At 55.1% G+C, this 56,918-nt stretch carries 56 protein-coding genes (2 of these 56 only partly in view); 21 read left to right on the top strand and 35 right to left on the bottom strand.

From position 1 onward, the window contains the following. A protein-coding gene (locus TH4_RS11855) for a TRAP transporter permease (RefSeq protein ID WP_064781247.1) crosses the window boundary here: on the top strand, positions 1 to 822 show its end. The gene continues 945 nt to the left of window position 1, outside the view; only the last 822 of its 1,767 coding nucleotides appear in the window; its start codon lies beyond the left edge, outside the window; its stop codon occupies positions 820 to 822. 68 nt (positions 823 to 890) lie between these two features. On the opposite strand, the gene TH4_RS11850 is transcribed toward TH4_RS11855, so the two are convergent. The 4 genes from TH4_RS11850 to TH4_RS11835 form a co-directional block, all read right to left on the bottom strand. Continuing rightward, positions 891 to 1,082: a PLDc N-terminal domain-containing protein gene (locus tag TH4_RS11850; RefSeq protein WP_008889714.1), complete on the bottom strand. Its 192-nt coding sequence runs from the start codon at positions 1,080 to 1,082 to the stop codon at positions 891 to 893. Between the two features lie 121 nt (positions 1,083 to 1,203). Beyond that, positions 1,204 to 2,388: a BaiN/RdsA family NAD(P)/FAD-dependent oxidoreductase gene (locus TH4_RS11845; RefSeq protein WP_064781308.1), complete on the bottom strand. Its 1,185-nt coding sequence runs from the start codon at positions 2,386 to 2,388 to the stop codon at positions 1,204 to 1,206. An 82-nt stretch (positions 2,389 to 2,470) separates the two neighbouring features. Beyond that, positions 2,471 to 3,514: a GGDEF domain-containing protein gene (locus TH4_RS11840; RefSeq protein ID WP_064781246.1), complete on the bottom strand. Its 1,044-nt coding sequence runs from the start codon at positions 3,512 to 3,514 to the stop codon at positions 2,471 to 2,473. Positions 3,515 to 3,731: 217 nt separating this feature from the next. Then, the gene (locus TH4_RS11835; RefSeq protein ID WP_064781245.1) at positions 3,732 to 4,748 is read right to left on the bottom strand and encodes a GGDEF domain-containing protein; all 1,017 of its coding nucleotides are present in this window, start codon (positions 4,746 to 4,748) and stop codon (positions 3,732 to 3,734) included. Positions 4,749 to 5,219: 471 nt separating this feature from the next. Between TH4_RS11835 and TH4_RS11830 the strand changes: the two genes are divergently transcribed. Further along, on the top strand, positions 5,220 to 6,179 hold the full coding sequence (locus TH4_RS11830) for a TPR end-of-group domain-containing protein (RefSeq protein ID WP_064781244.1): 960 nt from the start codon (positions 5,220 to 5,222) through the stop codon (positions 6,177 to 6,179). A gap of 80 nt (positions 6,180 to 6,259) precedes the next feature. Here the strand turns inward: TH4_RS11830 and TH4_RS11825 are convergent, their stop codons facing one another. After that, complete coding sequence (locus TH4_RS11825) at positions 6,260 to 6,937, bottom strand: D-lyxose/D-mannose family sugar isomerase (protein ID WP_064781243.1); 678 nt, start codon at positions 6,935 to 6,937, stop codon at positions 6,260 to 6,262. A gap of 236 nt (positions 6,938 to 7,173) precedes the next feature. Between TH4_RS11825 and TH4_RS11820 the strand changes: the two genes are divergently transcribed. From TH4_RS11820 to TH4_RS11810, 3 genes are read left to right on the top strand one after another with little or no spacing between them, the layout of a single operon-like run. Further along, positions 7,174 to 7,908 carry an SIMPL domain-containing protein gene (locus TH4_RS11820; RefSeq protein ID WP_064781307.1) on the top strand — a complete coding sequence of 245 codons (735 nt, stop codon included), beginning with the start codon at positions 7,174 to 7,176 and terminating at the stop codon, positions 7,906 to 7,908. 48 nt (positions 7,909 to 7,956) lie between these two features. Next, on the top strand, positions 7,957 to 8,700 hold the full coding sequence (locus TH4_RS11815; protein WP_083997080.1) for an rRNA large subunit pseudouridine synthase E: 744 nt from the start codon (positions 7,957 to 7,959) through the stop codon (positions 8,698 to 8,700). Between the two features lie 5 nt (positions 8,701 to 8,705). Further along, a complete protein-coding gene (locus TH4_RS11810; protein WP_064781241.1) occupies positions 8,706 to 9,593 on the top strand; it encodes a 23S rRNA (adenine(2030)-N(6))-methyltransferase RlmJ in 888 nt (295 codons plus the stop codon). A 79-nt stretch (positions 9,594 to 9,672) separates the two neighbouring features. Here TH4_RS11810 and TH4_RS11805 read toward each other — a convergent pair whose 3' ends face one another. Together TH4_RS11805 and TH4_RS11800 are read right to left on the bottom strand one after the other, a co-directional pair. Beyond that, positions 9,673 to 10,377, bottom strand: a complete 705-nt coding sequence (locus TH4_RS11805; RefSeq protein WP_064781240.1) for a ChrR family anti-sigma-E factor — start codon at positions 10,375 to 10,377, stop codon at positions 9,673 to 9,675. Beyond that, positions 10,374 to 10,964, bottom strand: coding sequence for a sigma-70 family RNA polymerase sigma factor (locus TH4_RS11800; RefSeq protein ID WP_064781306.1), 591 nt, complete (start codon positions 10,962 to 10,964; stop codon positions 10,374 to 10,376). The genes TH4_RS11805 and TH4_RS11800 overlap by 4 nt, the downstream gene beginning before the upstream one ends. A gap of 224 nt (positions 10,965 to 11,188) precedes the next feature. Between TH4_RS11800 and TH4_RS11795 the strand changes: the two genes are divergently transcribed. The 5 genes from TH4_RS11795 (at position 11,189) to TH4_RS11775 (ending at position 16,551) form a co-directional block, all read left to right on the top strand. Beyond that, positions 11,189 to 12,532, top strand: a complete 1,344-nt coding sequence (locus TH4_RS11795; protein WP_064781239.1) for an NAD(P)/FAD-dependent oxidoreductase — start codon at positions 11,189 to 11,191, stop codon at positions 12,530 to 12,532. Next, complete coding sequence (locus TH4_RS11790; RefSeq protein WP_064781238.1) at positions 12,529 to 13,362, top strand: DUF1365 domain-containing protein; 834 nt, start codon at positions 12,529 to 12,531, stop codon at positions 13,360 to 13,362. Before TH4_RS11795 ends, TH4_RS11790 begins: the two co-directional genes overlap by 4 nt. 5 nt (positions 13,363 to 13,367) lie before the next feature. Then, positions 13,368 to 14,645 (top strand): SAM-dependent methyltransferase, encoded by a 1,278-nt coding sequence (locus TH4_RS11785; RefSeq protein WP_064781237.1) that lies wholly within the window; start codon positions 13,368 to 13,370, stop codon positions 14,643 to 14,645. Continuing rightward, on the top strand, positions 14,632 to 15,972 hold the full coding sequence (locus TH4_RS11780) for an MFS transporter (protein WP_064781236.1): 1,341 nt from the start codon (positions 14,632 to 14,634) through the stop codon (positions 15,970 to 15,972). Before TH4_RS11785 ends, TH4_RS11780 begins: the two co-directional genes overlap by 14 nt. A gap of 87 nt (positions 15,973 to 16,059) precedes the next feature. Continuing rightward, on the top strand, positions 16,060 to 16,551 hold the full coding sequence (locus TH4_RS11775) for a DUF3833 domain-containing protein (RefSeq protein WP_008889729.1): 492 nt from the start codon (positions 16,060 to 16,062) through the stop codon (positions 16,549 to 16,551). On the opposite strand, the gene TH4_RS11770 is transcribed toward TH4_RS11775, so the two are convergent. The 3 genes from TH4_RS11770 to TH4_RS11760 are packed head-to-tail and all read right to left on the bottom strand — an operon-like array spanning position 16,514 to position 18,527. Beyond that, positions 16,514 to 16,960 carry a nuclear transport factor 2 family protein gene (locus TH4_RS11770; protein ID WP_008889730.1) on the bottom strand — a complete coding sequence of 149 codons (447 nt, stop codon included), beginning with the start codon at positions 16,958 to 16,960 and terminating at the stop codon, positions 16,514 to 16,516. The genes TH4_RS11775 and TH4_RS11770 overlap by 38 nt on opposite strands. A 2-nt stretch (positions 16,961 to 16,962) precedes the next feature. Then, positions 16,963 to 17,724, bottom strand: a complete 762-nt coding sequence (locus tag TH4_RS11765; RefSeq protein ID WP_064781235.1) for an SDR family NAD(P)-dependent oxidoreductase — start codon at positions 17,722 to 17,724, stop codon at positions 16,963 to 16,965. Next, positions 17,721 to 18,527, bottom strand: a complete 807-nt coding sequence (locus TH4_RS11760) for a DUF6134 family protein (protein WP_245227849.1) — start codon at positions 18,525 to 18,527, stop codon at positions 17,721 to 17,723. The genes TH4_RS11765 and TH4_RS11760 overlap by 4 nt, the downstream gene beginning before the upstream one ends. A gap of 137 nt (positions 18,528 to 18,664) precedes the next feature. Between TH4_RS11760 and TH4_RS11755 the strand changes: the two genes are divergently transcribed. Continuing rightward, positions 18,665 to 19,468, top strand: a complete 804-nt coding sequence (locus tag TH4_RS11755) for an RluA family pseudouridine synthase (RefSeq protein ID WP_064781234.1) — start codon at positions 18,665 to 18,667, stop codon at positions 19,466 to 19,468. Here the strand turns inward: TH4_RS11755 and TH4_RS11750 are convergent. The 10 genes from TH4_RS11750 to TH4_RS11705 form a co-directional block, all read right to left on the bottom strand. Further along, positions 19,415 to 20,341, bottom strand: a complete 927-nt coding sequence (locus tag TH4_RS11750) for an AEC family transporter (protein ID WP_064781233.1) — start codon at positions 20,339 to 20,341, stop codon at positions 19,415 to 19,417. The two genes, TH4_RS11755 and TH4_RS11750, sit on opposite strands and share 54 nt — an antisense overlap. Positions 20,342 to 20,397: 56 nt before the next feature. After that, positions 20,398 to 20,844: a methylglyoxal synthase gene (locus tag TH4_RS11745; protein WP_064781304.1), complete on the bottom strand. Its 447-nt coding sequence runs from the start codon at positions 20,842 to 20,844 to the stop codon at positions 20,398 to 20,400. Between the two features lie 189 nt (positions 20,845 to 21,033). Beyond that, positions 21,034 to 22,440 carry a dihydrolipoyl dehydrogenase gene (gene lpdA, locus TH4_RS11740; protein WP_064781232.1) on the bottom strand — a complete coding sequence of 469 codons (1,407 nt, stop codon included), beginning with the start codon at positions 22,438 to 22,440 and terminating at the stop codon, positions 21,034 to 21,036. Between the two features lie 24 nt (positions 22,441 to 22,464). After that, entirely contained in the window at positions 22,465 to 23,739 is a 1,275-nt protein-coding gene (gene odhB, locus TH4_RS11735; RefSeq protein WP_063089369.1) for a 2-oxoglutarate dehydrogenase complex dihydrolipoyllysine-residue succinyltransferase, read from the bottom strand. 105 nt (positions 23,740 to 23,844) lie between these two features. Then, positions 23,845 to 26,757 carry a 2-oxoglutarate dehydrogenase E1 component gene (locus tag TH4_RS11730; RefSeq protein WP_064781231.1) on the bottom strand — a complete coding sequence of 971 codons (2,913 nt, stop codon included), beginning with the start codon at positions 26,755 to 26,757 and terminating at the stop codon, positions 23,845 to 23,847. A 70-nt stretch (positions 26,758 to 26,827) separates the two neighbouring features. Next, positions 26,828 to 27,703, bottom strand: a complete 876-nt coding sequence (gene sucD, locus TH4_RS11725) for a succinate--CoA ligase subunit alpha (RefSeq protein WP_008889739.1) — start codon at positions 27,701 to 27,703, stop codon at positions 26,828 to 26,830. Between the two features lie 2 nt (positions 27,704 to 27,705). After that, a complete protein-coding gene (gene sucC, locus TH4_RS11720; RefSeq protein WP_255356213.1) occupies positions 27,706 to 28,935 on the bottom strand; it encodes an ADP-forming succinate--CoA ligase subunit beta in 1,230 nt (409 codons plus the stop codon). Between the two features lie 140 nt (positions 28,936 to 29,075). Then, the gene (gene mdh, locus TH4_RS11715; protein WP_008889741.1) at positions 29,076 to 30,026 is read right to left on the bottom strand and encodes a malate dehydrogenase; all 951 of its coding nucleotides are present in this window, start codon (positions 30,024 to 30,026) and stop codon (positions 29,076 to 29,078) included. A 631-nt stretch (positions 30,027 to 30,657) separates the two neighbouring features. After that, positions 30,658 to 31,785, bottom strand: a complete 1,128-nt coding sequence (gene zapE, locus TH4_RS11710; protein ID WP_064781230.1) for a cell division protein ZapE — start codon at positions 31,783 to 31,785, stop codon at positions 30,658 to 30,660. 97 nt (positions 31,786 to 31,882) lie between these two features. Then, positions 31,883 to 32,872: a CorA family divalent cation transporter gene (locus TH4_RS11705; RefSeq protein WP_064781229.1), complete on the bottom strand. Its 990-nt coding sequence runs from the start codon at positions 32,870 to 32,872 to the stop codon at positions 31,883 to 31,885. A gap of 219 nt (positions 32,873 to 33,091) precedes the next feature. Between TH4_RS11705 and TH4_RS11700 the strand changes: the two genes are divergently transcribed. Further along, positions 33,092 to 35,710, top strand: coding sequence for a DUF3772 domain-containing protein (locus TH4_RS11700; RefSeq protein WP_064781228.1), 2,619 nt, complete (start codon positions 33,092 to 33,094; stop codon positions 35,708 to 35,710). 37 nt (positions 35,711 to 35,747) lie between these two features. Here TH4_RS11700 and TH4_RS11695 read toward each other — a convergent pair whose 3' ends face one another. The 4 genes from TH4_RS11695 to nadA form a co-directional block, all read right to left on the bottom strand. Beyond that, complete coding sequence (locus TH4_RS11695; RefSeq protein ID WP_064781227.1) at positions 35,748 to 36,581, bottom strand: isocitrate lyase/PEP mutase family protein; 834 nt, start codon at positions 36,579 to 36,581, stop codon at positions 35,748 to 35,750. A 129-nt stretch (positions 36,582 to 36,710) separates the two neighbouring features. After that, complete coding sequence (locus TH4_RS11690) at positions 36,711 to 37,136, bottom strand: NUDIX hydrolase (RefSeq protein WP_051007597.1); 426 nt, start codon at positions 37,134 to 37,136, stop codon at positions 36,711 to 36,713. 6 nt (positions 37,137 to 37,142) lie between these two features. After that, positions 37,143 to 37,982 (bottom strand): carboxylating nicotinate-nucleotide diphosphorylase, encoded by an 840-nt coding sequence (gene nadC / locus TH4_RS11685; RefSeq protein WP_064781226.1) that lies wholly within the window; start codon positions 37,980 to 37,982, stop codon positions 37,143 to 37,145. Between the two features lie 78 nt (positions 37,983 to 38,060). Continuing rightward, positions 38,061 to 39,083 carry a quinolinate synthase NadA gene (nadA, locus tag TH4_RS11680; protein WP_064781225.1) on the bottom strand — a complete coding sequence of 341 codons (1,023 nt, stop codon included), beginning with the start codon at positions 39,081 to 39,083 and terminating at the stop codon, positions 38,061 to 38,063. A gap of 474 nt (positions 39,084 to 39,557) precedes the next feature. Between nadA and TH4_RS11675 the strand changes: the two genes are divergently transcribed. Both TH4_RS11675 and TH4_RS11670 read left to right on the top strand, forming a co-directional pair. Continuing rightward, positions 39,558 to 39,884 carry a hypothetical protein gene (locus TH4_RS11675; protein WP_008889749.1) on the top strand — a complete coding sequence of 109 codons (327 nt, stop codon included), beginning with the start codon at positions 39,558 to 39,560 and terminating at the stop codon, positions 39,882 to 39,884. Positions 39,885 to 40,084: 200 nt separating this feature from the next. Continuing rightward, on the top strand, positions 40,085 to 40,309 hold the full coding sequence (locus TH4_RS11670) for a hypothetical protein (RefSeq protein ID WP_064781224.1): 225 nt from the start codon (positions 40,085 to 40,087) through the stop codon (positions 40,307 to 40,309). Between the two features lie 50 nt (positions 40,310 to 40,359). Here the strand turns inward: TH4_RS11670 and TH4_RS11665 are convergent, their stop codons facing one another. The 8 genes from TH4_RS11665 to fsa all read right to left on the bottom strand — a co-directional run bounded on the left by TH4_RS11665 (position 40,360) and on the right by fsa (position 46,519). Then, positions 40,360 to 40,890 carry a hypothetical protein gene (locus tag TH4_RS11665; RefSeq protein ID WP_064781223.1) on the bottom strand — a complete coding sequence of 177 codons (531 nt, stop codon included), beginning with the start codon at positions 40,888 to 40,890 and terminating at the stop codon, positions 40,360 to 40,362. 95 nt (positions 40,891 to 40,985) lie between these two features. Further along, positions 40,986 to 42,374, bottom strand: coding sequence for a glutamine synthetase family protein (locus TH4_RS11660; RefSeq protein ID WP_064781222.1), 1,389 nt, complete (start codon positions 42,372 to 42,374; stop codon positions 40,986 to 40,988). A 68-nt stretch (positions 42,375 to 42,442) separates the two neighbouring features. Further along, positions 42,443 to 42,934 (bottom strand): class I SAM-dependent methyltransferase, encoded by a 492-nt coding sequence (locus tag TH4_RS11655; protein ID WP_063089237.1) that lies wholly within the window; start codon positions 42,932 to 42,934, stop codon positions 42,443 to 42,445. A gap of 97 nt (positions 42,935 to 43,031) precedes the next feature. Further along, the gene (locus tag TH4_RS11650; RefSeq protein WP_064781221.1) at positions 43,032 to 43,637 is read right to left on the bottom strand and encodes a glutathione S-transferase family protein; all 606 of its coding nucleotides are present in this window, start codon (positions 43,635 to 43,637) and stop codon (positions 43,032 to 43,034) included. Between the two features lie 86 nt (positions 43,638 to 43,723). Then, a complete protein-coding gene (locus TH4_RS11645) occupies positions 43,724 to 44,029 on the bottom strand; it encodes a YrhK family protein (RefSeq protein WP_064781220.1) in 306 nt (101 codons plus the stop codon). Between the two features lie 86 nt (positions 44,030 to 44,115). After that, positions 44,116 to 45,066: a tyrosine recombinase XerC gene (locus tag TH4_RS11640; protein WP_064781219.1), complete on the bottom strand. Its 951-nt coding sequence runs from the start codon at positions 45,064 to 45,066 to the stop codon at positions 44,116 to 44,118. Continuing rightward, positions 45,045 to 45,734, bottom strand: coding sequence for a DUF484 family protein (locus tag TH4_RS11635; protein ID WP_008889756.1), 690 nt, complete (start codon positions 45,732 to 45,734; stop codon positions 45,045 to 45,047). Before TH4_RS11635 ends, TH4_RS11640 begins: the two co-directional genes overlap by 22 nt. Before the next feature lie 128 nt (positions 45,735 to 45,862). After that, entirely contained in the window at positions 45,863 to 46,519 is a 657-nt protein-coding gene (gene fsa, locus TH4_RS11630; protein WP_008889757.1) for a fructose-6-phosphate aldolase, read from the bottom strand. Positions 46,520 to 46,689: 170 nt separating this feature from the next. Between fsa and TH4_RS11625 the strand changes: the two genes are divergently transcribed. Beyond that, positions 46,690 to 48,921 (top strand): primosomal protein N', encoded by a 2,232-nt coding sequence (locus tag TH4_RS11625; RefSeq protein WP_083997071.1) that lies wholly within the window; start codon positions 46,690 to 46,692, stop codon positions 48,919 to 48,921. Positions 48,922 to 48,947: 26 nt separating this feature from the next. Here the strand turns inward: TH4_RS11625 and TH4_RS11620 are convergent, their stop codons facing one another. Next, a complete protein-coding gene (locus tag TH4_RS11620; protein ID WP_064781218.1) occupies positions 48,948 to 49,775 on the bottom strand; it encodes a substrate-binding periplasmic protein in 828 nt (275 codons plus the stop codon). A 73-nt stretch (positions 49,776 to 49,848) separates the two neighbouring features. Here TH4_RS11620 and TH4_RS11615 point away from each other — a divergent pair, with 73 nt between their 5' ends. Further along, positions 49,849 to 50,166, top strand: coding sequence for a MazG nucleotide pyrophosphohydrolase domain-containing protein (locus TH4_RS11615; protein ID WP_064781217.1), 318 nt, complete (start codon positions 49,849 to 49,851; stop codon positions 50,164 to 50,166). A gap of 26 nt (positions 50,167 to 50,192) precedes the next feature. Here TH4_RS11615 and TH4_RS11610 read toward each other — a convergent pair whose 3' ends face one another. Beyond that, a complete protein-coding gene (locus TH4_RS11610; RefSeq protein ID WP_064781216.1) occupies positions 50,193 to 50,831 on the bottom strand; it encodes a glutathione S-transferase family protein in 639 nt (212 codons plus the stop codon). Between the two features lie 489 nt (positions 50,832 to 51,320). Between TH4_RS11610 and TH4_RS11605 the strand changes: the two genes are divergently transcribed. Genes TH4_RS11605 through atpC form a run of 5 tightly spaced genes read left to right on the top strand, consistent with a single transcriptional unit; the run spans position 51,321 to position 56,248 of the window. Continuing rightward, a complete protein-coding gene (locus tag TH4_RS11605) occupies positions 51,321 to 51,878 on the top strand; it encodes a F0F1 ATP synthase subunit delta (RefSeq protein WP_040823053.1) in 558 nt (185 codons plus the stop codon). Continuing rightward, positions 51,878 to 53,410 (top strand): F0F1 ATP synthase subunit alpha, encoded by a 1,533-nt coding sequence (atpA, locus tag TH4_RS11600; protein ID WP_008889762.1) that lies wholly within the window; start codon positions 51,878 to 51,880, stop codon positions 53,408 to 53,410. Before TH4_RS11605 ends, atpA begins: the two co-directional genes overlap by 1 nt. A gap of 30 nt (positions 53,411 to 53,440) precedes the next feature. Continuing rightward, the gene (locus TH4_RS11595; RefSeq protein ID WP_064781215.1) at positions 53,441 to 54,331 is read left to right on the top strand and encodes a F0F1 ATP synthase subunit gamma; all 891 of its coding nucleotides are present in this window, start codon (positions 53,441 to 53,443) and stop codon (positions 54,329 to 54,331) included. Positions 54,332 to 54,383: 52 nt separating this feature from the next. After that, positions 54,384 to 55,802, top strand: a complete 1,419-nt coding sequence (gene atpD / locus TH4_RS11590; RefSeq protein ID WP_008889764.1) for a F0F1 ATP synthase subunit beta — start codon at positions 54,384 to 54,386, stop codon at positions 55,800 to 55,802. A gap of 41 nt (positions 55,803 to 55,843) precedes the next feature. Then, complete coding sequence (gene atpC, locus TH4_RS11585; protein ID WP_008889765.1) at positions 55,844 to 56,248, top strand: ATP synthase F1 subunit epsilon; 405 nt, start codon at positions 55,844 to 55,846, stop codon at positions 56,246 to 56,248. 102 nt (positions 56,249 to 56,350) lie between these two features. Here atpC and TH4_RS11580 read toward each other — a convergent pair whose 3' ends face one another. Then, a protein-coding gene (locus TH4_RS11580; RefSeq protein WP_157097745.1) for an ABC transporter permease crosses the window boundary here: on the bottom strand, positions 56,351 to 56,918 show its 3' portion. Its footprint extends 2,015 nt past the window's final position; only the last 568 of its 2,583 coding nucleotides appear in the window; its start codon lies beyond the right edge, outside the window; the stop codon is at positions 56,351 to 56,353.

Here is a 56,918-nt window from a genome sequence, read left to right as displayed (position 1 = left end):
AAGGAAGATCGCCCGAACCTGCGGTCGGTCGTAATCACATCGACCTTCTTCCTGGTGCCATTTACCATTTTGCTTTGGGGCATGTTTGGCGGTGGTTACACACCACAATATGCCGCCTGCCTAGCACTTCTGGCCGGGGCAGCTTTGCTGTTGCTTGATGCGGATCTGACGGTTGATTTGCCGCGCAGCAAGCAACGGTTTGCCGATGTTTGCCTTAATGCCGGACGTCAGGTGGCAATGATCGGTTCGATCATCTTGTGCGCGTCGATCGTGATCGGGGTTCTCGGCCTGACCGGACTTGGTGTGAAGATCACCTCGCTTCTGATTTCCGGATCGGGTGGCATGTTGTGGCCGGCTCTTTTGCTGACGGCACTGGCTTGTCTGATCCTAGGGATGGAAGTCCCGACCACGGCGGCCTATGTGATTTGTGTTTCGGTTGCCGGGCCCGCGTTGATAGAGCTCGGGCTTGAACCGCTTCAGGCGCATCTGTTTGTGTTCTGGTTTGCGCTTTTATCGACGATTACGCCGCCGGTTTGCGGGGCGGTGTTCATTGCCGCGGGCATGGTCGAGGAAAACTGGCTCAAGGTCGCCGGAACGGCGATGGCGCTTGGCATCGGGCTTTATATCGTGCCACTGGCAATGATCGCCAACAGCACGCTGATCGAACTTGGCAGCGATCCGGTTTGGGCGATCATCGCCGGGCTTAAGGTCGCGGTGGGTTTGACGGCCATTTCATATGGCCTGATCGCGCCCAGACCTGTCTGGCAGCGGATCGGCATGGTTGCACTTGGTGGTGCGGTAATTTTTGCTGCGGGTGTTTAGAACCACGAAAAAGGCCGACAGTTTCCTGTCGGCCTTTTTCGTCATTGAGGGAAATGATTTAACCGGTTTTAAGCGGTCGCGCGTCCGCTGCGCGGGCCAGCAAAGAACCAGATAATCAGGCCAAGGACCGGCAGGACAACAACAAGTACTGTCCACAATACTTTTGCACCGGTGCTTGCACCGCTGCCCATGATATTCACGATTGCCCATATATCGGCAATCAGGACGAGAAGTCCGATAATTCCACCATATTCAAGCATGTTCCAACCTCACATTTGTTGCTGCGGTATCTGTACCGCGCTTACAACTCAAACGATTGGTTTTCTCGTTTGTTCCCGCACTGAATTCAATCAGTGCATCAGGCGGGTTCGGAAGGGTAGTTTAAACCACTTGTCCGGCAGACCAGCCCGATGACCATGCCCACTGGAAATTGAAGCCGCCAAGATGGCCCGTGACATCAACCACTTCGCCAATGAAATAAAGGCCGGGCACGTCACGCGCTTCCATTGTTTTCGATGAAAGGGCATTGGTGTCGACCCCGCCAACCGTGACCTCGGCCGTGCGATACCCCTCAGTACCGCTTGGTGTCAGGGCCCATTGATTGACATCCATCGCCAATTTGCGCAGTGCCTTGTCACCGGTTTCGCCAATCGGGCGATCAAGGCCATGGGTGGCGGCAAACATCTGGGCAAGCCGGTTTGGCAATATGCGTGACAGAACCGTATGCACCGCCTGTTTCGGGTTTTCACCCTTGGCCGTTTTCAAAAGATCGAACGCATCTTCTTCCGGGTTGAGGTTTACCGTAATGCTGTCGCCTTCGTTCCAATAAGATGAAATCTGCAAGATCGACGGGCCGGAAAGGCCACGATGGGTGAACAGCAAACCTTCGCGGAATTGCTTTTTGTTGCATTGAACGATGGCATCAACAGATATCCCCGAAAGTTCACCGGTACGCGCACGCAGATCCGGATCGAAAACAAACGGCACAAGTGCGGCACGGGTCGGAATGACATTGATGCCAAACTGTCGTGCGATCTGATAGCCAAACCCGGTAGCGCCGATTTTCGGGATCGACAGGCCGCCACATGCGACAACCAGCGACGAGCAGGTCCATTGCGCACCGGTGCGCGTGGTGACGTCAAAGCCGTCATCATCGCGTTTGATGATGTTGGAAATCTCGGTATTAAGCTTGATCGTCACATCGGCGGCATCACATTCATCAAGCAACATATCGATGATCTGAAAGGACGATTCATCGCAGAAAAGCTGGCCGAGTGTCTTTTCATGCCAGGCAATATTGTGCCGGTTCACCAGATCAATGAAATCTTGCTGGGTATAGCGTTTAAGGGCTGAAACACAGAACCGCTTGTTTTCGGAAATGAAGTTTTCCGGGCTGGTGTGGATATTGGTAAAGTTGCAGCGCCCACCACCGGAAATACGAATTTTTTCCGCCGGTTTGGTCGAATGATCAACCACCACGACGGTTCTTCCGCGTTTTCCTGCTTCAATCGCGCACATCAGGCCGGCCGCACCCGCCCCGATGACAAGAACATCAATCTTTTTCAAGCCCGTCAGATCCATTCATGTGAATTTCGGACCTGCTTATACGTGGAAAACGTGGCCTTGTCAGTGCCAGTGGCGCAAATACCTACTCGGCGGCGATGCCTCTGGAACTCGGGGGTTTTAGGTCCCCGCGTTTGCCAGCGGTTTTGGATGGTTCAATCTGTTGTTCGCTTGCAACCTGATTGCGACCGTTTTCCTTGGCGAAGTAAAGCGCCCTGTCGGCCCGTTCGATCAGTTTGGCGGCCGGTTCGCCGGGACGGAATTCAGCCACCCCGATTGATGCCGTCGCCTTGCTGATGATTGTCTTGCCGCTTTTGGTCACGACCTTGTGGCTTTCGATATATTGACGCAGCTTGTTGCCAAACAACACGGCATTGCCAAGCGACGTGCTTGGCAGGATGATTGCGAATTCCTCCCCGCCATAGCGGGCCGCAGTATCCTGGCCTTTGATATTGCGTTTCAGCGATTCTGCCATCAAACGGATCACCTGATCGCCGACCTGATGACCATAGGTGTCGTTGAACTTTTTGAAGTGATCAATATCAAGAAGCAAAAGGCAAAGCGGCTGACCATCTTCCATGGCATGCATCATGCCATCGCGCAGTTGCATATCGAACGCCTTGCGATTGGCAATGCCGGTCAGCCCGTCGGTCATGGCTTCGCGTTTCAGGTTTTCCATATCTTCGCGCAGACGGTTGATTTCCGACGAACTGTTCGTCAACCGGCTTTCAAGGCTGCGGTTGACGCCCTCCATCTCGCGTGTGGCGCCCAGAAGGGTATGAAGTGCCTGTTCAAGATTGCTGAGGTTGCGGTTCTTGTCCCCGACATAGGAGCAGAAATGATCAAGCGCCTTTTTGTATTTCCGTGTGTCGACGCCGACCTTGTTCACGGTATCAAGGATGCTGCCCAGCTGCGCGCGCAAGTCGTTTGAAATGCGTTCGATGATTTCGTTTTCGCGCTTGTCACTGAAGAAACGGGTATGAAGTTCTTCGCACTGTGCTTCATCAAATTCGCGATGGTTGCTGCGCAGAATGTCGATCGTGCGGCAAAGATCGAAGTTCGTATGCGCGACATAGGTAAAAAACAGCTGGAAATTGTCCGGATGCGAAACCACACCCAACTCTGCCATTAGTTTGTGGGCAGCGTTGCTGTGTTGTTGAGCTGTTCTGTGATTAAACCCGTACGCGCTCATCAATTGCCTGCAGTAGAATTATGTCGCCATAAGTTTCGGCAACATCCTATGCAAACGCATATGCGAAAGGTTTGATTTAAATCATCGAACCTCCCGTAATCCGGGCGATTTTTGATTTCACATGATAAAACAGGTCAATTGTGATGGGGGACGCTTATGCGCTTTCTGCGCGATTGATCGGCTGGGTCAGAAGGTCATTCTGGTTCATCACACAGTTTCGGCCATTCGCCTTGGCAAGATAAAGCGCCTGGTCGGCACGATCTATCACACGGGTCAGGGGTTCACCCAGCTGATACGTCGCAACCCCGACGGATGCCGTGATCCGGCCCAGATCTTCGTTGCGATTGAAACTTCTGAGATGAAGAGCCTCGATTGATGCGCGAATGTTTTCCGCAACCCGCATGGCGTCCGTAAGCGTCGTGGCCGGAAGGACGACGGCAAACTCCTCACCGCCATAGCGCGCGGTGGTGTCGCGTCCTTTGACATTCTGCTGCAGGGTCTTGGCCAATGTCCTGATGACTTGGTCGCCAGCTTGATGACCATGTTTGTCGTTGACCCGTTTGAAATGATCGATGTCGATCAATAGGATGCTCAGGGGCTCACCCCGTTCCATCGTTGTCATTGCCGCGTCGCGGAGGCTTTCGTCAAAGGCCTTGCGATTGGCAATCCCCGTGAGCCCGTCTGTGTGGGCTTCGCGTTTCATTTCCTCAAGATCAAGAAGCAGCTGGGTGACCTCGACCGGTGCCGGATCGGCATCGTTCACGTCTTTTGCGGCCTGTTGTGCGTTGGCCCGGTTTTCCATCCCCAAAAGATCGCGGGCAGCATCCCGCAGATCGGCAGTACTGATAACTTCCTTGCCTTTTGCCAGTCGATCAATCAGATCGGAAACCTGCCGGTGCAGCTCATGGGAAATGGTTTCACGCAGAAGCTCTGCCCGACTGGGATCGATAAACCGCTGATAAAGCTCGTGGCATTTGACATCATCCAACGCACGCTTGTTGCCGCGCAGAATATCAATCAGCGCAACAAGGTCATCGTTTGATTTTTCGACATAGGCAAAGAACACAGCATAATTGATCGGGTTTGCACTCAAACCCAATTCATTGATCAATTCCAGCGCTTCGCGCGACAGCGCGTATGACCGCTGCCGGTATTGTTCTTGCTGAGGCATTCCTGGGAACCTGAAGGAGTGATATCGTCGGATGTAAAGGCACTTCTTTAAGTCTGGGCCGCGCATTTCGCACACGCAGTATATCAGCTTTCCCACATGCGCGTACAGAGCGCAGCGGTTGTAGTTTTATCGGTTTGTTCACGTCTAAGCCCTAGGGTCCAAACTCATTCAAATGACCGCCCCGGCAATTGATATGAGAGAAATGGCAAGGAAAAGCCCGCAGATCGGGGTGCCCCCCGGTCAAGGGATTTGACGCAGAGGCTTTCTCTCATATCAATTGTCCTTTGGATCACCCGGATTTGCACGGGCCACTTTGTCGCAAAACCTTGAAAGATACATATCTTCCTGCGGTTTTGCTTCGCGTATCCGCACAAATCCGGGTGACCGGGACGATTATTTGAATGAGTGTGGACCCTAGTCTGCCTTTGTCAGGAAACGGCTTCGATCCGGAAAAGAAAACGGGATAAAAAGATGCAGAAACTATCGGCTTTGATGGCTGCTGTCGTGGTGGCGTTGGGCTTTGTTTTGTCAGGTGACGTTGTAAACGCCCAGACCAGCGGTTCAACAGACCAGACGACGGTCAATGGTCAGGTCACCGACAGTACGACCGATGTTCCGTCGATCGACTATCGTCCCCTGTCTGCGGAGGAACGGTCCAACATGCCGCCCCTGATGGAACGCTATGTACTTGATGAGTTGAAAAACCTGCGTACCGAAATGCAGGGCATGCGTGCCGAATTGCTGCGCGAGGTTGTTAACCGGCAGCTTGAGGCCATCGACAAGGCGATTTCCTATTCATCGAACACCGTGACCTACTTCTTCTATTTCGTGGCGGCCGTCGGTGCGCTTTTGACTATGCTGGGATGGCAGTCTCTGCGCGAGTTGAAATCAAGCGTGCGCAATCTGGCCAATACCGAACTGCAACGTTTGTCGCAGGAATTCGAAGGGCGACTCACCTCGCTTGAAAACGAATTGCTGTTGAAATCCAAGCTGATCAACGAACATCAGCACGAGATAGAACGCACCCAGACCATTCATGCCCTGTGGCTGCAAGCCAACCAGCTCAGCAATCCGCGGGCAAAGATCGAAACCTATGACAAGATCCTCGAACTCGCACCCGGTGATCCGGAAGTCATGGCCTACAAGGCGGACGCTGCCTTGCAACTCGGGGATCGTGACTGGGCACTTAGTCTGTGCAATCGGCTATTGGCGGAGGCACCCGAAAACGCCAACGGTTACTATCAGCGTGCCTGTGCCAATGCCGGCCTTGGTTTCAAGGAAGCCGCCCTTGCTGACCTGCAACGTGCTGTTGAACTATCCGATACCATGCGCCAGCCCGCCTGGGCTGAGGAAGAATTCGAACCGCTGCGTGACATGCCGGAATTCACCCAGATTCTCGGCAAAAAGGAAGACCTGCCGCCAGCTGAGTAATTCGGGAACTTCAAGCCACATACGAAAAAGCCCTGCAGGATTGCTGCAGGGCTTTCTTATATCCGGGTTTTTGCAGTCGCTTAGCTGCTTGGCAGTTCGTTCCATAGCGGGTGGATCGGTGCGACGTCTTCTTCGATTTCGGTAAAGCGCGCATCGCAATCAAAGAAGTAGTTATCGGTCAAATCATCATTGACCTGCGACACTTCGCCGACGATCACCGGACCCTTGCCCTCTTCGCCATAGAAGCGGTGGATCAGCGTACGCGGCAGGGTCACACTTTGACCCGGTTCCAGAACAACCTTGCCACCAGCGGGCAGGATGTTGAGTTTGCCGTCGGTGCGTACACGGACTTCGTTTTCGCGGTCCATCTGGCCGTCTTCGGTCAGGTTGCACAGCTCGATCACCAGGTTGCCGCCACCACGCACGATGATGTCTTCCATTTTGACCTTGTGGTAATGCCACGGGCATTCCTGATTCTCGCCAACGATCATGATCTTTTCGGCATAGGGCACTTCGCCCGGCTGGCGCAGGATGCCGTTGCGCAGGCAAAACAGGATCAGGCCGCGCTTTTCAAAATTGCCTTCGCCGTAATCGGTGACATCCCAGCCCATCTGATGGTTTCGGCACCATTTAGCCAGATCAGGTTCAGCTTCCCATTGCGCCGGGCTGTAATGCGCCCATTCCGGCAGTTTGAACGCAATGGATGCATAAAGTTCCTTGGCATGCTCGATACAGGCATTGATTTCAGAACGCAGCATGGTTGACCTCTTGTGGCATTTGGCATGATTGATTGGGCGGGGTTTTACCACGCCCGAATGGTGAATGCGATAGTTTTTGAATGCATTCAAAACATTTCGATTTCACAGTGCGGGTCTTGGCGGTTCGCATCACAAGTTGCCCCGCAATCGCCGTTTTTCAGCGCAATACAATGAAAATCATACAGTGTGATATCATGTTTGCGATATCGCCCGAAACCGGACAGGGGAACTGCATCATGTCGCAATCATCGGGATTTGCCAAAGTTTTCGCGGCAATCGTTGTCGCCGGAGGACTGGCCGCATCGGGCTGGCTGGTCGGGACAGGTATTGAAAACATGCGTGCCCTTGATCGCTATGTCACGGTCAAGGGACTGGCCGAACGCGATGTAAAGGCCGACAAGGCCGTCTGGCCGATTACCTATGTCGCGACTGATGATGTGCTGCAAAATGCACAGGCCAAGATTGACGCTGACACCAACACGTTGTTTGAATTTCTTGCCAGCCACGGCATCGGTCGCGAAGCGACCGAGCTGCAAAACCTTCAGGTAACCGATCAGCTTGCCCAGTCCTATCGCTCCGGGCCGATTGAAAGCCGCTATATCGTCAATCAGACCATTCAGGTCCGCACCGATGATGTTGATGCGGTGGTTGCCGCATCCCAGGATATCGGCAAATTGTTGCAGGGTGGTGTTGTTCTGGGCGGGCAGGGTTATAACCCGGGGCCGAGTTATCTGTTCACCGGTCTTAACGATATCAAACCGGAAATGATCGCGGCTGCCACCGCCAACGCCCGCGAAGCAGCCCAGCAATTTGCCGCGGATTCCGGTGGTGAGCTGGGCGGTATACGCCGCGCGACACAGGGCCTGTTTCAGATACTGGCCGCCGATGGCGCCCCCAACATGATGGAAGCCAACCAGATCAACAAGACCGTGCGCGTGGTCACCACGATGGAATATCTCATCCGCGATTAGGGGCTGAACTAAGTTGACAGCCTCGTCAAAGCTGGTTTTATGCGCGCCATGGCGCAACTGATCCTGTTTAACAAACCCTATGGCGTTTTGACCCAGTTCACCGACCGTGAAAACGGTCGGGCGACCTTGGCTGACTATATCGATCTGCCCGGCGTTTATGCCGCCGGCAGGCTTGATCGCGACAGCGAGGGTTTGTTGCTTCTGACCGATAACGGGCCGCTGAACGCACAGATCGCCCATCCGAAATTCAAGAAACCCAAAACCTATCTGGTGCAGGTCGATGGCGAACCCACTGACGCCGCGCTTGATGCCCTGCGCCGCGGGGTAGAGCTTAAAGACGGCATGACCTTGCCCGCCAAGGTCCGGCGGATCGATGAACCGGCCGGGCTTTGGGAGCGTGACCCACCGGTGCGCTATCGCAAGGCGATCCCGACAAGCTGGATCGAACTGACCATTACCGAGGGCAAAAATCGCCAGGTACGCCGCATGACCGCCGCCGTCGGTTTTCCGACCTTGCGTTTGATCCGGCATGCCATCGGGGACTGGACCCTCGATGGTTTGGCGCCCGGCGAATGGAAGGTGATCGAGGTCGATGCGCCGCCTGCCACCCATCGAAGGCTATCCCCCGGATCGGCCAAGCCGCCGCGCCGCAATCAGGTGCCCGATCTTGCCAATGCCCCCAATGCCGACGACAAAGCCAATATCGCGCGTGAAGGCGCAAAGGCGGGCAAAGGTCCACGCAAAGGCGGGTATAAACCTGCACGCCACCGTTCGCGCCCGAAGAAAGGATAGCCGCCATGCTGAGTTACCTGCACGGCTTTCATGCCGGGAATTTTGCCGACATGCACAAGCATGCAGCCCTTTGGCTGGTGCTTGAACATTTGCGAAAAAAGAACAAACCGTTCTGCGTGATTGATACCCATGCCGGATCGGGCTGGTATGACCTTGGCAGTGAACAGGCCGCCAAAACCGGCGAGTGGAAAGACGGTTATGCGCGCGCCAAGGACGGTGCCAATGCACCCGAAATGCTGCAACACTTCTTAAACTATGTCGCCACGTTTGATCCGGTCGCGAAGGGCCGTGATTATGGGGTACGCGAAGGCGATGATTACCAAGGTCCGTTTTACCCAGGATCACCATTTATCATCCGCGATATGCTGCGCGACGATGATGAACTGGTCCTGATGGAACTTCATCCGCGTGAACATGAAATGCTTCATCACAGGGTCAAGCGTGATGCACGCATTCATCTGCACAAGCGCGATGGCTATGAGGGTGTTGTTGCCATGATGCCGCCCGCCATCCGCCGTGGACTGGTTCTGATGGATCCAAGCTATGATGTGAAGCAGGATTATCAAAAGGCCGCCAAGGCAATCCACGAAGCCTGGGAAAAATGGCCAACTGCGACTTTCATGTTGTGGTACCCGATCCTGTTGGATGGGTTTGATGCCGACCTTCGCAAATCGTTTTCCGCGATCAAGGCATCTGGTGGCGTTCTATGTGCCGAACTTGCCACCGACCAGGGTGGGGCCAAGGGCCGCATGCGCGGTACGGGCCTTCTGGTCATCAATCCGCCGTGGCAGTTTGATCAGCAACTTGGCGATATCGGAAACTGGCTTGCGAGAACCTGCAAGCTGCCGGGACCCGCAAACCATCAGATGCGCTGGCTGGTGCCCGCCGCATAGACCCGCTGCAAAGAAAAGAGGCCCCGAAGGCGTGTTGCCAGCGGGGCCTCGATGCGTTGGGACGCATTGGTAACAGGTATCAGATGCCAAAGAAAGGCTGCAGCAATTTTGGCAGCAGACGATTGAACTTCATCGGCGCATCGGTTGCGATCAAACAGATGCATTCCTCGGCGGTGTCGGCAATCGGTTGGTGATCGACATCATCATCGAGGTCTGCCACATCACCGGCCCGGAACCGCCCGATCTCATCGATGTAGGATCCTTTGATCAACAGGGTCATTTCATGACCATGGTGCCCGTGATCGGGGATCGAAACACCCGGCGCGATCTTCATAAGGCGCACGGTGCCCTTGCTTTCGATGGATTTCAGCTGGAAATGCTTCACACCCGGTGCAAGCGATTTCCACGGAATATCATCAAGCGACGTCACATCGTCGGGCAGCAAATCGGCAAGCGGCCTTGGCAGAGCGCTCATGGCACTGCCGGTAATGCTTTCACCGACCGCAACACGACGCAATGACGGCAATTCTTGCGCAACGATGTTTTCGTTCGCTGTTTCACGTTCAAGCATCGCCATGACGTGATCAAGCGAATGATCCGCCATCGACATGCTGTTCGTGGTTTCAAGCGCGGCACCGCCCATGGTTTCGTAACCACTGACCTTGTCACGGCAATGCGGGCACACGGTCATATGGGTTGCAACCAGAAGCTCCATCGCTTGCGACAGCGAACCACTGGCATATTCCATCAATGTCTGATCGGTTGGATGATGCTTGATGTTCATGCGACACCTTCCAGTCCGCCACGCAACTTGCCAAGCGCAAGCCGCAAACGGGACTTCACAGTTCCCAGCGGGATATCAAGACGCTCGGCAATTTCACTGTGTGAGCAATCTTCGAAAAACGACAATTCAACAACTACCTTTTGGTCGGCAGGTAATTCTTCCATTGCAGCTTTGACAAGGACGGCCTCCTGGTCGCGATTGACTACGTCATCTGCCAGCGGATCTTCGTCGACAATCAAAGTCGGGTCGGAATCATCTACCTCGATATGTTTGCGTTGCCGGAACCGGTCAATCCGAAGGTTCCTGGCGATGGTAAATATCCACGTACTGGCGGCTGCCTTCGCAGGATCAAACAGGTGCGCTTTGCGCCAAACCTGCATCATTGCTTCCTGTGCCATTTCCTCGGCGGTCTCGGGATTACCGCCAAACCGGAACATGTAAGCTTTCACGCGCGGGGCAAAATGCGCAAACAATCGCGCAAATGCTTCCCGGTCGCGTGTCGCTGCGACGGAAACAATCCAATCGGCACATCTTTTCGCTTCGACCGGATCGGCTGGCCCGGTGCGTCGTGGTATGGTGCCGCTCATTTTTGTTTCAGGTCCCTGTTGGGGCCGCGCCAGAATTGTGTTCATCATGCAATTCCTACGTCGGCCACGTTCATTCGGATCAAATAAAAATGTATGTTTCCTACCAGACACTTACAATCAGTTCAGGCAAACAAATCCAAAATAATCCGAGTGATCCGCGAATTACAGATCCGCGTACTCATATAAATAATGTCACACAGTAACAGTAAGCGGGCCGCGCCGATATGAACATTGTCACCCCGGGAAAACTCAATATCGCCGTTGTCGGGTCTGGGATATCGGGCTTGTCTGCTGCCTGGCTGCTGAGCCAGTCACACAACGTGACGCTTTATGAAAAGGATGATCGCGCAGGCGGTCATTCCAACACGGTCGATGCCGGGCAAACGCCGGTCGATACCGGTTTCATTGTCTATAACACCCGATGCTACCCCAATCTGTGTGCCCTGTTTGATCATCTGGGCGTTGAAACAACCCCGACAGACATGTCCTTTGCGGCCTCAATGGATGAGGGCGGTCTGGAATACGGCGGTGGTGATCTTTCGGCCCTGTTTGCCCAAAAACGCAACCTGTTCCGTCCGCGCTTCTGGAAAATGGTGCGCGATATTCTGCGGTTCTATCGCGAAGCCCCGGCCGCCCTTGAAGATGGCACGGCTGAGCATATCAGCCTTGGCGATTACCTGCGCGACAATGGCTATTCCAAATCCTTTATTAATGACCATCTGCTGCCGATGGGGGCTGCCATCTGGTCCACGCCAGTCGATACCATGATGGCTTATCCGTTGGCAGCATTCGTGCGGTTTTGTCAGAATCACGGGCTTTTGCAGATCAAGGACCGCCCGCAATGGCGCACTGTGGTTGGCGGATCGCGTGAATATGTAAAGCGGATGACAGCTGGCATTTCCGGTGGTGTGGTTCTGGATCGTGCCATTTCCAAGGTCGGCAAAACGCCGTCTGGCAAGGCCTTTGTCGAGGACCGCTATGGCAAGCGCGAAGAGTTTGATCACGTCGTTCTGGCCTGCCATGGTGATCAGGCGCTGGCATTGCAGGAAACACCCGATCCGCGTACTGCCGAACTGCTTTCGGCGTTCAAATACGAGCGCAATCTGGCGATCCTGCACAATGACGCCAGCCTGATGCCAAAGACCGAGAAGGTCTGGTCAAGCTGGAACTATCTGGCCGAAGATCACGACGGCGAACAGAAAGTCTGTGTCACCTACTGGATGAACCGCCTGCAGCATCTTGATCCGGGCCAGCCACTTTTCGTGACCCTGAACCCGCCACGCCATCCGGCAGAGGGCAGTGTGATCAGATCCTTCCTGTATGATCATCCGCTGTTTGATGCGGGCGCAATGGCAGCACAAAAGGAACTCTGGTCGATCCAGGGGGTGGATAACCTTTGGTATTGCGGCAGTTACTTTGGCTATGGCTTCCACGAAGATGGCATTCAATCGGGTCTTGCGGTTGCCGAGGCCCTTGGCAATGTGCGACGCCCGTGGAATGTCGAAAATGAAAGCGGCCGTATTCATGTTGGCGAAACAGCCCGTTCGCAATCAAGCGAGGCTGCATGACACGTCCTGTTGCGACAAAACCGGCATCGGCCCTGTTTGAAGGGGTGGTCACGCATCATCGTTTGCGTCCGAAAAAGCACAAACTGCGCTATCGGGTGTTTTCCTTCCTGCTTGATCTCGACGAGATTGATGGCCTTGCTGCCAAGCTGAAACTGTTCAGTCGCAATCGCTTTAACCTGTTTTCGTTCCATGACCGCGATCACGCCGACGGGGGTGCCACCGATTTGCGCACCCGGTTGGAGGTAATTCTGAGTGATCATGGGCTTGGTGATTGCGCTGACAAGATCCGGCTTCTGTGCTATCCGCGCTTGCTTGGTTTTGTGTTCAATCCGCTCTCGGTTTATTTCTGCCATCGTGCTGACGGATCGGTGGGCGCGGTTCTGTATGAGGTATCAAACACCTTCGGGGATCGGCACAGTTACCTGATCCCGGTCAGCGAAGGCGCACTGGATGACAAGAACGTGCTGCGCCAGTCCTGTGCGAAGGGTTTTTACGTTTCACCCTTTATCGACATGGTCGCGGACTATCATTTCCGTATTCGCATGCCCGATGAAAATGTCGCGGTTGCCATTCGCGAAACCGACGCAAAAGGTCTGTTTTTGAATGCTGCCTTTGTTGGTGATCGAACAGAACTTTCCGACCGTAAACTTTTAGGAGCGTTCTTTCGATACCCGCTGATGACCCTAAAGGTCGTGGCAGGTATCCACTGGGAGGCGCTCCATCTTTGGCGCAAGGGTATGACATTCCATAAACGACCAGCACCGCCAGAGCAGCCTGTAACCTATGTGCTGGAAGCCGGGACAGCAGCGGCCCAATCAGGGAAGAGATAAAAACAATGCCAAACCGCAATCGTAATGCATCCGTTTCCGCCTTTTCACTGCGTGACCGCATTCTGCCGATGCTGGGCAGCATGACCGGCAGCCGCAGCCTTTTAAAGGCGATGCTCAAGCGCGTTCTGGCGCATCTACATTACGGTCGTTTGACCATTGTTTTACCCGATAACGACACCCTGCATTTTTCCGGCGAACATGAAACCAATCTACGCGCGGCCATCCACATCCATGACTGGCAGGCGATCCGCAAACTGGCCACGGGCGGGGATGTTGCCTTTGCCGAGGCCTATATGGATGGCAGTTGGAGCAGCCCGGATCTGACGCATCTGATGCACTTTGCCATGCACAATGAAACGATCGTGCGGGCCCGTCTGGCTGCAGGATTTCTGGCACGTACGGTGGCGCGGATCGGACATCTGCGCAACGCCAATACGCTTGAAGGATCAAAGCGCAACATTGCCTATCACTATGACCTCGGCAATGATTTCTATCGCGCCTGGCTTGACCCGAGCATGACCTATTCATCGGGCCTGTATACCGCGCCCGACATGACCCTGGACGCGGCGCAATCAGCAAAATATGAACGTATCTGCGAACTTGCCGAACTCAAATCAGGTGAAGATGTGCTGGAAGTCGGATGCGGCTGGGGTGGCTTTGCCGAACTTGCAGCTGGCAAGTATCGTTGCAATGTCACCGGTCTGACCCTGTCCAATGAACAGCACGCTTTCGCACGTGAACGCCTTTTGATGCAGGGACTTAGCGACCGTACCAAAATCGTTCTGCGCGATTACCGTCATGAAGAAGGCCAGTATGACAAGATCGTCTCGATCGAAATGTTCGAGGCGGTCGGTGAAGAACATTGGCCAACCTATTTCGAGATGATCCGCAAACGCCTGAAGCCGGGCGGCAAGGCGGTATTGCAAATCATCACGATTGATGATGACCGGTTTGAAACCTATCGCCGCGGGGCGGATTTCATTCAACGCTACATTTTCCCGGGCGGCATGTTGCCCTCGCCAACCGCGCTGTCGGCGGCGGTCAATATCGCCGGGCTTGAACTGCGTCATTCGGAATTCTTTGGCAAATCCTATGCCCGCACACTCGCCGAATGGCAGCGCAGCTTCCAGCATGCCTGGGATGGCATTGCCAAGCAGGGATTTGATCTGCGTTTCAAACGCATGTGGGAATACTACCTTGCCTACTGCGAAACCGGATTTGATCAGGGCTCCATTGACGTCGGGTTGTTCGTGATCGAACATCGCGAAAATGCGACAGGCTGAATACCCTACCCGTATTTCGGTTCTCTATGCGCTTCCGGCGATGGCAGCAGCCGTGCCGACCATCCCGGCCTATGTGTTGTTGCCAAGCTATTATGGCGATGACCTTGGCCTTGGATTGGCGATCACAGGTGTGGTTTTGTTGCTGGTCCGGATGATCGATATGCTGACCGACCCCGTTGTTGGTTGGCTTTCCGACAAGACCGGCAATCGCAAAATCTGGACCGGTGCAGGGGCGGTGATTGCTGGTATCGGGCTTTGGTATTTGTTCAGCCCGCCAGCCCAACCCAGTGCGATATATCTCCTGATCTGGGCAAGTGTGCTGTTTCTGGGCTGGACGATGTTTCAGGTGCCCTATCTTGCCTGGGGGGCGGATCTTTCGGGCGATTACAAAAAACGCACAACGCTTACCGCCCTTCGTGAAGGGGCGGGCTTGATCGGGATTGTATTGGCCGGGGCCATTCCGGTGCTGATCAATGCGCCGGATCGCGCAGCCGAAATTCAAACCCTTGCCACCGTGACGCTGACGCTCGGCGCTGTATTTGTTGCCCTTCTGATCTGGAAGGTACCCGATCCGGTTGCGCAACATAAACGCACAAGCCGATCCAGCTTTGGCAGAAGAAACCTTTGGGCCACTTTGCGCCTTGGCGCCCGAAGCCTGCGTGACAATGGTCTTTTCATGCGCCTGCTTGCGGCGTGGATGATCAATGGTCTGGCGGCCGGGTTGCCGGCCGTGTGTTTTCCGTTGTTTGTGCGCTATTACCTCGAACTTGATCAGGACAGCGAAAATATCCTGATCCTGCTTTATTTCGCCGCGGCGATCATTGCCATACCGCTTTGGGTTGTGATGGCCGGCCGCATTGGCAAGCACCGCGTCTGGTGTTTTGCCATGGTGATGGCGATTGTCGCCTTCGCCTTTGTCCCGATCCTTGATGCCGGGGATTTCGCTGCCTTTGCGGTCATATGTCTTGTCACCGGTGCGGCACTGGGCGCGGATCTGGCTTTGCCACCCGCCATTCAGGCCGATGTCGATGACTGGGATCGTTACCGGTTTGGGGTACGACGCACCGGCCTTTTATTTGCCCTTTGGAACATGACCAACAAGCTTGCCATGGCGCTTGCCGCCGGGATTGCCTTTCCGATATTGGGCGCATTTGGTCTGACCGACGGAGGAGACGAAAAAACTGGCGCATTGGTTGTGCTGGTTTTGATCTATGCGGTGATCCCCATCGTATTGAAGGCAGGAGCAATCGGGATGATGTGGCGCTTTCCGTTGGACAGCACGCATCAGGTTGCCATTCGTCGGCGCCTTTCACGCCGCAATGATTGATCTTGGGATTGTCAGGACAGGAGAAAATCGATGCTGCGGAACTTCATGGCGCTGTGTGTTTTGGTACTATTAGCCGGATGTGGGTCGATGAAACCGCAGGATTTTGCGCAAAAAGAACCCCGCTTCGACGTGTTTGACTATTTCGAAGGCGACAGCCGGGCCTGGGGAATTTTCGAAGATCGTTTCGGAACCCTGCGTCGTCAGTTCACCGTCGAAATAACGGGAACCGTTGAAGATGGTGTTCTGACACTTGAAGAAGACTTTATCTATGACGACGGCGAAACAGATCGCCGTGTCTGGAAAATCAGCAAAACCGACGAACACAGCTATGAAGGGCTTGCGGACGATATCGTTGGCAAGGCGATTGGCAGTCAGTACGGCAATGCCCTGAACTGGTCTTATGACATGGATCTTAAGGTCGGTGATGGTGCCTGGCGGGTGACGTTCGACGACTGGATGTTCCTGCAACCCGATGGGGTTCTGGTCAACCGGGCACGGGTCAAGAAATGGGGCTTTGAGATCGGCGAAGTAACGCTGTTTTTCACAAAGACCCAACGCGTCGCGCAAGCCGCTGAATAAACCAGCGCAGTACGGGGATTTTGGCATAGAAGTTCTGGCCGGAATCCCAGTGGTCAAAATGAGATGCCAGCCGTGTGCCATCGTCGTTAAAGGTCACCTCTGACATGCCGGTAAATTCCCAGTTGCCGATCACCTTTACCCGCGCACTAAAGCGCCAGCGTAAAAATCCGCGATCCCGATCGATCGCACGGTGGGTAACGATAAAGCGCGGATGATCCGCATCGGTAAACGCCTTGGCCAGATAGGCACAAACGGCGTCTGGACCCCTGACGGTCGTGAACGGGTCGCAAAACACGAAATCGTCTGTCACCAGTTCCTTTAACTGATCAACAGTCTCAAGCGACAGTTTCTCGTAATAGTCTGCGTAAGTTGCCAGCAACTGGCGCTTGGCATCGGTGATGTCGTTCATGATCAGAGCAGCTTACGCATCAGTTTGAAGAAAATCGGATACGGCAGAATTTGCGTCAGCTTCAATTGCCGCACAAATGGGGGCGGGAAGGCAATCTCGAATTTGTCACTGCCGCAAAGCCCGCGATAGATGTAATCGGCGGCCTGTTCCGGTTCGAGCAGATAGGGCATTTCAAAATCGTTCTTGTCGGTCAGCCGTGTTTTAACAAATCCCGGATTGATCACACGCAGCAAAACGCCACTGCCGCTTAGTTCGGTATGCAGGGATTCACACAGATTGATCAGGGCAGCCTTTGTCGGGCCATAGGCCGCAGCATTGGGCAGGCCGCGGTAACCTGCCACCGATGCCATGACGGCAATCTCGCCAGATTTGCGTGCGCGCATCTTGTTCAAAAGCGGCTCCAGACAATTGACGATGCCCATGTAATTGGTATCGACGTGACTGCGGATGGTGGCGGCTGAAAACGCACTTAGCTTCATCGGGGAATAAATACCAGCCGCCAAAACAACCAGGTCAGGCAGGCCAAACTGCTTTTCAACCTTGGCAATCGCACCATTCACCGCATTTGTATCGGTAATATCGACCGGAACCGGGGTTAAACCCGGCATTTCAGCCGCAAGTTCATCGAGTTTGTCGGAATTTCGCGCCGAAATGATGATTTTTTGCGCGGAGGATGTCGGGTTTTCATGGAGTTTGCGTGACAATGCGGCACCAATCCCTGAAGACGCCCCGATAATCCAGATGGTCTGGAAGTGCTTTTTCATTCCTCATCCTTTTGCGCGGTTTGCGTCGCGCAATTCATGCAACGATATGTGATCTGCGATCCGTCGCGTGCCTCGAAGGCTAGACCGACCCAACGGCCGTCGGCATCATACCATGCGGTGGTTTCAAGTTCGCCGTCATAGGTGAAACGGGTGGCGCGCAACGTGCCGTTGGTTGTCTGCAGCGTTTCAGGCTCGGTTGCGCTGATATCGACTGCGTTTGATTTGCCGGTGATGGTATTAAGGACCGCTTTGCTGCCCAAGACACCGCAATGCCAGTGATCGGTCGGGAAAATCCCGTTTGGCAATGACTGATCCCCCTCCGGGCCGCTGACAACGAGTGTACCCTGCGCATCAGGTTTGGCGACGACCTCTGTCTTGTCGCCATCATCATCTACCCGCACTGAAAGGGCGGCCAGACGATCACCTTGCCACAGGCTTTCGGATCGATAGTCAAAGCTATAGGCGTTAAACCCTAAAAAGCTGATATCGATATTGCTTTGGGCAACCACCTGCAGGCCATCACGCCCTTGATTGAACTGCACAACATGGCTCCCAACCGGGGAGTCATTGCGCCGGATCTGAAAGCGAAGCTCATTGCCATATCGCTGGATCGCATCAAATTCGCGGCACGTTTCCGGGCCATCAAATGCCTCGGAAAGGCGCGCTTGCTCAACGGGTGCGGTGTTAGGCTGCGTTGATGATTGCGGGTCGGCTGCAAAGGCATTGGAAGACAGCGCGATACCGCCCGCAACGGTGCAGGCGCCAAACAGCGATTTGACCTGATATGCCATGGATGTCTTCATGATTGATACCAAAGCCAGGTTGAAAAACTAATACTCCCTTCTTGTTACGCACTGGCGTGATCTGCGGATCAAACGTCATGATCATTGCTCGCAAAGGTCTGATGGGGTAAGCAGGGGCTTACGGGCCAAGACCCGAAATGAAAGGCCACGCCATGCCCCATCCGATTGCAGACGACCTGATCGCGCATGTTCTGCACCGCGATTCCAACATCATTGTTCTGAACAAGCCGCCCGGGCTGGCCTCGCATGGTGGGCCAAAAACCTATTTTCATGTTGATGCCTATCTGCCGGATCTGAAATTCGGCATCCAACCTGAACCGACACTTGCACACCGTCTGGACCGGGACACCGCCGGTTGTCTGTTGCTGTGCCGTCATCCGAAATCGTCAAAAAAGATCACCCGCCTGTTCACCGAAAAGAAAATCGGCAAGTCCTATTGGGCGGTGGTTCGCGGTGCGATGGAAAATGATCACGGTTTCATTGATGCGCCGATTGGCAAGATCAATGATGAAAGCGGCTGGACCATGCTGGTGCATGAAGATGGGCAGCCGTCAAAAACCGAATATACCGTACTGGGCCGTGGCAAGGATGCGGACGGCAAGGACATCACCTGGCTTGAACTGATCCCGCATACCGGGCGGACCCATCAGTTGCGCGTGCATCTTGATCATGTCGGGCACCCGGTGATCGGCGATCCGTTTTATGGCCGTGGTGATGAGCCGCCGGTCTTTGGTGCGCCGCCGACCCTGATGCTGCTATCGCGCCAGATCATCGTTCCGTTCCATGCCGACCGTGAACCGGTGATTGTCGATGCGCCGCCGCCAGAATTGATGCGCGCAGGGCTCGAAGCATGCGGTTACGATGGCGAGTACGCCGCGCATGCAAGCTCAATTGATGCTCAATACACCGGCGATGACAGCGACGCTGAAGGCGGAGAGTAACGTCTCCAGCGTGATGATCGATGCCATTGCCTCCGGGTCGCCATTGAGTTGGCGTGCGAGGATATAGGCATTGCCCGCACACGGCATACCAGCATAAAGAACCCCCATCGCCAGAACCATGCCATCGACACCGGCAAGATACAGGCAGACGCCGGTGATAACCGGCAAAACCGCAAGCTTGATGGTGGTGGCAAGGGCAATCGCGCCCACGGCCTTTTTATCCATCACAAAGCGCAAACCTGCCCCGACCGAAAGCAGGCTGAGCGGCAGGGCAGCTGTCTTAAACAGGGCGGCTGTATTTTCAATTGGCAACGGAACGTGAATATTACTCACATTCAGGATTGCACCAGCCCCGGCGGCAATAATGATCGGGTTTTTCAGAACGCCTGCGATAATCCGTTTAAGGTTGCTTTTGCCACTGCTAAAGGCGCTTAGAACCACAACGCCCAGCATGTTGGTGGCAATCACCATCACCGCAACAAAGATGATGGCAAGCGCCAATCCTTCTGCTCCGTAAAGCGCATCGGCAACCGCCAGCAGGACATAACTGTTGTAACGTACCGAGCCCTGAAAGATGGATGTGAAAAGCGGCGTGTCGCGCGTGATCACCGGACGCAGCAAAAGCAGGGCGGCAGAAAGCCCCAGTGTCGCTGCAAGGGTGACACCGACGGCGGTGCCAGCATGGCCGCTGGAAAAATCGGCGCGATAAATCTCGACGATCAGAAGCGATGGCAGCAACAGATAATAGGTCAGCCGATCAATCCCAGCCCAGATATCGGCCGTTTTGATCAGGAAATGCTTTAAGGCCGCACCAACCAGAATGGCGGCAAAGATCGGAAAGATCGCGGCGATGACATCATAGGCGAGCTGCATGGCGGGTGGGGCGCTCCGGCGCAGAAAACGTCTTGTTGGGCCGTTTGGAGTGGTAGCTAAACCTTGCGGTTGCTGTAATCGGCAAAGACCTGTTCGGGGGAATGGTTGCGATATTGTTCGCAGATTTCCTCGAACCTGGGATTGCTGATCAAAAGGTCCGCCGTACTTTGATTGCAGGCAATCGGCACTTCATACATGTTAGCCAGCCGGATCAGGGCGCGGACATCGACATCGTGGGGCTGGGGTGTCATCGGGTCAGTGAAAAAGAACATGGCTTGCAATTCGCCGTGCGCAATCATCGAACCCAATTGCTGATCGCCGCCAAACGGGCCGCTTTTAAGCGGATGGACGTCCAGTTCGGTAAACCGTTCCTGCAATACGCGCCCGGTGGTGCCGGTGGCAAAGATGCGCATATTGGCGAATACATCCTTGTGTTTTTCCAGCCAGTCAGCCATTTCGCGTTTGCGACGGTCGTGGGCAACAACGCCAACAGACAGCACCATTTTCATTCTCCGGGCCAGTAAACAGGTTTTGTCATACTAATCCCCAAAGCCCCCCAGCGTCACCTGCCAAAAGTCCGACAATTCCACAAACTTCATAAAATTTAGGGACTTAGGCGTTTCTGGTGGCCAAAACAAAACGGCCGCCCCAAGTGAATGGGACGGCCGTTTGCAGATCAGAGAACTGATCGATTACATGTGGATTGCGCGTTTGTCCGCGTCCAGTGCTGCTTCCTTGACGGACTCGCCAAGGGCAGGGTGGGCGTGGCAGGTGCGCGCGATGTCTTCGGCAGAAGCGCCGTATTCCATCGCCAGAACCACTTCGGCAATCAGATCGCCCGCAGCCGGGCCGACAATATGCGCGCCGACAACACGGTGCGTTTTCTTGTCTTCGATGATTTTGACAAAGCCTTCGGTGCTTTCCATCGCCTTGGCGCGACCGTTTGCGGTGAAGGGGAATTTGCCGACTTTGTAGTCTGCGCCTTCTTCCTTCAGCTGCTCTTCGGTTTTGCCAACAGCGGCAACTTCCGGCCAGGTGTAAACAACACCCGGGACCTTGCCGTAATCGACATGGCCTTCTTCACCCGCCAGCATTTCTGCCAGGGCAACGCCGTCTTCCTCAGCCTTGTGGGCCAGCATCGGACCGACGATGGTATCGCCAATCGCAAAGATGCCGCCAACATTGGTCTGGAAATGCTCGTCGGTTTTGACACGACCACGATCGTCGAGTTCAACACCGACAGCGTCGAGACCAAGGCCTTTGGTGTACGGACGGCGACCAATCGCCACCAGAACCACATCGGCTTTAAGCTCTTCTGCATCGCCGCCCTTGGACGGTTCAACAGTCAGGGTCACGCCAGACTTGGTGGTCTTGGCACCGGTAACCTTGTGGCCGAGTTTGAATTCAAGGCCCTGCTTGGCGAAGATGCGCTGGGTCTGTTTGACCAGCTCGCCATCCATGCCCGGCAGAATGCGGTCAAGATATTCAACAACGGTGACTTCGGCACCCAGACGACGCCAGACGGAACCAAGTTCCAGACCGATCACGCCTGCACCGATGACAACCATCTTTTTCGGCACTTTCGGAAGAACCAGTGCACCGGTCGAGGAGACGATTTTTTCTTCGTCAATTTCGACACCTGGCAGCGGGGTGACTTCCGAACCCGTCGCGATGACGATGTTCTTGGCATTCAGGGTTTCTTCGCCGCCATCAAGAAGGGCAACCTTGACCGAGGTCGGCGAGGTGATTTCGCCGGCACCTTTGACATAGGTAACCTTGTTCTTCTTGAACAGGAACTCGATGCCTTTGACATTGCTGTCAACGACCTTGTCCTTGCGGGCCATCATCTTTTCGATGTTGACCTTCGGCTTGGAGACTTCGATGCCGTGGGTATCGAAATGCTCGGTCGCTTCTTCGAACAGGTGCGAGGAATGCAGCAGGGCCTTGGACGGAATGCAGCCCACATTGAGGCAGGTACCGCCAAGTGCGCCGCGTTTTTCAACGCAGGCGACTTTAAGGCCAAGCTGTGCGGCGCGGATGGCGCAAACATAACCGCCAGGACCGCCACCGATCACGACAACGTCGTAGTTCTCACTCATGAGTTCTTTGATCCTTTTGTCTGATCAGATATCGAGCAGGATGCGTTCCGGGTTCTCGATGCATTCCTTGACGCGTACCAGGAAGGAAACGGCTTCACGGCCGTCAATGATACGGTGGTCATAGGAAAGCGCGAGATACATCATCGGGCGAATTTCGACTTTGCCGTCGATTGCGACCGGACGCATCTGGGTCTTGTGCATGCCAAGAATACCGGACTGCGGCGCGTTCAGGATCGGGGATGACAGAAGGGAACCGAAGACACCACCGTTGGAGATGGTGAAGGAACCGCCGGTCATTTCATCCATGCCCAGTTTGCCGTCACGTGCACGCTTGCCGAAATCGACAATGGTGCTTTCCAGATCCGCAAAGGTTTTTTCCTCTGCCGAACGGATGACCGGAACAACCAGACCCTGCGGGGTACCAACGGCAACGCCGATATCGCAGTAGTTTTTATAGATGAAGCTGTTGCCATCGATCTCGGCATTGACAGCCGGCCATTCTTTGAGCGCCGTGGTGCAGGCCTTGATGAAGAAGGACATGAAGCCAAGCTTCACACCGTGTTTCTTCTCGAAACCGTCTTTGTACTTGTTACGGCAAGCCAGAAGGTTGGTCATGTCCACTTCGTTGTAAGTGGTTAGCATGGCCGCAGTGTTCTGGGCTTCTTTCAAACGGCGCGCGATGGTCTGGCGCAGCTTGGACATTTTGACACGCTCTTCACCGTCACGCAGTTCACGTTCCGGTTTCGGAGCTGCCGGGGCGCTCGGTGCCGGGGCAGCGGCGCGGGACGCCGATCCGCCGCCTTCGAGGAAGTTCAGAACGTCGCCCTTGGTCAGGCGGCCGTCTTTGCCCGTTGCCGGGATTTTGGACGGATCAAGGTTCTTGTCTTCGACCAGTTTGCGAACAGCCGGTGCCAGCGGATGATCGCTGTTTGACGCGGTCGTTTCTGCCGGGGCAGCAGCCGGGGCTGCTTTCGGCTCTTCTTTCTTGGCCGGAGCTTCTTCTTTTTTCGCGGCCGGGGCTTCTTCCTTGGCCGGTTCATCAGAAGCAGCGGCGCCTTCGGCACCTTCGTTGATGTGCGCGATCAGCGCGCCAACTTCAACTTCGTCGCCTTCACCAACGACCAGCTCGGCAATTGCGCCAGCAACCGGGGAGTTGACTTCGACGGTGACCTTGTCGGTCTCAAGTTCGACAATTGGTTCATCGGCTGCAACAGCGTCACCGACTTTTTTGTACCATTTTGCCACCGTGGCTTCAGATACAGACTCGCCCAGTGCGGGAACTTTAACTTCAGTCGCCATTTTTTCCTCGACCGTTTTTTCAATCAGGCAGTGTGGGTCTGCCAGCATACGAATGAAATCTAAATGAACGTGGCGGACGGGCGATTTCTCGCCCGTCCGGTAAAGTTATTTTACGCTAAGTGCCGCGTCGACCAGCTCAGCCTGCTCGCGCAGGTGGGCTTTCAGAAGGCCCGTTGCCGGCGAAGCAGATGCTGCGCGACCGACATAAACAGGACGACCTGCCTTGTGCTTGATGCTGGCAAGCGTTGCCTCGATCCGGCGGTCAACGAAGAACCAGGAACCCATGTTTTCCGATTCTTCCTGACACCAGACGACATCAGCATTCGGGTATTTGGCCAGTTCCGTTGCCAGTTCTTTTTCCGGCCACGGATAAAGCTGTTCGACACGCACAAGCGCAACATCTTCGATGCCACGGTTTTCGCGTTCGGCAAGCAGATCGTAATAGACCTTGCCCGACGACAGAACGACGCGTTTGACCTTCTTGTCGTCAACCAGTTTGCCGGTTTCGCTGATCACAGGCAGGAATGTCGTGCCCGTCGCAAAGTCGGACAGGTTCGACACGCACTGTTTGTGACGCAGAAGCGATTTCGGCGTCATCAGGATCAGCGGCTTACGGAACGAGCGACGGATCTGACGGCGCAGGATGTGGTAATAGTTTGCCGGCGTCGTGCAGTTCGCCACCTGCATGTTGTTTTCACCACAAAGCTGCAGGTAACGTTCCAGACGTGCGGAACTGTGTTCCGGACCCTGGCCTTCGTAACCGTGCGGCAGCAGCATTACCAGACCCGACATACGAAGCCATTTGGCTTCGCCCGAGCTGATGAACTGGTCAATGATGACCTGTGCACCGTTGGCAAAATCACCGAACTGGGCTTCCCAGAGAACCAGCGAATGCGGTTCTGCAAGGGTGATGCCGTATTCAAAGCCAAGAACACCTGCTTCGGACAGGGGCGAGTTGAGGACTTCAAGCTCGGCCTGACCGGTACGGATGTTGTTGAGCGGAGTGTATTTTGCTTCGGTGGTCTGATCGATCAGTTTCGCATGACGCTGCGAGAACGTACCACGCTGGCAATCCTGACCCGACAGACGAACCGGTGTGCCTTCGCACATCAGGGTTCCGAATGCCAGGGCCTCGGCGGTTGCCCAATCAATACCTTCGCCGGTTTCGAACATCTTCGCTTTGGCCTTTAACTGACGAAGGATTTTGCGGTTGATGTCAAAGTCACTCGGCGGGGTCGAAAGCGCGCGGCCGACTTCCTGAAGAAGATCTTCTTCAACACCGGTTTTGCCGATCCAGTCAGCATCTTCACCATGTGAGGATGCAAGACCCGACCATTTGCCTTCAAGCCAGTCAGCCTTGTTCGGACGGTAGTTTTCCGATGCCTTGAACTCTTCATCAAGGTAGTCCTGGAACGACTTGTCCAGTTCCTTGATGCGTTCTTCGCTCAGAAGACCTTCCTTGACCAGCTGCTGGGCATAGATGTCCTTGGTGGTCGGGTGTTTGCCGATCACGTCGTACATCTTTGGCTGGGTGAATGCCGGCTCGTCGCTTTCGTTGTGGCCAAAGCGGCGATAGCAGAACATGTCGATAACGACGTCCTGCTTGAATTCCTGTCGGAATTCGGTCGCGATGCGGGCCGCATGAACCACAGCTTCGGGATCGTCGCCATTGACGTGCAGGATCGGAGCCTGAACGACCTTGGCAATATCCGAGCAGTAAGGCGAAGAACGGGAATCGGTCGGTTTGGTCGTGAAACCGATCTGGTTGTTGACCACAAAGTGGATCGTACCGCCGGTACGATAGCCTTTGAGGTGCGACAGATCGAAGGTTTCCGCCACAAGACCCTGACCGGCAAAGGCTGCATCACCGTGCAGGAGGATACCCATAACCTGCTCGCGATTGGTGTCTTTGCGCTGGGCCTGCTTGGCGCGGACCTTACCAAGAACAACTGTGTTCACCGCTTCAAGGTGCGACGGGTTCGCCGTCAGCGACAGGTGAACAACGTTGCCGTCAAATTCGCGGTCGGCGGAAGTACCAAGGTGATATTTAACGTCACCCGAGCCCATCACGTCGTCCGGCTTGGACGGGTTGCCCATGAATTCCGAGAAGATCGCCTGGAACGGCTTGCTCATGACGTTGGCAAGAACGTTGAGACGACCACGGTGCGGCATGCCGAACACAACCTCGCGGATGCCAAGCTGGCTACCGCGTTTGAGGATCTGTTCGAGTGCTGGCATCAGCGCTTCGCCACCATCAATACCGAAACGTTTGGTGCCGACATATTTGGTGTGAAGATAGTTTTCGAAACCTTCGGCTTCGATCAGGCGCTCAAGGATAGCTTCCTTGCCACGGGTGGTGAACTGCGTCTGGTTGCCGATGCTTTCGATACGCTGCTGAATCCAGGATTTCTGCTCAGGTTCCTGGATATGCATGAATTCGATACCGATCGACCCGCAATAGGTTTTGCGCGCCAGCGAGACGATCTGACGGATGGTCGCGGTTTCAAGGCCAAGAACATTGGCGATGAAGATCGGACGATCCATGTCGGCTTCGGTAAAGCCATAGGTCTTCGGATCAAGTTCCGGATGCGGTTCACGCGGTGCAAGGCCCAGCGGATCCAGGTTCGCTTCAAGATGGCCGCGTACCCGGAAGGAGCGGATCAGCATCAGAGCGCGAATGGAATCATTGGCGGCAGCGCGGATGGCATCAGAATTTACCTGACCAGCCGTGGGTGCTGTATGAGGTGCCGGTGCATAGCCCATCTGGGCCGGGCGTTCGGCATGCCCCTGTGAGACGTCGTATCCCTCCATGCCGCCAACAACCTTGGTTTCCCGTGGCTGCCAGCTCGGCCCGCGCATTTCTGCGAGGATTTCGGAGGCGTCGTCCTGCAACCCGTCAAAAAACTCAGCCCAGCTCTGGTCAACCGCAGACGGGCTTTCCAGATACCGGGCATAAAGTTCAGCGATGTAGGTTGCGTTCGACTCGTTCAGAATCGTGTCGAGATCTTGAGGTTTCATTTGTGGTCTTGGAAGGCATGGTCCCCAAGAAGGACCACGCCCCCCCTTGCCTTTCCTCTGACTACCCAGATTAGCCCTTCAAAGCCTTCAGCATGGTCGAGCCGAGGCTTGCCGGGGAATCGGCAACAAGAACGCCAGCACTGCGCATGGCTTCCATTTTCGCATCGGCCGTACCTTTGCCACCGGAAATGATCGCACCGGCATGGCCCATGCGTTTACCCGGAGGTGCGGTAACACCGGCGATGAAGCCGGCAACCGGTTTCTTGACTTTGGAAGCCTGCAGGAATTCACATGCTTCTTCCTCGGCCGAGCCGCCGATTTCACCGATCATGATGATGCCTTCGGTTTCCGGATCCTTCAGGAACAGGTCGAGGCAGTCGATGAAGTTGGTGCCGTTGACCGGGTCACCACCAATACCGATACAGGTCGACTGACCAAGGCCAGCGGCCGTGGTCTGTGCAACTGCTTCGTAGGTGAGCGTACCGGAACGCGAAACGATACCGATTTTACCGCGGCGGTGAATGTGACCCGGCATGATGCCGATCTTGCATTCGTCCGGGGTAATGATACCCGGGCAGTTCGGGCCGATCAGGCGGGTCGACGAACCGTCGAGTGCGCGCTTGACGCGGACCATGTCAGCAACCGGAATACCTTCGGTGATGCAGACAGCCAGTTCGACTTTGGCGTCGATGGCTTCAAGAATTGCGTCTGCTGCGAAGGGCGGCGGAACATAGATAACCGAGGCATTGGCGCCGGTGACATGTACCGCTTCTTCAACAGTGTTGAAAACCGGCAGGTCAAGGTGCTTGGTGCCGCCTTTACCCGGGGTAACACCGCCAACCATTTTGGTGCCGTATGCCAGTGCCTGTTCGCTGTGGAAAGTACCCTGCGAACCAGTGAAACCCTGGCAGATAACTTTGGTGTTTTTATCGACGAGAACAGCCATAGTTACGCGGCCTCCTTCACAGCTTTGACCACCTTCTCGGCGGCATCGGCAAGGTTGTCAGCCGAAACAATCGGCAGACCCGATTCTTCGAGGATCTTCTTGCCAAGTTCGACATTGGTACCTTCAAGGCGAACGACCAGCGGGACGTTCAGGCTGACTTCGCGGGCTGCTGCCACAACGCCGTCTGCAATCACGTCACAGCGCATGATGCCACCAAAGATGTTGACCAGGATGCCTTCGACATTCGGATCCGACAGGATCAGCTTGAAGGCGGTGGTCACGCGTTCTTTGGTTGCGCCGCCACCAACGTCAAGGAAGTTAGCCGGTGCGCCACCATAAAGCTTGATGATGTCCATGGTTGCCATGGCAAGGCCTGCGCCGTTGACCATGCAGCCGATGGTGCCATCGAGCTTGATGTAGTTGAGGCTGTGTTTTGCAGCTTCGAGTTCGGCCGGGTTTTCTTCGTCTTCGTCACGCAGTTCTTCGATGTCCGGATGACGGAACAGCGCGTTGTCGTCGAAGTTCATTTTGCAATCAAGCGCAATGATGTCGCCGTCACCGGTAACAACCAGCGGGTTGATTTCAACCATGGCAGCATCGGTATCGAGGAAGCACTGGTACATCGCGGTCATGAACTTGACAGCTTTGGAAACCTGCTTGCCTTCGAGGCCGAGTGCAAACGCCAGTTTGCGACCGTGGAAGCCAGAGAAACCAGCCGCCGGATCGATCTCGACAGTGACGATCTTTTCCGGGGTTGCTTCTGCAACTTCTTCGATGTCCATGCCGCCTTCGGTCGACGCCATGAAGATCACGCGCGAGCAAGCGCGGTCGACGAGAACCGAAAGATACAGTTCGCGTGCGATATCGCAGCCTTCTTCGATGTAAACGCGTTTGACTTCTTTGCCATCCGGGCCGGTCTGGTGGGTAACCAGCGTGGAGCCGAGCATCTGTTCGGCATTGGTGCCGACTTCTTCCGGGCTCTTGACGACGCGAACGCCGCCTTTGTCACCTGCCTTGGCTTCCTTGAAGGTGCCTTTACCGCGGCCACCTGCATGGATCTGGGATTTTACCACGTAAACCGGGCCAGCCTGGGACTGGGCAGCTTCGATGGCTTCCTGAGCGGTATATGCAACCTTGCCGTTCGGCACGGTCACACCGTATTTGCGAAGAATTTCTTTCGCCTGGTACTCATGAATATTCATGTTCGGTCGCTTTCTTGCCTTCCGTACGATTTCCGGTGGGTCAGAAATCTGGATTTCAATGTCCCTGTAACGAGCGGGAGGGACTTTGTTAAGAGGCCGCGATCATTGAAGTTTGAATAACAACAATGATTGAAAAACGGGCCGGTCACTGACCAGCCCGTTTCGCGTTCTTAGAGCATGCCCTTTGCAGCTTCGACGAGGCCGCGAACAGCGTTCACGGAATTGTCGAAGTTTGCTTTTTCGGACTCATCAAGATTGATCTCGACGATGCGTTCTACACCGTTGGCACCCAGAACAACCGGGACACCAACGTAAAGACCGTCAACACCGTATTCGCCGCTCAGGTAAGCAGCAACCGGCATGACGCGCTTCTGGTCTTTGAGGTAGCTTTCCGCCATCGCGATTGCCGAAGCAGCCGGGGCGTAGAAAGCAGAACCGGTTTTGAGCAGGGCAACGATTTCGGCGCCACCGTCACGGGTGCGCTGCACGATCTCGTCGATTTTTTCCTGCGTGGTCCAGCCCATTTTGATCAGATCCGGAACCGGGATACCGGCAACGGTCGAATAACGGATCGACGGGACCATGGTATCGCCGTGGCCGCCAAGGACAAAGGCGGTAACGTCTTTGACCGAGACGTTGAATTCTTCTGCGAGGAAGTAACGGAAGCGGGCCGAGTCCAGAACGCCAGCCATGCCGACAACCTTCTTCGGATCGAAGCCGGTTGCCTGCTGCATCACCCAAACCATCGCATCAAGCGGGTTGGTAATGACGATGACGAATGCGTTCGGAGCGTGTTCCTTGATGCCCTGACCAACCTGGGTCATGACTTTGGTGTTGATACCAATCAGGTCATCGCGGCTCATGCCCGGCTTGCGAGCAACACCGGCGGTGACGATGACGACATCAGCGCCTGCGATGTCTTTGTAGTCACTGGTACCCTTGAGGTCGGCATCAAACATGTCGACGGGGGAGGATTCAGCAATGTCGAGCGACTTGCCCTGTGGCATGCCATCAACGATGTCGAAAAGGACGACGTCGCCAAGCTCTTTGAGACCGACGAGGTGAGCAAGCGTGCCACCAATATTGCCGGCACCGACGAGCGCGATCTTGTTGCGGGCCATTCCGTTACCTTCTTCCCTATTGCGCTTCCTGGGGGTCGAAACTCAACTTGGGAGCGCGATTGAAAATTTAAACCTGCGAACGCGAAATAATCGTTCGTAAACACCGAGTGTCGTAAACTGAATCGCCACGAATGACAAGGGGAAACCCCACTGTTTTTACGAGGAAAACCGCCGCTTCGCGGTTTATTGCAACTATGGTCTAAACGCTTAAAAACCATTCACGTTGCAGATGCGAACATGGGCTAATGCGCAGCAAAACCAAAGCTGGTTTACGATTGCGGCCTGCCTAAATGAAAGGCAGTGCGCCCCTTTGCTGCGAATTCGTGCGTATGAACAGGATTACACTGGCGCAGCATTGCAGGAAACGGCCATCAGCCATGCGGTCGGGACGGGGGCGTGAAATCCAATATATGACGATTTTTGCGTGAAGCATCGTTTCCCCTGCGTCAAACGCAAGAATCGCGCGATGATAAGCGCTCATATGGCGAATAATTGCGACGATTTTAAAGTGACGTGTATGGAGTCGTTTTCCACAGGCTGCGCTATCGCTGGCAGCGCGTCCAAAAAAGGCATGTCACAGCTGCGATCATAGCTGCCGTTTTGATCCGCCATTCTAGCGTTTTGAAAGCCGTCAGGTCAGGTGCGCCATATCGAGATATTCCTGACTGCGCATTTCGGTCATGCGCGACACTGTACGCTGGAATTCGAATGAGTAATCACCGTCGGTGTAGATCTCGGTCGGGTCACACTCAATCGCACAGATCAGCTTGGTTTTGTGTTCGTACATCGCATCAACAAGGGTACCGAACCGTTTGGCCCAGTCGCGGCGCGAGTCCGGCAGTTTCGGGATAAAGTCGATGACGATGGTGTGGAAATGCGTCGCCAGTGCGATGTAATCCCCCGGTCCCAACGGACGGGTACAGAGTTCTTCAAAGCTGAACTTGGCAACCCCGGCACCGGCAGCACTGATTTCGATCTTGCGTCCCTTGACGGTCAGGCTGTCGGGCGCGACGCGTGCGCCTTCGGTCAGGGTGGCAAACATCTCGTCAATCCGCTTGGATGCCTGTTCGCGGGATATAGGATACAGGAATACCTCGGCGGCCGTCAGATTGCGCATGCGGTAATCGGTTGGGCTCGCCAGTTCCAGCACATCAAGCTTCTGCTTGATCATGTCGATGAAGGGCAGGAAGTTCTGGCGTTGCAGGCCATCCTTATACAGGTCATCCGGCACGCGGTTCGATGTCGTGACAATCACAACCCCATGATCAAACAACTGTTCAAACAGGCGGCCGAGGATCATGGCATCGGTGATGTCGGTTACCTGCATCTCGTCAAAGCACAGCAACCAGGCATCGTTTGCAAGGTCCTTGGCAATCGGCGGGATCGGATCGGCATCATCTTTTTTCTTGGTCTGGCGATAGCGGTGCATGCGTTCATGCACATCCTGCATGAAGTCATGGAAATGGACGCGACGCTTTTTTTCAATGTCGATGGTTTCATAGAACAGATCCATCAACATGGATTTGCCGCGACCAACCTCGCCATAAATGTAAAGTCCTGATGGCGGGGTTGGTTCATCGCGCCGACGGGTCAGGCCAAACCGTTCGCGCCAGCCACCTGTGCCGGTCGACGGCTCATAGTTGATCAGCGCGTTTTTCAGGCTTTGGAGTTTTTCCGCACAGAGTTCCTGCATCGGATCGTGGGACAGCTCACCAGCGGTGATTTTCGCGCGATAACGTGAAAGCGGGCCGTCGGTCATCAACAAATCTCGAATGCAGTGAAAGGAATTAGGACTGTGAGATTGTCATAGCTCCAAGTTGCATCGCATTGCAACAAGACGGTTTGCATTGCTGCTATCAGATCAGGCGCATCTTTTTAAACAGCCAGATTTCAAACGCGGTAATTACCGCCAGAATGATCGACACCCCAAGGAACCCATACGGGCTGTCAGTTGCCGGAACGCCGCCGACATTGATGCCCAGAAGGCCGGTGACGAAACTGATCGGCAGGAACAGACCGGCAATCACCGTAAGCCAGTACATCGTGCGGTTCATCTGTTCGCTTTCGAGCGCCATCAGGTTTTCATTCACGATCTGAATGCGTTCGCGCAGGGAATCAAATTCCTCGACCAGGCGGACGGTTTTATCGGTCAATGCGCGGGCGCGGCGTTTGAACCGCTTGTCAGACCAGGCCGGTTTTTGTTCGACATAATGCGCCAGCGCATCGCGTTGCGGTCCCAGATGCCGGCGCAGACGCGACAGCCGATGACGGATGTCCGATCCGCGTTTGCGCAGTGCAAGGGTTTTGCCCTCGGCCACGGTTTCCTGATCGTCCTCGATCGCCTCGACATCTTCTTCCATGCCGCGCACGACATTCTCGACCCGAAAGGCAAGCCGTTCGGCCACGGTCAGGACGAAATCATCAACGCTGTTGGGGGCCTTGTGGTCGGCAATGGCGGCCCGCATGTCATCAAACGCCTTGAGCGGCTGGTTGCGCAGCGTGATCACCATGTTGTTTGTGACCCAGAAACGCACTGAAATCATATCGGCCGGATCATTTTCCGCGTTCAGGTTCACCCCGCGCAGATTAAGCGAATAGCCCGGATCATAGAAAAATACCGCCGGACGCGTGCCGCGGGTCGAAAGCGTGTCGGTGATAGTTGCATCAATGCCGGCAACCGTGATCAGCCAGTCGCGCACCCCGTCGCCCATCCAGTCCAGATGCACCCAAAGATAATTTCCCTCTGCAATCGGTGGCAGGCCCGATTGCAGGGCGTCCCATCCAACCGGTTGTGCGGTGCCATCCGGGGCAATTTCAAAGGCATTGATCAGCGCGGTTTTGCTCATCGCAGGGCTCCTTGGCTGACTGCGTTCATGCAGGTCAGGGACGGGGTCATCATCACGTCACAATGACAACGGAACGAAACGTTAGATGATTCGTTACTGTTCTCAGTGTAGGGTTCGGTTCTGTGACCAAGTATCAGGCCAACCTGTTTACAAAACGCGAAAAACACTCAAGAAACGGAAGCCGGGCAGCGCTTCGGGCATCAATATGGATCATCAGGCATGACATCAGTTCGTCAGGTAATCGCAAGTCTTGCAATCTGTCTGTTTGCAATGACGGTATCTTTCGGTTTGGCAGCACAGCCCAACGAACCGCGCCCTGACTCTGTGCAGAAGATCGAACTGGAAAATGCCCAGAACCGCATTGCGGACTGGGAAGCGACGCTTGATGCGATTGAAGAATCGATTTCCGGCGAAGAAATTTCCGGGCGCGTGATCTCCGATGGCCGCGACCGGATCGAAACCATCCAGCTTGCGATTAACGAGCTGCGCGGTCGGGCCGATGAACGTTTGCAGCGGTTTGAAGCTGCCCTTGGCAAACTTGGCGAGCCCCCGGCAGAGGGCGAGGAAGAAGTCCCCGAGGTCGCTCGTGAACGTGATCGTATCGGACAGGACATCGCGCGCGTTGGCGGTGTGCTCAAACAGCTTGAATTGGTCAATTTCCGTGCAAGCGAGCTGTCTGACCAGTTGTCCGGTCTGGCGCGTGAACGCTTTACCCGGCGCGTTCTGGGCCGGGTGGATGTGCCGTTTGATCCGGTTGTCTGGTTTGAGGCCTGGCGGGAAATCGTCAAGCTGCCCAGCATGGTACAGGCGCGCTATTCCAACCTTGAACTTGAAGGGGACGTCGCCGACCAGTTGTCCGAGGTCGCCCCGGGTCTGGTTTTCCTGACCTTCATTGTGATCGCCGCACTGATTGGCGGCGAGGTGGTCGTGCTGCGATATATGCCTGCGCGTTGGAACACTGTGCCTGACGAAGACCGCGTATCATTGATATCGGGAACGCGGTTCCTGTTTACCGCCTTGGTGCCGGGCATCGCCCTTTTGATCGCCTATGGAATACTTGAATCGCGCGATGCGCTTCTGAGCGGTGCGATGGGTGATTTTGTTCTGCAATGCTTTGCGGCTGCCTTGTTCCTGTTGTTTGTCGGGGCCGCGGTACGCAGTGTGCATTCACCGTTTGCGCCGTCCTTGCGGCGTTCCGGCACAACGCCAAGGGGTGCCCGGGTTGTCGGGTTCTGTTCGTTGGCAGTGGCGGTGATTTTTGCCTTTGACATGGTGCTGTTGCAAGGTGCTACGACCCTTGGGACGTCGCTTGATATCGCGCTTGTGCAAAGCATCTCGAACGTGCTGGTGATTTCGGTTTTGCTGTTTGTCTGTTCACTCGGTGTGTTCTGGCAGCATGACGAACGCGACCGTCACGAAATCTGGTCAAAGATCGAACGCCGGTCGCGCCGTGGCCTCAAGGTCATCGCGATCATGATGCCGGTGCTGATGCTGCTGGGTTATGTCGCCCTGGCACGCTTCATCCTTGAGAACCTGATGATGGCGCTGGCGTTTTTGACCTGTTACTGGCTGCTGCGCGGTTATTGCCGGGCTTTGATGCATACCTATCTGGTGCGCCCGGAAAGCAGCGAGGACAGCAATGTCAGCGATGCGGTGCATGGCACGCTTTATTTCTGGCTGCGGGTTCTGATCGATGTGGTGATGTTTTCCATCGCCGTGCCGGTCGCGGTGATGATCTTTACCGACATTGCCTGGGCTGATCTTATTCTGGCAGTTCAGCAGGCATTTATCGGCATTCAGGTTGGCGGCATTCATTTCTCGCTGCGCTCCATCATGCTGGCAGCCTTGATGTTTGTCATCGTGCTCGCGGTGATGCGCTTCTTCCAGCGCATGCTGAGCACGCGGGTGCTGCCCAACACCAAGCTTGATCAGGGGCTGCAACATTCGGTTTCGGCGATCTTTGGTTATGCCGGGATCTGCCTTGCCATCTTGCTTGCGGTTTCGGCCGCCGGGCTTGATTTGTCCAATCTTGCCATCATCGCCGGTGCCATTTCGGTCGGTATCGGTTTTGGCATGCAAAGCATTGTGAACAACTTTGTGTCGGGTCTGATCCTTTTGGTCGAACGCCCGATCAAGGTCGGTGACTGGATCGTCGTTGGCGCCGATCAGGGCTTTGTAAAGGACATCCGGGTCCGCGCGACCGAGATCGAAACCTTTGACCGGTCTTCGGTCGTCATCCCCAACTCCGAACTGATTTCCAACCGGGTTCTGAACTGGACGCTCAAGGAGCGTTCGGGGCGCGGCATCATCAAGATTGGTGTGTCTTACGGATCGGATGTCGACAAGGTTCGCGAGATCCTGTTGGAAATGGCCGACAAGCGCCGCGAGATTTTGACCTATCCGGCACCGCAGGTGGTGTTCATGGATTTCGGCGCCAGTTCGCTTGATTTCGAACTGCGCTATTTCCTGCGCGATATTGGCGATGTGATTGCTGTGGCAAGCTCGATCCGCTTTGAACTTGTCCAGCGCTTCCGCGATGAGGGCATCGAAATTCCGTTCCCGCAGCGTGACCTGAACCTGCGCGATATCGACAAGCTGACCGATGCCATCCGCGACGCTGGCAAGGGGGCGCCGAAAAAGATCGAGAAGGCCGAGCCTGAGGAACCCAAAACGTCGGAAGACAAAGCAGAAGATGCGTCCTCAGACACCGACGATAGCGGTGCGGATCAAAAGGCCGCACCACCGTCTGCGACCAAGGATGTTTCGCGCGATCGCGATGCGCCTGGCCGTGAAATTCCCGATGCAGGCGGCAGTCCTGATGGGGATGCGCCGCGCTAGGGCATGTGTTCCATCTGCTGTTTTAATCTGCCTGTCTCTATTGGGCTTTGTGGGTTTGTCCGGTGAAAAATTCTTCAAGCTCGGCAAAGCCCATGGCCTGATCGGAAAATCCGAATGTGCCGGTATCGATTATTTCACGCGATGCTTTGACAAAGGCGCCATAGGCAAGGCGGGCAAGTGCTGATCCGACGCTGATCCTTTTTGCGCCCGCGTCCGCCAGTTCAGTCAGGCTGAAGGTGTTTCCGGGCATGCCCATAACGACATTCACCGGTTTGCTCAGCGACGCGCAAACCGTGCGGATCGTCTTAAGATCATACAAGCCCGGCGCATAAAGAACATCCGCCCCTGCCTTTTCAAAGGCCTGAAGGCGCTTGATCGTGTCGTCAAGGTCTGGGCGTCCCCACAGGAAGTTCTCGCACCGCGCGGTCAGGACAAAATCATGGGGCAAGGTTGATCGGGCTTCGACAGCAGCCTGAATGCGTTCAACAGCAAGCGAAAAATCATAGATCGGATTTGCCCGGTCCCCCGTGTGATCTTCAAGCGAACAGCCCGCCAGGCCGATTGACGCTGCGACCGCAATCGTTTCTGCCGAGCTTTCCGGACTATCGCCCATCCCTTTTTCAAGATCGGCCGTAACGGGAAGTGGCGTGGCCGAAACCAGTGCCTGACAATGCTTGAACGTGTTTTCGGGTGATGTCTTGCCCTCTGCAACGCCAAGGGAAAATGCCATGCCCGCACTTGTCGTTGCCAAGGCGCGAAAACCGAGTGCGGCAAGAATTCTGGCAGTTCCGATATCCCATGGATTGGGAATGATGAATGCACCGGGTTCTTCGTGAAGCGCCCGAAACAATGCCCCTTTGTCCTGCGTCATGTTCTGATCCCTTTGTGCAAAATCGCAAATCCTGTTTAACACAAAATAATAGAACATAACAAGAACATTTGTCGCGAAAGTTGCAGCCGCAAGGTATCGCGTGCTGAAGACATAGCGTTGATCGGATGATCAAATATCGAAAAGGGCAGCAGTGATCTTTTGCCCCATCGGGGCCATCAGGTGGCGTTCACGCGGCGACAGCCATCTGAGTTCGGCGATCTCGCGTTCAGGTGCAAGGGTTCCGCAATAATAGCCGGTAAAACAGGTCATGCGCACAATCGACCCTTCGGGCAGGTTGTGGCCCTGTCCGGCAAACGTGCCCAACTGGCGGAGCGTGCCGGGGATCAGATCGACACCGAGTTCTTCCTTGATTTCGCGTTTGATGGCTTCGCGTGCGGTTTCGCCGGGATCAATCTTGCCGCCGGGCAAATAGAACCGGTCGCGGCCGTGGCTGCGAACCGACAGGATGTTTTCGCCGTCGCGCAAGATCCAGTTGGCGGTTTCGATCACCTTGATCAAGGCTGGGTCTGTGGTGCTATGACTGCTTGCGCGCATGTGGCCTCACAGGATTGCGACATCAAGTCCGATATCAACGGCCGGTGCGGATTGGGTAATCCGCCCGACGGACACATAATCGACCCCGGTTGCGGCAATTGCACCGATGGTCTGAAGGTTTACACCCCCGGATGCCTCAGTCTTGCAGCGACCAGCGACAATGGCAACCGCTTCGCGCAACATATCAGGGCCCATGTTATCAAGCAGGATGATGTCTGCTCCGGCTTCAGTCGCTTCTTTGACCTGATCAAGGGTGTCACATTCGACCTCGATCTTGGGCAAGTTGGCAGCCCGGGCGGCCTCAACGCATTTGGTGATCGATCCGACGACGCCAATATGGTTGTCCTTGATCATCACCCCGTCATAAAGACCCATGCGGTGGTTCTGAGCCCCGCCCATGCGGGTTGCGTATTTTTCCAGTTTGCGCCAACCCGGCAGGGTCTTGCGGGTATCAAGCAGTTTGGCGTTTGTTTCGCCCATCGCCGCGACATAGCTGCGCGTGGTGGTGGCAATGCCCGACAGATGTTGAAGCGTATTAAGGGCTGTACGTTCAGCCGTCAGGATGCCGCGCGCATTGCCTTCGACCACGGCCAGAACGTCTTTGGCCTTGATCGCATCGCCATCTTCGCAGTGCTTTTCGATCTTCGCATTCGGGACCAGCTTGCGGAAACAATCAAGGGCAATATCAAGCCCGGCCACAACGATATCCTCGCGGGTTTCAAGCGCGACGCGCAGGCGCGCATCGGCGGGGATGACATTGTCCGATGTGATGTCACCCGTGCCGATATCCTCGGCAAAGGAACGATCAATGAATTCCGCGATTTCGGCTTGGGTCAGGACGGTCATGATGGCGGGCTGCTTTGAATTCTGATGGGGAATGGCAAACAGCCCCGCAAAATTTGCGGGGCTGTGAGGTTGGCTGGCTTAAGCCGCGTCGTCCTTTTTGACCGGAATGTTCTTTGACATTTCCAGCATGCGTTCAAGCGGCTTGACCGCTGCGACGCGCAGGTCTTCGGGCATGACAATCTGCGGGCCGTTATTGACCAGGCACAGATACAGCTTTTCAAGCGTATTGAGTTCCATGAACGGGCAGTTATTGCACGCACATGACCCGTCCGCACCCGGCACCGGAATGAATTCCTTGTGCGGGGCTGCTTTTTCCATCTGGTGGATGATGTGCGGTTCGGTCGCGATCAGGTATTTCTGATCCGGGCCGTTAATCACATATTCCAGAATCGCACGGGTCGAGCCGATGTGATCAGCATGTTTCAGAATACCCTCATGGCATTCCGGGTGGGCTGCGATCTTGGCATCCGGGTTCTGGGTTTTCAGGCGGATCAGTTCACGTTCGGAAAACTGTTCATGCACGATGCACGAGCCGTTCCAAAGCGTCATGTCGCGACCGGTTTTCTTGGCAAGATAGGAACCAAGATGGCGGTCAGGTGCCCAAAGGATCGGCTTGTCGAGCGGGATCTGATCAATGATCTCGGCCGCATTCGACGAGGTCACGATAATATCGGACGCTGCCTTCACCTCGGCCGAGCAGTTGATATAGGTGATCGACACATGATCCGGGTGCTGTTCGCGGAACTTGCGGAACGGTTCGGGCTGACACGAATCTTCGAGCGAGCAACCCGCCTTGGAATCCGGCAGCAGAACAGTCTTGTTCGGGCTGAGGATTTTGGCAACCTCAGCCATGAAGCGCACGCCACAGAACACGATGACATCGGCATCGGTTTCGGCCGCCTTGCGCGACAGGTCCAGACTATCGCCAACAAAGTCTGCAAGGTCCTGAATTTCCCCATCCTGATAGTAATGGGCCAGAATGATCGCGTTCTTTTCCTTTTTCAGGCGCTGAATCTCAGCTTCCAGATCAAGGGTGGGATCAATCTGCATTTCCGACATTGCGTCAGCAGAAGCCTCGGCAATGGTGATCATTTCATTCATGGCGTCGTCTCATCTCGCCTGTTTGCAAGCCGGAGATAAGTCGCGGGGCCCGGCATTGCAAGTTAATGACAGTTTGAAACCTGAATATCGCCATTGCGACGGGATGGCAAGGAATAGGCGGCATACGTCCGATATTGATTGGGGCTGACGGCTGCTGAGCCAGAAAATGGAACGGAATTATCTGAATTAATAAATAAATCCGGTGTCTTTGATCGACGAATTAAATTTTACCATTTTGTTTGAGCGTATAAATAAAAAATAATTACGTTGTAAATTAACCAAAAATATTCATATGCTTGATGCTGCAAATATTTTTTGATTCTCAAATTTCCAATATTTTATTGGCCTGGGCATTTTTGTCCGTTGTTAATCCGAAAACTTTGATCTGTCTGTAATCCGAGTCAGTGTCCGACGGCGGGAATGGTCCCGATCGTTTGGCCTGTCCAACGCGCATTCCGGCGCAAGGAGCCTTTTTTGACCAATCGTACCACTTCGAGAATTCTGAATTTCACACGTCCGTTCAGCATGCGTGGCCTTGCAGAAGTCCTTCCGGCCGGATCCTACAAGGTGATTACCGAAGAAACCCAGGATGAAAAACTGACATACCCGACATGGCAGTGGGTTTCGACGCAGATTCACCTCAATACGAATTCTGACCGTCCGGACACTTCACGTGTTCTCAGTGTTGAGCCCCGCGATCTTGAAGTCGCATATCTCCGCGATCAGAAAACCATGGATGCCCGCCCGCAAGTGGCCTTCTCGGCGCGCAAATCAAACAACCGTGCCAAACGCGCATCCTAGCGCTGCACGCTGCCGATAGTCCTGGTCAGAGCAATCTGACCAGACGGCACTTTCATCTGAAAATCCCATATATTCCCGTTCAGTAGCCGATCTTCCGAATGCCAACCGCTGTTTCATGACAGGGTTGCAGAATGGGAAGTTTGCCTTGGCCCCAGATGCGCCCATAACATCCATAACGCATAAACATGAGAGTCTTTGCTATGGATTGGGTCCCGATCGCCTTTGGCACGTTTAAAGCTGCCGCACTGCTGACCGCGATGTGCTTCGCCATCAAATGGCATTACGACCAGGGCCAAAAGTACGGCAGGCAAGCCGTGCTGCGCGCCAGCGCCAAAGTAACCGGCCTTTTCGTGCTCGCCCTTCTGGTTGTCGGCGGCATCACGCTTGCGCTCGCAGAAATGCTTGGGCTTAGCCTAAGTTATTAAGAAAGTAGGTCGAAGACGCTTTGGCCGTTTAGAAAACTTTAGAATAATACTTAATCATTTATTCTCTCTTTGAGAATTTTCTCAAGCCGTCCAGTCTTTGTTTCAGAAAAGTTTATACTATTAGTATCGAGGTAATTAATAAGATGATCTGGGAATTCGCGGTCTAGAAGGTGTAATTCTAGCATGTCGGCTCGTGAGTCCCAAAACATAGAAAGCCGAGTCAAGTATTTGACTGTGGAGAAAGAGAAATATAAGAACATTATTGGCAGAGCGAGTGCGGCAAACCTAACTAAAAGTTTTGATAATACGTCATAGATATGTGCGCTTCCTGCGCTTGTACTAATATCCCCCGTCTTAACATTAATATCTATTGCTTCTAGTGCTTTAGGATCTAAATCGTCTGCCGAAGATCCCGGAAATATCAAGCTGCCAATAGTGGTTGACCCAGTGTCACCACCAAACCTCTCAATTGCCGTATATGACAAGTAAACCATTGATAAGATTGTCAACATCCCAAGTGTTATTGTTATTTGTTTGGTGTGTCTCGACCGTTTACGTATTTTCTCAATAACTTGCGACATTGGATGCGCCTGATTAGCGGAGCTAAAACTTCAATGAAAGTTTGTGCTTTATTGGTCCATCTCAACTATAGGCAGATTTTGTCAGGGTTGCAATTTCAAACGGAAAACCCGTAATATTCCCATTCTGCCGCTGAAACCTTGAGCGCCATCTGTTCGTATTCGGCCTGTTTGATCTTGGTAAACGCTGTGTGGAAGCGTTCGCCAAGCGTGCGTTTGTTGAACTCGGACGCGGCAAACTGATCAATCGCATCCAGCCAGTGACGCGGCAGGTCATTGGGGGCCTTTGCCTCGCCGATTTCATCTTCGCACGGTTTGCCCGGATCGATTTTGCCTTCGATCCCGTCAAGGGCGGCCCCCAGGGTCACAGCCGCGACCAGATAGGGGTTGGCATCAACCCCGGCAATACGGTGTTCGAAATGGCGCGTTTTGCCCGGTGTGCCCGGTACACGCAATGCCACAGTGCGATTTTCAACACCCCAGTCATCAGAGGCCGGTGAATACATCGCCGATGCAAACCGTCGCCAGGAATTCATGAACGGGGCGAGCAACAACATCGTTTCACCAATCGTGCCGCGAATGCCGCCAATCGCGTTGAGCATCAAGGGGCTTAACGATCCATCCGCCTGATCGGCAAACAGGTTATTGCCGTCTTGGCCTGCAAGCGACAGGTGCAAATGCATGCCCGATCCGGCTTCATTGCCGAACGGCTTGGGCATAAAGACCGCTTCCTTGCCAAAACGCCGCGCCACGGTGCGGATCAAACGTTTGGCGATGATCACGTCATCGGCCGCGCGCATCAGATCGCGATAGCGGATGGTCATTTCATACTGGCCCGGACCATATTCCGAAATCAGGGTTTCCAGTGTCAGGTCAAGATGCTTTGCACCTTCATAGACCGCATCAAAAAGCGGTGACATTTCGTCAATTTCATCGACCGACATGGTGTTGCGCAATTTGCTGCGCCGTTTGGTGATGGCGTAGGATGCCGGGTGATACAGGCCTTGGGCATCCGGGGTCTGGTCGACCAGATAAAATTCAAGTTCGAACGCGCCCATCGGATAGAAGCCAAGATTTTCTGCCCGTTTGACCTGCGCGCCGAAAACATTGCGCGGATCAACGTCATGCGGCGCGCCGTCTTCTTCATACATGGCAATCAAAAGCTGCCCGCGGCCGGTATGGGGCAGATAGCCAAGCGTGCCCGGCACTGGCCAGCAGCGGCAATCGCCGCCGCCGCCAGTTTGCACAAGGCCGCAATCATCCACATCCTCGCCACTGACATCCTGCCCGAACAGGGAGCTCGGCAAGCCGCGCCCGGATTTATAGATGCCTTCAAGTTCGTGACGGCGGATCGTTTTGCCCCGGCCGATGCCGTGAAAGTCGGTCAGGATGATGTCGACGGCCTCGACATCGGGATATTTGGCCAGAAAGTCCTGTGCTTCGGACAATTGACTTCCACTTGGCGATGGGGCGTTTGCGGTGGCCACGGCACGATTTCCTAAAATGCTGACAGGGCCCTGCGGGTGCAGAACCAATTCCAAAACTGGGCGCGATATTAGCCCTGATAACGACGGAAGAAATAGCGATCTTTTGGAACGCCTTCGGGCAGCGGTTCGGCAATCGTGCCCGGCACATCGATTTTCTGGTCCGATGCCACAATTGCACCCTTGATCAATGCCGGGGGCAGGGTTGATCCGATAAAGGACGCGATCTTGGCATTAAGCGCCTCGTCCCCGGTACCGACATCGGAATGAACCAGTGCGACCTTGCCTTTGAAACGTTCAACCGCCTTCGGCAGGGTTTCAAAGATATCGCCAAGGAACAAATGGTCATCATCGGGGATACATTTCGGGTGGGCTGCGATCTGCCGGTCAAAGACGAAAATCTCGCGATCCGGCATGATTTCGCGCAGGTGATCAAACGTGCGCCCGTTGCCAAGCCCGACTTCAAGCACGATGCCGTCCTGATCCTTGATCATTTCTGCTGCCGCATTCAGGCAATCGCGTTGGGCTTGAAGACGGCGGATAACGCTGTTCAGACGGGACATTGTGCAAAAGGCTCCGGGTTGTTTTTTAGTTGCTAAGCACTTGATTTAAAATCTTTGCCCTTTGGCGCAATCAGCATTGCGCCAAAGGGCATCAGTCTTAGGCGACAAACTTGGTGGACTCAAATGCCGGGACGCGTGCGTCAAAGGTTTCAAGCCATGTGACCAGTGCCGGATAGCTTTCGCGCCATTTGCCCTCAAAGCGCAGATCAAGATAGCCCAGCGCACAGGCAATCGCGACATGGCCAATCGTCAGGTCACCTTCCAGTGACGGGGCATTGGCACTCAGATGATCAAGGGATCTTTTGACCTTGTCCGCCTGATAGGACAGCCAGTCGCCATGGCGTTTTTCTTCCGGGCGCATGCGGCTTTCATAGACCTGCAGGATGGATGCATCGACAATGCCGTCGCCAAGCGCTTGAAGGGTCAGGGCATCCCACCGTGCATCGCTTTCGGTGGGATGCAGGCTGGTGCCATCGACCTGCGCATCAAGATATTCACAGATCACGCGGCTATCGAAAATCTTGCGACCGTCCTCAAGGATCAGGATCGGAATTTTACCCAGCGGGTTTTGCTGGCGCAGGGTATCAGCCGGGTCGTTGGTGTTTGAATCTTCAACCGTCAGCTGGTCATAAATGCCAAGCATCTTGGCAACGATTTTGACTTTCCGGCCAAACGGCGACGGACCACTCGAACGCAATATCATGGTTTTCCTCCGGGCATATCAGGTGTTTGCCCGCAGTCTAATGGCGAAAGGTGATCGCTAGGAACCGAAATTTTGCGAAAAGATTTTCAAGACCCGGCGCGGTTGCTGGCAGGACCCGGATCAGCCCTATCGCGTTGCCCCTCGTCACCCAGTCCGGCCAGATGCAATTCACGGGCAAGCCGCACGGCAGGCCGACCGGCAAAGAACACCGATCCGATGATAAACAGCCACGTCCCGGCCTTGACCGTTGCATCATCAAGAAACAACACACTGCCGACGATAAACAGGACGGCCGCCAAAAGGTCGATGACCGAATAGGCAATTTCATAGGCGCTGTAAATCTGGCGATGGCGCGGGCTGGCGTCAAAGCGGCGGGATCGAAATAGCTTCATCACTGGATCTCTTTCGCGGAGCTGTGTCTGGGCATCCAACGCCTGAGCGTGCAAAACGGTTCCGATGCGTGTTCTGGCGTCGTGTCCTAACGCCGGGCGCGCGGATGGGTGCCGTTATAGACCGCCATCAATTGTTCGGTATCGACCGCGGTATAGCGCTGGGTCGTTGAAAGCGATGCGTGGCCGAGCAAATCCTGAATGGTACGCAAATCACCCCCCCCGGCCAAAAGATGCGTCGCAAACGAATGGCGCAGCGCATGCGGGGTGGCGGTATCGGGCAGGTTCAGAAGTTCGCGGACCTTGCGCATTTCACGCTGGGCGACTTGTGCCACAAGCCGATTGCCGCGTGCGCCCAGAAACAGGGGATCATTACCATCGGGCGCAAACGGGCAGATGCGGACATAATCCTCGATCGCGTCGCGCACGATGGGCAGAACCGGGACAAGGCGTTGTTTGTTGCCTTTACCGGTGATCACCATCGAATCCCCGGTCGGGCGTTGATTGGCATTCAGATCAAGCGCCTCTGAAATACGCAGGCCGCAACCATACAGCAGGGTGAAAAGGGCAAGGTTACGTTTGCCAAGCCACGGCTCATCCTGCCAGGCATCGGCGTTTTCCAGCACCGCCATGGCGTCATCTGGCGCCAGCGGTTTGGGCGTTGATTGCGGCAGGCGGGGATTGCGGATCGACTGCACCGCGGCGTTTTGACCGCGCCCGGACCGTTCAAGAAACCGGTAAAAATTGCGCAAGCTTGATAGTGCACGCGCGGTCGACGTCTTGGCCATGCCATCCATGCTGCGGCGCGCCAGCCAGCTTCGAAAATCGCGCGGATTCAGGCGGAGCAAGTCCTTAAGCGTCGGAGCATCGCCAAGATGGTCTTTGACGAAGCCCAGAAAGGCATAAAGATCGGCCAGATAGTTTTCGGTCGTGTGGTTGGACGCGCGACGCTCATTGGCAAGCCAGCCACGCCAGTCGGCAATGGCGTCGCGCACATCCTGTGGCAGGGTGATGGCGGTCAGACCGTTTGGGTCAGCCATCGACGCACACCAAACTCGATAACGGATGCCAGGAACATGATCAGGTCATTGGCCTGCGCCGGGCTGAAATAATCCGGCTCCTTGACGCCAAACGCAACAAGCCCGACCGGATCACCATAAAATGGTGCCAGGCGCACAATTGCCGCAGACCGGATTTCAGATGCCTTCGGGCCAAAAATCGCCTCGTCGCCGGCATCATCTGGCAACAGCCAGACATCGTGCTCGTCCCCCAGAACCTGATCAACCGCACCGACGACAAGTCGACGCACCCGGCCATCACAACTTGGTACCGGGGCTTCCTTGCATTCTTCAAAGCACAGCGCAATCGCATCAAGATCGAGAAGTTCTGGCACAAGGTCCTGAAGTGCCTCGACAAAGGTTTCAAACCCCCGCGCATTCAAAAGGGCCAGAACCGCACGGTGGATGCGGCTTTGGGTTTCGAGGTTGGATTTGGAAATATTGATCAGTTCACTGGTCGCACCGCGCAGCTTTTCACGTTCATCGCGCAGGCGGGCAACGACATATTGCTGCATGTCGGCAACGCCATTGCCCAGTTCGCGCATCGGCAAATCAAGACTTTCAAGCAAGTCCGGGCGCGTAGTGAAGAATTCAGGATGTTCGGCAAGGTAGTCCGCCACATCGTCGGCGCGCAAAGCTGTCTTTTCCATCGGTTCCGGCTTGAAAAGTGAGAAACAAAAAACCCGGCTGCCACAATGCGGGCTGCCGGGTTAAATGCATGTTAAAAACCGCGCGCGATGCGGGTTTTTATATGTTTGTCGCGATCAGCGATCCAAAATCAGAGGATCGACTGGCCGGTTTTTTCCCAATCGGCGAGGAAGGCTTCAAGGCCCTTGTCGGTCAGCGGGTGTTTGGTCAACTGGCCCAGAACCTGCGGCGGGATGGTGACAACGTCAGCACCGAGACGGGCCGAGTCGACAACATGCTGCGGGCCACGTGCCGAAGCAACAAGCACTTCTGTGGTCCAGTTCGGGTAGTTGCCATAAACATCAACGATGTCGGCAATCAGCTGCATACCATCCGAGGAAATGTCATCCAGACGGCCAACGAACGGCGAAACATAGGTCGCACCGGCTTTGGCTGCCAGAATGGCCTGACCGACCGAGAAGCAAAGGGTTACGTTGGTCTGAATGCCTTCGTCGGTGAAGGTACGGCAAGCCTTGAGGCCATCAGCAGTCAGCGGCAGCTTGACGACGACATTGTCGGCGATTTTGGCAAGCTTGCGGCCTTCGGCAACCATGGTTTCGTAATCGGTCGCAGCAACTTCTGCGCTGACCGGACCGTCAACAACTTCACAAATTTCCTTGATCAGTTCGAGAAACGGTCGGCCAGACTTTGCTACCAGCGAGGGGTTGGTGGTGACACCGTCCACGAGGCCGGACATGGCCAGTTCGCGGATTGCGTCGATGTCAGCGGTATCGATGAAAAACTTCATTGGAATTCCTGTTTAGGACCTGTTGTTCAATGATGCGGTTAGCTGCTAGGTTCTGGATCATCTGATGACGGAACCAGATCCTTGCTGTGGGACCGTTTGTTTCTGTGCCCATTGTCTGGCGTTCCTGAAACGGCTCGGTCTGATGGGCAACCTCACGGGGTTTATAATATATGCGTGCCGCAAAGGCCACCTCTGGAAATTTGTTTGCGAATGATCCGGCCTTTGAGGTAACCGCCCAGACCGTGAGCGTCCTGCCGCCGCTGCCTTTGGCCGGACCATATGACTATCTGGTGCCCGAAGGCGTTTCTGTCGCACCCGGCGATTTCGTTGAAATTCCACTTGGTCGTCAAACCCAGCGCGGTGTCGTCTGGGGCGATGCCAAGGGCGATGTTGATCCCGCCAAGCTGCGCGAAATTTTCGGTGTTCTGCCAACTCCGCCGATGGCGGATGTCACCCGCAAATTTATTGACTGGGTATCGGCCTACACCATGGCGCCGCAAGGGGCTGTGTTGCGTATGGCCATGAGCGTGCCAGATGCGCTTGAGGCCCCCAAGCCGATCTTTCGATTTACCCTAAATCCGGAATTTGACGCGACATCTCTGCGCCTGACGCCGCCGCGCAAACGCGTTCTGGCGTTTCTGGCCGATCATCCGCCGATGGAACAGGGTGATATCCTGCGCGAAACCGGTGCCGGGGCAAGTGTGATCAAGGGGCTGGTCGACGCTGGCGCTGTGCAGCGCCTGATGGTCTCCCCGCCATCACCGTTTGAGGCACCTGATCTTGATATACCACGCCCGGATTTGTCGCCCGAACAGAACGAGGCCGCAGACGCGCTGTGTGCGCGCCTTGATGATGGGGGCTTTTCCTGTACGCTTCTGGATGGTGTGACCGGGTCGGGCAAGACCGAAGTTTATTTTGAGCCGGTCCGTGCCGCACTGGCGCAGGGCAAGCAGGTTGTGGTCCTGTTGCCGGAAATCGCACTTTCGGCCCAATGGCTGCAACGTTTCCGTGACCGGTTTGGTGTCGAACCCGCCCTTTGGCATTCCGAAGTCGGGCAGGCCAGGCGTCGTGATACCTGGCGGGCGGTGGCCGATGGATCAGCCAAGCTTGTCGTCGGGGCCAGGTCGGCCCTTTTCCTGCCCTATCATAATCTCGGCCTGATCGTGGTCGACGAGGAACACGAACACGCGTTCAAGCAGGAAGATGGCGTGATGTATCATGCCCGCGACATGGCGGTGACACGGGCGCATCTGGGCAATATCCCTATTGTTCTCGCTTCCGCGACCCCATCGCTTGAAACCTTGGCCAATGTTGAAGCCGGGCGCTATCAGCATGTTCAACTTGGCAGTCGTCATGGTGTGGCGGTGTTGCCAAGTGTCGAGATCATCGATATCCGCCAGGACAAACCCCAACGCAATCGCTGGATCACGCCGACGCTTAAAAAACGGCTGGCAGAAACCTTTGCCAACGGCGAACAGGCGATGCTGTTCCTGAACCGCCGGGGCTATGCACCGCTTACGCTGTGTCGGGCCTGTGGTCATCGGTTCCAGTGCCCGAACTGCACCGCCTGGTTGGTTGAGCATCGGGCATGGGGCAAATTGCAATGTCATCATTGCGGTTATCAGGCCAAGGCGCCTGATGCCTGTCCGTCCTGCGGCGCGGAGGGCAAACTGGCCCCCTGTGGTCCGGGGGTGGAACGCCTGTATGAAGAGGCGGTTGAGACTTTCCCCGATATCCGGGTCGAGGTCGCGACATCCGATAACATCATGGGGCCCAAGGCCGCGGCACAGCTGATTGATCGCGTGCATAATCACGAAGTCGATCTTCTGATCGGCACACAGATTTTGGCCAAGGGCTATCACTTCCCCATGCTGACGCTGGTCGGGGTGGTTGATGCCGATCTTGGCTTGGCCGGGGGTGATTTACGTGCGGCTGAGCGCAGCTATCAATTGCTGACCCAGGTGGCGGGCCGCGCAGGCCGCGGCGATCGCCCCGGAACGGTGATGCTGCAAACAGCTGATCCGGCCAATCGCGTGATCAAGGCAATTGCCGCCGGTGATCGCGATGCCTTTAACGAGGTGGAGCTGTCCCAGCGCATGACCCATGGCATGCCGCCACACGGTCGGCTGGCCGCCCTTATTATCAGTGGCAAAAAGGAGAGCGAGGTCGATGAGGCCGCCTGGCGCATCGGCCGGGTCGCGCCGCGCGGTGATGGCCTGATGGTTCTGGGCCCGGCACCAGCACCTTTGTCGCTTTTACGCGGGCGTTATCGTCGGCGCTTCATGATCCGGGCGGACAAGTCGGTCAAGATGCAGGCGCTTATCCATGATTGGCTGTCAAAGGTCAAAACGCCGGGCAGTGTGCGTGTGCAGGTCGATATCGACCCCTACAGCTTTATGTAAGTCGGGATTGTTTTTCGTCGTGTCGCTTATTGCGAATATTGCGACTGCCACCAGTCATACCCGTCCGGTCCAAGGTATCTTTCAAAGATACGAAGCAACCGGCCATCTTCGCGCATTTCGCGGATGATTTCGTCATACCGGCTCAGGAACGCTTCCTTGTCGGGATAATCGGACGCCTTTGAGAACACATTATAATAGGGCGCACGACGCAGTGGCGGATACAGGAAGGCGATCTTGTTGCGATAGCGATTCTGCAGACTGTCATAAATCGTGTTGAGGTAATTGACCGGTACCGCGTCAAACCGGTTTTGCAGCAACATCGGGATCAGAAGGTCACTGCGGGCCACTGTCTGGATATCAAGACCCGAATTCCAGAAGGCGCTGGTATAGGAATAGTCGGCCGCGGCCCCGATCCGAACCCGAGCGAGATCGGAAAATTCCTCGAACCGGATTTTTTCTTTGTCCTCGGCCCGGATTGCAAATCGCCAATCCAGCAGCAGATGCGCCTCATTGGGATACAGCAAGAATTCGGCGCGCTCGTCATTCATCGAAAGCGTCAGGACGATGTCCGATTGGCCGTTGCGGGCGTTATGCAGCAAACGGCTGCCATTATCGACAAACCGGAACACATAATCACGGATTCCCATAGTGCGCAGCACCTCGGTCATGATGTCGATATCAATGCCCATGGGGTCTTCATGGTCAACCCATTTCAGCGGGGCTTCTTCAAGACCCTCGATCACAAGGGTGCGGGCCGAGGGGCTTTTCCACGATAACAGGATCAGGCACACTGCTGCACAAAGGCAAATTCCCAGTTCAAGGAAGCTTTGTTTTCGTGCCGTTGGCGTCTTCATTGTCGTTCCTGTTGTCCTGAAAACGGCGCAGGTGCATCTGCTGTCATATTATATTTAGGGAGTTAATTTGATAATGCTTTGTGAAAGTAATAACGAATCATCTGAAAATCAGCGCAGCATGTGCGATTGGGCAGAGCAGACATTTGGCCCGGTCAGTGATCCGGCATCACTCGTCGACCGAGCCCTTCTGGAAATGCAGGAACTTGGCGAAGCGGTTCAGGATCGCGACGTCAGCGAGATCGGCAAAGAAGCCGCCGATGTTCTGATTTTGCTGTATCGGCTGGCAGATCAGTTCGACCTCGATCTTGATCAGGAAGTGCAGGCCAAGATGGCGATCAATCGATCAAGAACCTGGGTATCAAAGGGCGATGGCACGGGATCACACGTCTGAAACCATCCAAACCGGTTTGGTCACATTTACGCGGGCCATCCGGACAAGCCTTCACGAGTATTCAACTCGATATAGGAATCGCGCTGAGCGATTCTGTCGACATATTGGCGCAGGGTTGGCCTGTCGATGGCCGGGCACGGCATGTTGCGCGACCATCGCATCAGCATGACGGCCAACATGTCGACCATCCCGAAATGATCGCCAAGAAGATAGTCGCCCTTTTTCAAAAGCCGCGCCTCAAAATCATCCCAGACAGAACAGATCCGCTTTTCGGCCAGTGCCTTGACGGCATCGGCCCCTTCCGGATTGCCGTCCTTGGCCGCATACAGCCAGTCGCGCATTGCCGGCATCAGCGTATTGGCGATGTAGATGGCAAGTTGCAGCCATTCTGCTTTTTGGGGACTCCCGACGTCAGGCACCAGTCCACTGCCGGGATGGCGTTCTGCCAATAGCATCATCAGGGCGACTGTTTCCCCGTATGCGACCCCATCAATGACCAATGTGGGCACACGCCCCGACGGGTTGAGCTTCAGATATTGCGGGTCACGTTGTTCGCCACGATCAATATCAACCAGGAAAGCCTCAAAGGGCACATCGAGTTCAATCAACATCCAGTGCACTGCCATGCTGGCGGCCCCCGGTGCGTAAAACAGGTGATAATTCATGGTCGGTGATCTCGATGCGGTTGGTTGGCGACTAGAAACAAGACACTAGTGAAATCCCGTGCTGGTATCCAGCATCAGCTAACTCCCAACAGCAGATCAATTTAGGCAAGCCCGTAGGTCAGGTGTGAAGTCGGTTACAGTTTTGATCGGTTTGTCCCGATAATCGCAGCCAGGATAAAAACCAACTCTGTGCAATTCGGGGATTCGTCGCGTGAATCAGGATTTCATTAACCTTGCGAGCTCATCCCCAACCAGAGGCATCTTATTAAATAGTTGTAAGCCTGCCTTAAAAATGGGCGATTTCGGGGTGTTTTGGCCGAACTTTGCCAAAGAATGGAAAAGAGGGCGCAATTGCGCTTGCGCGGGGGTTGCCCACTCAAAGGACATGTGATACCAAACGCTCGCTTCCCGGAAGGAAACCCTTTCGGGGGATCATTTTTTTATACGTATCCGAGTCGTTCTCATAACCAGAATTGAGGGCTTTCACCGGTGTCCCAAAATACTGCCGCGACCGGGCTCCAAGGGCGCTACGCCACAGCACTATTTGACTTGGCCAACTCGGCCAACCAGCTTGATGCTGTCAAAAGCGATCTTGAATTGCTCGACCAGGCCATCGCAACCAGCGATGACCTCCGGAATGTACTCCGCAGTCCCGTGATTTCCCGGGACGTGCAGGCCAAGGCGATGGCGGCTCTTCTGGACAAGCTTGGCGTTTCCGAGTTGACCAAGAAGACCGTAGGGCTTCTGTCTCAGAAGCGTCGTCTGTTTGCCCTGCCGGATGTCATTGATTCCTACCTTTCCATGCTCTCGGCTCACAAGGGCGAAGTTACCGCACAGGTGACCTCGGCTTCCGAGCTGAAAAAAGAGCAAATCGAAGCCGTTACCGGCGCTCTCAAAGAAGTTGTCGGCGCCACTGTAAAAGTGGACCTTAAAGTTGATCCGGCTGTTCTTGGCGGTCTTGTCGTCAAGGTCGGTTCCCGGGTTTTTGATGCCTCGCTTCGTACTAAACTGCAGAAGCTCGAGCTCGCTATGAAAGGGGTTGCGTGATGGAAATCCGCGCCGCGGAAATCTCCGCTATTCTTAAGGATCAGATTGCCAATTTTGGTGCTGAAGCCGAAGTTGCCGAAGTCGGTCAGGTTCTGTCTGTCGGTGACGGTATTGCCCGTGTTTACGGTCTGGACAACGTCCAGGCTGGTGAACTCGTTGACTTCCCGGGTGGCATTAAGGGCATGGCCCTTAACCTCGAAGAAGACAACGTTGGTGTCGTGATCTTCGGTTCTGACCGTTCGATCAAGGAAGGTGACCAGGTTAAACGTACTGGCGCCATCGTTGACGTTCCGGTTGGTAAAGAACTTCTTGGTCGCGTTGTTGACGGTCTGGGCAACCCGATCGACGGCAAAGGCGAACTGGGTGCAAAAGAACGTCGCCTTGCTGACGTCAAGGCACCGGGCATCATCCCGCGTAAATCGGTTCACGAGCCGGTACAGACCGGTATCAAGTCGATTGACTCGCTGATCCCGATTGGCCGTGGCCAGCGTGAGCTGATCATTGGTGACCGTCAGACCGGTAAAACCGCCATCATCGTTGACACCATTCTGAACCAGAAGCCGGTGAACGATGCAGCGAAATCCGACAGCGACAAGATGTTCTCCATCTATGTTGCAGTTGGTCAGAAACGTTCGACCGTTGCACAGGTTGTTAAGGTCCTTGAAGAGCGCGGCGCGATGGAAAACACCATCATTGTTGCTGCGACCGCATCCGACCCGGCACCGATGCAGTTCATCGCACCGTTCGTTGCTTGCGCAATGGGTGAGTACTTCCGTGACAACGGCATGCACGCAACCATCTTCTATGATGATCTGTCCAAGCAGGCTGTTGCTTATCGTCAGATGTCGCTGCTGCTTCGCCGCCCGCCGGGACGTGAAGCATTCCCGGGTGACGTCTTCTATCTGCACTCCCGTCTGCTGGAACGTGCGGCAAAGATGAATGACGAAAACGGCGCTGGCTCGCTGACCGCACTTCCGGTTATTGAAACCCAGGGTAACGACGTTTCGGCGTTTATTCCGACCAACGTGATCTCGATCACCGACGGTCAGATCTTCCTTGAAACCGACCTGTTCTACAAAGGCGTACGCCCGGCTGTGAACGTTGGTCTGTCGGTTTCGCGTGTTGGTTCGTCCGCACAGATCAAAGCGATGAAGCAGGTTGCTGGCTCGATCAAGCTGGAACTCGCTCAGTATCGTGAGATGGAAGCATTCGCACAGTTCGCATCGGATCTTGATCCGGCAACCCAGAAACTTCTGGCCCGTGGCGCACGTCTGACCGAGCTGCTCAAGCAGCCGCAGTACTCGCCGCTCAAGGTCGAAGAGCAGGTTGTTGTGATCTACGCTGGTGTTAAAGGCTATCTCGACAGCATTCCGGTGAACAAGGTTCGCGCCTTCGAAGAACAGTACCTGTCCGAAATTCGTTCGGCTGGCGCTGATATCCTCGATGCGATCCGCACCGAGAAAGTTTTGTCCGATGACAGCGAAGCCAAGCTTAAAGCGTTCCTCGACAAGTTCGCGAAAACCTTCGCGTAAGACTGAAACTTAGGCGAAGGAGGAAACGCAATGGCTAGTTTGAAGGATCTGCGCTCGCGCATTGCCAGCGTCAAATCGACGAGGAAGATTACCTCGGCGATGAAGATGGTGGCAGCCTCCAAGCTCCGTCGTGCACAGGATGCAGCGGAAGCAGCCCGTCCCTATGCTGAACGCATGGGGACGATGCTGGGCCGTCTTGCAACTGCCGTCGGCAGCAATGAAGGGGCGCCAAAGCTTCTGGCCGGTACCGGTAAGGATGATGTGCATCTGCTCGTCGTCTTCACCGCGGACCGTGGCCTTTGCGGTGGTTTTAACGCATCGATCGTCAAAGCAGCCCGTCTGAAAGCCAAAGCCCTGCAGGCTGAAGGCAAGACGGTGAAGCTGATCTGTGTTGGCCGCAAGGGTGCAGATGCGCTCAAGCGTGAATTTGGTGACAATATTGTCGCCCGGTATACTGGCATCGAGGGCAAGAAGGGGATTGATTTCTCTTCGGCAACCGAGGTGGCAGACAAGGTTCTGGCGCTTTACGACGAAGGCGAATTCGACGTCTGCACGATCTTCTACAACAAGTTCGTGTCCGCGATTTCGCAGGTGGCAACCGCTCAGCAGCTGATCCCGTTCACGGGTGAAGAAGCAGACGAGCAGGAAGAAGCAACTGGTTCTTCTGCGGTTTACGAATACGAACCGTCCGAAGAAGCCATTCTGGCTGATTTGCTGCCGCGTAACGTTGGCGTCCAGATTTTCGGTGCAATGCTTGAAAGCAGCGCATCTGAACACGGTGCGCGTATGTCCGCGATGGATAACGCAACCCGCAATGCCGGCGATATGATCGACCGACTGAGCATCCAGTACAACCGCTCACGTCAGGCTCAGATCACCAATGAACTGATTGAAATCATTTCCGGCGCCGAGGCTTTGTAAGCGGGTCGCAGGAAGTTAACGGATAGCTTTGTCCGAGCAGGAGACAATAACTATGGCGAACAAGAAGGCGGGGAAAATTTCCCAGGTAATGGGCGCCGTCGTCGACGTTAAATTCGACGGCGATCTGCCTCCCATTCTGAATGCGCTGCATGTTGACAACAACGGTCAGCGTCTGGTTCTTGAAGTTGCACAGCACCTTGGTGAAAATGCGGTCCGTACGATCGCAATGGACACCACCGAAGGTCTGCAGCGCGGTCAGGAAGTCACCGACACCGGTGATGCGATCTCGGTTCCGGTTGGTCCGGAAACCCTTGGTCGTATTCTGAACGTTATCGGTGAGCCGGTTGACGAACGTGGTCCGGTTAATGCAGCCAAGACCTCTCCGATCCACCGTGAAGCACCTGACTTCATCGACCAGTCCACCGAAACCGAAATCCTTGTGACCGGCATTAAGGTTATCGACCTTATCGCGCCGTACACCAAGGGTGGTAAAATTGGTCTGTTCGGTGGTGCGGGCGTTGGTAAAACCGTCCTTATCATGGAACTGATCAACAACGTGGCAAAAGGCCACGGTGGTTACTCGGTCTTTGCTGGTGTTGGTGAACGTACCCGTGAAGGTAACGACCTCTATCACGAGATGATGGAATCGGGCGTTATCAACCCGGAAGGCGAATCCAAAGCCGCACTGGTCTATGGCCAGATGAACGAACCCCCGGGAGCACGTGCACGTGTTGCTCTGACCGGTCTGACCCTTGCGGAATACTTCCGTGATGAAGAAGGCCAGGACGTTCTGTTCTTCGTCGATAACATCTTCCGCTTTACCCAGGCTGGTTCGGAAGTGTCGGCACTTCTCGGTCGTATCCCGTCTGCTGTGGGTTATCAGCCGACGCTGGCAACCGACATGGGTGCGCTGCAGGAACGTATTACCTCGACCAAAAAAGGTTCCATTACCTCGGTTCAGGCAATTTACGTCCCGGCCGATGACTTGACTGACCCGGCACCGGCAACCTCGTTTGCTCACCTTGACGCAACCACCACGCTGAACCGTCAGATTGCCGAGCTCGGCATCTACCCGGCAGTTGACCCGCTCGACTCCACTTCGCGTGCTCTGGATCCGGGCGTCATTGGTCAGGAACACTACGAGACCGCGCGTGAAGTTCAGCGTGTTCTTCAGACCTACAAAGGCCTGCAGGACATCATCGCCATCCTCGGCATGGACGAGCTTTCGGAAGAAGACAAACTGGTTGTGGCACGTGCCCGTAAGATCCAGCGTTTCCTTTCGCAGCCGTTCCACGTTGCAGAAGTCTTCACCGGTACTCCGGGCGTGTTCGTTCAGCTCGAAGACACCATCAAGGCTTTCAAAGCGATCTGCGCTGGTGAATATGACCACATGCCGGAACAGGCATTCTACATGGTCGGCACCATCGAAGAAGCCATCGAAAAAGCCAAGAAGATGGCCGAAGCTGCCTAAGGCAGCTTTGGTCCCCCTCCGGCTAAGGAGCGAGGATTGTCATGACTGATACGACTGTACTGGAACTTGTTTCACCGTCTGCCCTGCTCAAATCCGAGCCGGTCGAGATGGTCGTTGTTCCGGGCACGGACGGGAATTTTGGTGTTCTGCCCAAGCATGCGCCGATGATCTCGACCATTCGTCCGGGTGTCATCGACATCTATGCAGGTGGTAAGGTTTCCGAACGTATCTTCGTTGCTGGTGGTGTTGCAGAGGTTAATCCCGAGCGTTGCACCATTCTGGCAGAAGAAGCGGTTCCGGTTTCCGATTTGAAAGCTGACGAAGCACAGGCCCGTCTTGAGGAGGCTCAGGCCGCTCTCAAGTCTGCCGAGACTGCACACGACAAAGCCAATGCCGAGCGCGCGCTCGACATTGCCCGTGCACAGATCCAGGCCCTGAGCAACTAAGCACTGCTTTCAGAAAATCATTTAAAAAGGCCGTCCTGATGGGGCGGCCTTTTTTGTTGTCCGATCTGGCTTTGGGGCGTTTTGGGGCTTTGGGGTTTCGGCCTAGCCGCGCCAGCCCGCCTGTGCACGCAAACTTGCTGCCTGCAAAATCCAGCCACCACCAAACCCAAGCACCACGATCGCGCCAAATGCCGACGCGATCATCGGTCCGGCGATTGTCACGACCTTCGCCAGATCGATGGTGCCGATGGCCTGTGCGGCGATAATTGCAATTCCGCTGCCTGCCATCAGTCCAACCAGTCCACTGATCGAAACCATCAGTCCGGTTTCAAGCGCCCCGGTTTGGCTGATTTGACGCGGCCGGATACCAAGGGCACGCAGCATGGCAAGTGTCTCAGTCTGGCGCTGGCGCAGCGCGATCAGCCCGCAAATAATCACCAGAACCGCGCCAAAGGTCGCAAGTGTGGTGATCGCGAGCAGCCCTGCGACCACACCGTCAAACAAGCGGGTCAGTTTTGCCAGAACGTCGTTGACGAAAATCACCGGTATGTCGCGATGGGTCTCAAGGATCGGGGCCATTGATGCCCTTGCATCCATTGTGTCATTGAGCTGCACAGCACTGATAACTCCATGGTCAAAGGCCGGCGACATCGGCGACAGCACAATCGGG

This window comes from Thalassospira tepidiphila MCCC 1A03514 (genome assembly GCF_001662875.1).
Taxonomy (GTDB): Bacteria; Pseudomonadota; Alphaproteobacteria; order Rhodospirillales; family Thalassospiraceae; genus Thalassospira; species Thalassospira tepidiphila.
Note: the sequence above shows the minus strand (reverse complement) of the source record. Positions and strands in the feature narration are given on the sequence as shown.

Coding starts and splice junctions, on each gene's coding strand:
- fsa (WP_008889757.1), bottom strand. CDS start 46,519: ATGAAGTTTTTCATCGATACCGCTGACATCGACGCAATCCGCGAACTG.
- TH4_RS11765 (WP_064781235.1), bottom strand. CDS start 17,724: ATGAAAAAGCACTTCCAGACCATCTGGATTATCGGGGCGTCTTCAGGG.
- TH4_RS11835 (WP_064781245.1), bottom strand. CDS start 4,748: ATGCCTCAGCAAGAACAATACCGGCAGCGGTCATACGCGCTGTCGCGC.
- atpC (WP_008889765.1), top strand. CDS start 55,844: ATGACTGATACGACTGTACTGGAACTTGTTTCACCGTCTGCCCTGCTC.
- TH4_RS11820 (WP_064781307.1), top strand. CDS start 7,174: ATGTCGCAATCATCGGGATTTGCCAAAGTTTTCGCGGCAATCGTTGTC.
- TH4_RS11785 (WP_064781237.1), top strand. CDS start 13,368: ATGCCAAACCGCAATCGTAATGCATCCGTTTCCGCCTTTTCACTGCGT.
- TH4_RS11635 (WP_008889756.1), bottom strand. CDS start 45,734: ATGGAAAAGACAGCTTTGCGCGCCGACGATGTGGCGGACTACCTTGCC.
- TH4_RS11595 (WP_064781215.1), top strand. CDS start 53,441: ATGGCTAGTTTGAAGGATCTGCGCTCGCGCATTGCCAGCGTCAAATCG.
- TH4_RS11665 (WP_064781223.1), bottom strand. CDS start 40,890: ATGTCGCAAGTTATTGAGAAAATACGTAAACGGTCGAGACACACCAAA.
- TH4_RS11800 (WP_064781306.1), bottom strand. CDS start 10,964: ATGAGCGGCACCATACCACGACGCACCGGGCCAGCCGATCCGGTCGAA.
- TH4_RS11750 (WP_064781233.1), bottom strand. CDS start 20,341: ATGCAGCTCGCCTATGATGTCATCGCCGCGATCTTTCCGATCTTTGCC.
- TH4_RS11775 (WP_008889729.1), top strand. CDS start 16,060: ATGAAACCGCAGGATTTTGCGCAAAAAGAACCCCGCTTCGACGTGTTT.
- TH4_RS11790 (WP_064781238.1), top strand. CDS start 12,529: ATGACACGTCCTGTTGCGACAAAACCGGCATCGGCCCTGTTTGAAGGG.
- atpD (WP_008889764.1), top strand. CDS start 54,384: ATGGCGAACAAGAAGGCGGGGAAAATTTCCCAGGTAATGGGCGCCGTC.
- sucD (WP_008889739.1), bottom strand. CDS start 27,703: ATGGCTGTTCTCGTCGATAAAAACACCAAAGTTATCTGCCAGGGTTTC.
- TH4_RS11795 (WP_064781239.1), top strand. CDS start 11,189: ATGAACATTGTCACCCCGGGAAAACTCAATATCGCCGTTGTCGGGTCT.
- TH4_RS11840 (WP_064781246.1), bottom strand. CDS start 3,514: ATGGCAGAGTTGGGTGTGGTTTCGCATCCGGACAATTTCCAGCTGTTT.
- TH4_RS11825 (WP_064781243.1), bottom strand. CDS start 6,937: ATGCTGCGTTCTGAAATCAATGCCTGTATCGAGCATGCCAAGGAACTT.
- lpdA (WP_064781232.1), bottom strand. CDS start 22,440: ATGAGTGAGAACTACGACGTTGTCGTGATCGGTGGCGGTCCTGGCGGT.
- TH4_RS11645 (WP_064781220.1), bottom strand. CDS start 44,029: ATGAAGCTATTTCGATCCCGCCGCTTTGACGCCAGCCCGCGCCATCGC.
- TH4_RS11705 (WP_064781229.1), bottom strand. CDS start 32,872: ATGAGCAAAACCGCGCTGATCAATGCCTTTGAAATTGCCCCGGATGGC.
- nadA (WP_064781225.1), bottom strand. CDS start 39,083: ATGAATGAAATGATCACCATTGCCGAGGCTTCTGCTGACGCAATGTCG.
- TH4_RS11670 (WP_064781224.1), top strand. CDS start 40,085: ATGGATTGGGTCCCGATCGCCTTTGGCACGTTTAAAGCTGCCGCACTG.
- nadC (WP_064781226.1), bottom strand. CDS start 37,982: ATGACCGTCCTGACCCAAGCCGAAATCGCGGAATTCATTGATCGTTCC.
- mdh (WP_008889741.1), bottom strand. CDS start 30,026: ATGGCCCGCAACAAGATCGCGCTCGTCGGTGCCGGCAATATTGGTGGC.
- TH4_RS11810 (WP_064781241.1), top strand. CDS start 8,706: ATGCTGAGTTACCTGCACGGCTTTCATGCCGGGAATTTTGCCGACATG.
- TH4_RS11650 (WP_064781221.1), bottom strand. CDS start 43,637: ATGATATTGCGTTCGAGTGGTCCGTCGCCGTTTGGCCGGAAAGTCAAA.
- TH4_RS11780 (WP_064781236.1), top strand. CDS start 14,632: ATGCGACAGGCTGAATACCCTACCCGTATTTCGGTTCTCTATGCGCTT.
- zapE (WP_064781230.1), bottom strand. CDS start 31,785: ATGACCGACGGCCCGCTTTCACGTTATCGCGCGAAAATCACCGCTGGT.
- atpA (WP_008889762.1), top strand. CDS start 51,878: ATGGAAATCCGCGCCGCGGAAATCTCCGCTATTCTTAAGGATCAGATT.
- TH4_RS11655 (WP_063089237.1), bottom strand. CDS start 42,934: ATGTCCCGTCTGAACAGCGTTATCCGCCGTCTTCAAGCCCAACGCGAT.
- TH4_RS11755 (WP_064781234.1), top strand. CDS start 18,665: ATGAAAGGCCACGCCATGCCCCATCCGATTGCAGACGACCTGATCGCG.
- TH4_RS11615 (WP_064781217.1), top strand. CDS start 49,849: ATGCTTTGTGAAAGTAATAACGAATCATCTGAAAATCAGCGCAGCATG.
- TH4_RS11745 (WP_064781304.1), bottom strand. CDS start 20,844: ATGGTGCTGTCTGTTGGCGTTGTTGCCCACGACCGTCGCAAACGCGAA.
- TH4_RS11815 (WP_083997080.1), top strand. CDS start 7,957: ATGGCGCAACTGATCCTGTTTAACAAACCCTATGGCGTTTTGACCCAG.
- TH4_RS11625 (WP_083997071.1), top strand. CDS start 46,690: ATGCGTGCCGCAAAGGCCACCTCTGGAAATTTGTTTGCGAATGATCCG.
- TH4_RS11830 (WP_064781244.1), top strand. CDS start 5,220: ATGCAGAAACTATCGGCTTTGATGGCTGCTGTCGTGGTGGCGTTGGGC.
- TH4_RS11690 (WP_051007597.1), bottom strand. CDS start 37,136: ATGCGCGCAAGCAGTCATAGCACCACAGACCCAGCCTTGATCAAGGTG.
- TH4_RS11805 (WP_064781240.1), bottom strand. CDS start 10,377: ATGAACATCAAGCATCATCCAACCGATCAGACATTGATGGAATATGCC.
- TH4_RS11730 (WP_064781231.1), bottom strand. CDS start 26,757: ATGAAACCTCAAGATCTCGACACGATTCTGAACGAGTCGAACGCAACC.
- TH4_RS11695 (WP_064781227.1), bottom strand. CDS start 36,581: ATGACGCAGGACAAAGGGGCATTGTTTCGGGCGCTTCACGAAGAACCC.
- TH4_RS11700 (WP_064781228.1), top strand. CDS start 33,092: ATGACATCAGTTCGTCAGGTAATCGCAAGTCTTGCAATCTGTCTGTTT.
- TH4_RS11610 (WP_064781216.1), bottom strand. CDS start 50,831: ATGAATTATCACCTGTTTTACGCACCGGGGGCCGCCAGCATGGCAGTG.
- TH4_RS11620 (WP_064781218.1), bottom strand. CDS start 49,775: ATGAAGACGCCAACGGCACGAAAACAAAGCTTCCTTGAACTGGGAATT.
- TH4_RS11770 (WP_008889730.1), bottom strand. CDS start 16,960: ATGAACGACATCACCGATGCCAAGCGCCAGTTGCTGGCAACTTACGCA.
- TH4_RS11850 (WP_008889714.1), bottom strand. CDS start 1,082: ATGCTTGAATATGGTGGAATTATCGGACTTCTCGTCCTGATTGCCGAT.
- TH4_RS11640 (WP_064781219.1), bottom strand. CDS start 45,066: ATGGCTGACCCAAACGGTCTGACCGCCATCACCCTGCCACAGGATGTG.
- TH4_RS11760 (WP_245227849.1), bottom strand. CDS start 18,527: ATGAAGACATCCATGGCATATCAGGTCAAATCGCTGTTTGGCGCCTGC.
- odhB (WP_063089369.1), bottom strand. CDS start 23,739: ATGGCGACTGAAGTTAAAGTTCCCGCACTGGGCGAGTCTGTATCTGAA.